The organism is Microbacterium sp. NPDC089188, from assembly GCF_040685155.1.
In the GTDB taxonomy this organism is placed as follows: Bacteria; Actinomycetota; Actinomycetes; order Actinomycetales; family Microbacteriaceae; genus Microbacterium; species Microbacterium galbum.
Map to the genome: position 1 here is coordinate 1 of NZ_JBFBHH010000004.1, position 57671 is coordinate 57671.

Below are 57671 nucleotides of genomic sequence, written 5' to 3' on the forward strand. Positions count from 1 at the left end.
GGGGGACCCTGTGGGAGAGTAGGACACCGCCGGACTTCCTTTAACGAAATGGCCACCCAACGCTGGGTGGCCATTTCGCATTTACGGGCACATTCCCCGCCCGTACGGTGACAGCGCCGGTACGCACCCCCCTTCCTTTCGGTATCGAAAGGGGGACGCGTACCGGCGCTTCGCCGTACCCGGACGGCTAAGGTCGACGGAGTGAGCGAATTCGCGGGGCACCTTCCCGGCAGCCGCGACTATCGGCGGCTTCTCATCGGGCTCTTCTTCGGCGGAGTGGCCACCTTCGCGCAGCTGTATTCGACGCAGGCGCTTCTGCCGGCGATCTCGGCGGACGTGGGGACGCCTCCCGCCGGTGCCGCGCTGACCGTGTCGGCATCCACGATGGGTCTGGCTGCGGCGGTGATCCCGTGGTCGATCGTCGCTGATCGCATCGGACGCGTGCCTGCCATGGCCATCGGGCTCATCGCTGCGACGGTGCTCGGGGCGCTCACTCCCGTGGCGCACGACATCGTCGTCCTTCTCGTGCTGCGCCTGCTCGAGGGGGCCGCCCTCGGCGCCGTCCCGGCCGTCGCCCTGGCTTACCTGAGCGAGGAGGTCGACGCCCGCCACGTCGCCGCAGCGGCGGGCTCCTACATCGCGGGGACCACCGTCGGCGGCCTGAGCGGGCGCGTGCTGTCGGGCTGGGTGGGAGAGGCGGCCGGCTGGCGATGGGGGGTGGCATCCGTCGTTCTTCTCTGCGTGATCGCGGCGGTGGTGTTCCTCACGCTGGTTCCGGCAGCCCGGGGCTTCGTCCCGGGCCGTCATCGCGCGGTGCGGGGGCCGTCGATCCGTCGCCGCCTGGCGGTGAATCTGCGTTCATCGATGCAGCTGGCCCTGTATGCGCAGGGCTTCCTGCTGATGGGGGCTTTCGTCGCGGTCTACAACTACCTCGGCTTCCACCTGAGCGCGCCACCGTTCTTGCTCGCCCCGGCGGTCATCACCCTGCTGTTCCTCGCTTACCTGGCGGGGACTGTCTCGTCTCCTCAGGCGGGAGCGCTGGCGGTGAGACACGGTCGCCTCCCCGTTCTCATCGCGGGGACCGCGGTGATGGCAGCCGGGGCCGCACTGATGCTCGTGCCCGCGGTCGTCGCCGTGCTGGCGGGCCTGATCGCCTTCACCGCCGGATTCTTCGCGGCGCACGCGGTGGCATCCGGATGGACGCCGGTCGCGGCGGTACCGGAGGCGCGGGCGCAGGCCTCGTCGTTGTACTACCTCGGCTACTACGCCGGCTCGAGCCTGTTCGGCTGGGCGCTGGGCATCGTGTTCGGCGCCGCGGGGTGGGGTTGGTTCCTGGGGGCGGTGCTGACGATGTGCGCGACGGCCCTCATCCTGGCTGTGCTGGTGCTGCGCGGCGGGGGCCGGCCGGTCGCATCCGCCTGAGCATTCGTGCCGATTCATCGACACGCGGCATCCGGAGGTCAATGGCCACGTCCGACACGGAGGGAACCGACTAGCGTCGAAGGTGACGTGAGGGAGGTCGGGAGTGGACGACGCCGAAGAGCGCACCATGACGGATGACGAGCTGGTCGACGCGCAGCAGCACGCCGCCGCGGACGACATCGACGAGGCGGGCGAGACCGTCACCGAGATCAGTTACGACGAGCAGCGGTATCCCGCACGCCCGCGACGACTGCGTCCGCGGGATCAGTTCCGGGGCGGGACGCTGCGACGCTTCCTCACCGACCCGCGCAACGCCAACGGCGGCAATCCGTCGTACGTGGAGTGGCTGGTTCGTCAGTCGATGCTCAAGGACGCCGACGTGCTGAGTCGGCAGTTGTCGGGCCAGCCGTCGATGTGGCGGAACCCCTACGCGCGTCCGGACGCCCGACGGGCGATCGAGTCGACCGACGTCTGGTTCACCGCGTACCCCATCTCGCTGATCACTCGGCCGGGGGAGTCGTTCCTCGACGCGCTCGGTGACGAGGCGCTGTGGGAGGCGTTCGAGTGGGTCGGGATCAACGGCATCCACACGGGTCCCGTGAAGCGGGCGGGCGGCATCACGGGCTGGCAGGAGACGCCCAGCGTCGACGGGCACTTCGACCGCATCAGCACGCAGATCGATCCCGAGTTCGGTGACGAGAACGCGTTCCGCCGCGTCGCGGACGTGGCCGAGTCGCACGGCGGCAGCGTGATCGACGACATCGTGCCCGGGCACACGGGCAAGGGGGCGGACTTCCGCCTCGCCGAGATGGCGTACAAGGACTACCCCGGGATCTACCACATGGTCGAGATCCCGCGCGAGGACTGGGCCCTGCTGCCGGAGGTCCCGGCCGGGCGCGACTCCGTCAACCTCGACGCGGAGACCGAGCGCGAGCTGAGCGCCCGGGGCTACATCATCGGCGAGCTGCAGCGCGTGATCTTCTACACGCCCGGCGTGAAGGAGACCAACTGGAGCGCCACGGCGCCCGTGGTGGGAACCGACGGGCTCGAGCGCCGCTGGGTGTATCTGCACTACTTCAAGGAGGGCCAGCCCTCGATCAACTGGCTCGACCCCACGTTCGCGGGGATGCGTTTGGTGATCGGCGACGCCCTGCACTCGCTCGGTGACCTGGGAACGAGCGCGCTGCGACTGGATGCCAACGGCTTCCTCGGCGTCGAGAAGAGCGCGGAGGGTCTCCCGGCGTGGTCGGAGGGCCACCCCCTGTCGCACGCGGCGAACCACATCATCGCCGGGATGGTGCGCAAGGTCGGCGGGTTCACGTTCCAAGAGCTCAACCTCACGATGGAGGACATCCGCGATACGGGTGCCGTCGGAGCCGATCTGTCGTACGACTTCGTCACCCGGCCCGGGTACCACCACGCGCTCGCGACGGCGAACACGGAATTCCTCCGCCTCGCTCTGAACACCGCCCTCGAGACCGGTGTCGAACCCGTGCAGCTCGTGCACGGGATGCAGAACCACGACGAGCTCACCTACGAGCTCGTGCACTGGGCGACGACGCACCGCGACACCGTCTACCCGTTCCGCCACGAGGAGCACACCGGTGGCGAGATCGCCGAGATGGTGCGGGCCGACCTGACGCAGAAGCTGACGGTCGACGCGGACTACAACCTCGTCTTCACGCAGAACGGCATCGCCTGCACCACGGCATCGCTGATCGCCGCGACGCAGGGGAAAGCGACGCTCGACGACATCACGGATGCGGACATCCCCGCGATCCGCGACGCGCACCTGCTGCTGGCCAAGTACAACTCGTGGCAGCCGGGGGTGTTCGCGCTCTCGGGATGGGACCTCACGGGTTCGCTCACGCTGCCCGCTGACGACGTGCGCCATCTCATCGCGTCGGGCGACACCCGGTGGATCGAGCGAGGCGGCCACGACCTGCTCGACGTCGCTCCGGAGGCCGTCTCCTCGGTCTCGGGGATGCCGCGGGCCCGCTCGCTGTACGGATCGCTGGGCGATCAGCAGGCGAACCCGGAGTCGTTCCTCTCCGGGCTGCGCGACGTGCTCCGCATCCGCGGGGACCACGGCATCGCCATCGCCACGCAGGTCGACATCCCGCAGGTGGGGCACCCCAGCATGCTCGTGATGGTGCATCGCCTGGACGGCGGGGATCGCCGCGCCGAGGACGCCCCGCTGCAGATCACGGTGCTCAACTTCTCGGGCGAGACCATCGAGGGCACCGTGCGTTCGGAGTTCCTCGTGCCGCAGAGCACGGCCGTCGACGCCGCCACCGGAGACGTCGTCGGTCGCGTGGACGAGCTGCAGAGCTTCTCGCTCGAGCTCGGCCCGTACGCGGGGCTCTTCCTGGTGCTGGAGGCGCCCGAGACCGACGACTGAGTCGCGGCGGGGAGCGGTGGCCCGACGGGCCGCTCTCCCCGCCCCGTTCGGCGGGCGCGACGATGTCGGGGGCTCGGCGTAGCGTGTTCGCGTGCCCACCTCCGCCTGCCTCGTGCCCGGCTGTCGACGAGACGTCGATGCCGACGCGCCCGTGCGCGTCTGCACCTGGCACCTCGCCGTCGGGGCGGACTGGGCAGCGGCGACCGACGGCGTCACCGACCTGTTGCCCACGCCGTGCCGGCTCTGCGGGTCGCGGCTGGGCGTGCGCTGGCCGAGCGGGTGGTTGTGCGCCGTGTGCGAATGGCGTCACGGTGAACCCGTCGACGGGGAGCTCCCCCCGCCCCGGGTCGATATCGTCTACTACCTGAGATTCGAGGACCGCATCAAGATCGGAACGAGCGCGCAGCCGCGACAGCGTCTCGCCGCCGTGTGGCACGACGAGCTGCTCGCATTCGAGCCGGGGGACCGCCTCGTCGAGAGACGTCGTCACGCCCAGTTCGCCGACGCGAGGTTCGGCCGCACGGAGTGGTTCCGGCGCAGCGCGGCGCTGGACGCGCATGTCTCCGGGTTGTCCGCCGGGGTCGACGACCCGTGGGCGCTGTACGCGCGGTGGACGAGCGAGGCGATCGCGCGTCGCGGCTGACACCGTCGCGGCTGACATCGGTGCGGATGACGGCGTCGGGGGAGTACGACGCGGTGAGCGCGGTGACAACCCCTCCCTCCTCCTCCGATCCGCGTCGTAGCGTGAAGCGACGACGAGGAAGGCCGAGACATGGGACTTTTCGACCGGTTGTTCGGATCAGGGGACGACGCGTCAGACCGCACCCCGCCCCCCGCACCCCGTGGCGGGGCGAGCGGGATGCGCGATGCGGGGGGACGATACGCGCCGCCGCCCGCCCAGGCCGACTCGACGGCATCCGGTTCCCCGGACGACCAGCGGGCGATCGAGCGCTACCGCTATCTGCTGCGTACGGCGCCGCCCGAGACGGTGGAGCAGGTGCACGCCGAGGCCTTCGAACGCCTCACGCCGGCGCAGCGCCGCCAGGTGCTCGACGAGATGTCGTCGGGGTTGGCGGCGTCGGAGCGGCCGGCGAGCGATGACCCTCGGGCCCTCGCCCGCGCGGCCACGCGTGCGGAGTACTCGCAGCCGGGCTTCATGGAGCGGACGTTCGGCGGTCGCTCCTTCAGCGGCGGCGGGGCGGGGCCCGGGTTCGGGTCGATGCTCGGCGCGTCGATGCTCGGCACGATCGGCGGGTACGTGGTGGGCTCCGCCCTCGTGGGCGCGATGTTCGACCCCGGATACGACGTCGGCTACGCGGACGGCGTCGCCGCGGACGCGGGAACCGATGGTTCCGGAGGCGATGCTGCGGCGGATATGGGCGGCGGCGATGCCGGCGGCTTCGGTGGGGGAGATCTCGGCGGAGGCGATTTCGGGGGAGGTGACTTCGGCGGCGGAGACTTCGGGTTCTGATCCGTGAGACCCGCGCCGGCGGCGAACGTCGGCGTGCCGCGGTCCGAGCGCGCGTCCGAGGCTCGGTGAGACGATATCGTCGAGGCCATGGCGCCCCGCATCTCCCGTGTGCGCCTCGGTCTGCGGCGCAGCATCGTGGCGAACCAGATGCTCCTTTCGGCGGCCGCGCTCATCGGCATCCTGGTGTCGATCGCGGTCGGGCACGTGGTCGACCCCACCCTGTTCCTCGCGGGTGCGTCCCTGCTCTTCGCCGGGGCGATCGCCGCGGTCCTGCTGCCCTGGGACCGCGTGTCCCAGCTGTGGGCCGCCCTGCTGCCGATCGTCGACGTCGTGGCCGTCGCCCTGATGCGCGAGAGCGCGCCGCTCGCGGGTCTCGGACTGCTCTGGGCCTTCCCGGCGCTCTGGATCGGCACGGTGTTCGGGGTGTGGGGCATCGTCGCGATCTCGGTCTCGGTGACGATCGTGATGGTCCACCAAGCCGTCGTCATCGACCTGCAGCGCTTCACCGCCTCCACGCTGCTGCTGCCGTTCGTCGTCGCCGCGCTGTCGACCATCGCCCACTTCACCGCGCGTCGCTCGCAGGCGCAGCGCGAGCTCCTCGAGAAGCAGTCCGCGGAGCTGCGCCGCGCCGTGGAGCGCGCGCGTCGGCAGGAGGATCTCGTCACGGAGGTTCTGGATGCCGTCGATTTCGGCGTCACCCGCGTCACGGCGGCCGGAGAGTTCGCCGTCACGAACGCCGCTCACGCGCGACTGCTGAACACCACCGACGTGCTGGGGCGGGAGGTCGAGGTCTTCGCCGCGGACGGCTCGACGCTGATCGCCGCGGATGCCACGCCTCTCGCCCGTGCGCGAGCCGGCGAGGTGTTCGAGGGCGAGATGGTCTGGTACGGCGGGCCGGGGGAGGACCGACGCGCGCTGAGCGTGACCGCGCGCCGCCTGCCGGCGGCCGAGACCGGCGAGATCAGCGCGGTCATCGTCTCGCGCGACGTCACGGTCGAGGAGCAGGCGCGTCGCGCGCGGGAGGACCTCGTGGCGAGCGTGTCGCACGAGCTGCGTACGCCGCTCACCTCGATCATCGGCTACCTCGAACTCGCGCTCGACGACCCCTCCATCGCCCCCGGCACCCGCGACCGGCTGACCGTGGCCGAACGCAACGCGTCGCGTCTGCTGGAGTTGGTCGCCGACATCCTGGCTCTGTCGGCCACCTCGCGCGAAGGAGTGGGGGTGGAGCTCGAACTCCGATCCGCCGATGTCGCGGCGGTGGTGCGGGCGGCGATCGAGTCGATCGCCCCACGCGCCGTGGACCACGGCGTGCACATCGACGCCTCGGGCGTCGTCGAGGCGCGAGCGGTGATCGACGCGCGCCGCGTGCGTCAGATCGTCGACAACCTCCTGTCGAACGCGATCAAGTACATCCCCCGCGACGCGGCGGTGAGCGTGGCCGTGCAGCAGGACCTGCACTCGGTCTCGATCGTCGTGGCCGACGATGGCCCCGGGATCTCCGTCACCGAGCAGGGCCGCCTGTTCGAGCGTTTCTTCCGCGGAGACGCCGTGCGCAATTCTTCGGCGCACGGCAGCGGCCTCGGTCTGGCGATCAGTCGCGACCTCGCCCGGGCCCACGGCGGCGAGATCACCGTGCGGACCGCCCCCGGCGAGGGCGCCGTCTTCACCGTGCGGCTGCCTCGAAACCCCCGGGAGGGCGAGTGATCTTCGACGTTCTAACGCTGCAAGCCTCAGCAGCCCTCGTGATCGTCGTCTCCGCGGTCATGTACCTGCTCGACACGATCATGCTCAAAGACGGCCTCCCGGGGCGGCTGTGGGCGAGTGCCTACCTGTCCGGCACCTTCTCCGCCGTCTGCTACCTCGCGTGGCTGCTGCTGCCCGATGTGTTCGTGGCGGTCGCCGTGGGCAACGGGGCGTTCGTCGGTGCGACGGCGTTCATCTGGCTGGGGTGCGTGGCCTTCAACGGCCGCCCCCTTCGCGTGCCCTCGATCGTCGTCGGCGCGGTCATCCTTCTCGTGGTGGTGTCCGCCCTGGCAGCCGGTCCGGCCGGTGGCGACTGGGCAGGTGCCATCCCGTTCTTCCTGGGCAACGCGCTGTTCGCCGTTCTCGGAGCCGTCGAGACGCGCCGCGGCGCCATCGGGAGGCGGTGGAGCGCCGTGGGGCTCACCATCATCCTCGCGATCGAGGCGGTGTGGTTCGTCAGCCGCACGGCGGTGTTCATCGTCAGCGGCCCCGAGAGCGACCTCTTCCGGACGGTGTTCGACACCCGCGTCTCCGCTCTGCTGACCATCACCCTCGTGATCGCCGCGGTGACGGTGACCTCCGTCCTCCGGGCGAACGAGTCGACCCTGCGCGGCTCGCCCGACGTCCGCCGACTCTCGGTGGATGCCAACGGCGTGCTGTTCCGCGAGTCGTTCGAGGCGACGCTCGCCATCGTCTGCGCGCGGGCGGAACTCGCCGGTGAGGGCGTGTGCGTGATCGGCATCCGGATCGACGACCTGAAGCGCGTCTCGGTCGCCTTCGGCCCGGAGGATGCCGAGCAACTCGCCCGCGAGCTGCGCGGAGCGGTGCGTCGGTACTCGCCCACGATGGCGCTGGTGGGGGAGGCCGATGCAACAGGCCTCGCGGTCGCCTTCACGACCGGTCCGACCACCGACATCGGGCGCGTCGCACGCGCACTGCACGACAGCGTCGTGAGCGATCTCTCGCGCCTCGGTACCGCGGTGGTGCCCGTGGTGGGGGTCGGCGTCGCTGTCACGGCGGACCACGGTCACGATTCTCGCGCGCTCACGCTGCGGGCCGACGAAGCGGCCGCGCGGGCCGCCGTCACGGGCGAGCAGTCCTTCCGGATCGGCTGAGAGCGGCCGTCAGGCCCCGGCGGCCGCGGCCAGGTCTTCCACCCGCTGGCGCAGCTCGCGGGGTCGGAACGGTTTCGTCAGGTAGTCGTCCGCTCCGGCCTCGCGCCCCGTGCGCTGCTCCGCCTCGTCGGCGCGGGCGCTCACCATGAGGATGCGCGTGTCGCTGAAAGCCCTGATGCGCCGTGCGGTCTCGAAACCGTCGATTCCCGGCATGCTCACGTCGAGCGTCGTGACCACAGGCGCGTGGAGTCGGACCAGTTCGATGCCGTCGAGTCCGGTGCTCGCGGCGTGCACCGTGAAACCCGCGCTCTCGAGCACGGTCGACACGAGCGTGCGGATGTCGAGGTCGTCCTCGATCACCACCGTGGTGCGGGCATCGGGCATGGCGGAGCTTTCGTCGGGCGGGTCCGGGAGCGATCCCACCTGGGGGAATCGTAGACGACGCAGCGCCGTGACGCTCGGGGGTGCCCGGGACGTCGTGTTGTGGCATCCTCTTCGGGTGCCTCTTCTCGCGCTGACGGGTGGGATCGCCTCCGGGAAGTCCACCATCGCCGCCCTCCTGGCCGGGCGCGGCGCCGTGGTCGTCGACGCCGACGCCATCGTGCGCGAGGTGCAGGCGCCCGGATCGCCGGTTCTGTCGGCGATCGCCCGCGAGTTCGGAGACGACGTGCTCACGGCCGAGGGAGCACTCGATCGGCCCGCTCTCGGAGCGCGGGTGTTCGGTCACCCCGACCGATTGGCCGTTCTCAACGCCCTCGTGCACCCCGCAGTCAGGGAGGAGTCGCAGCGGCGCTTCGACGAAGCCTTCGCCCGCGACCCCGCGGCCGTCGTGGTCTACGACGTCCCGTTGCTCGCCGAGGCGCGCGCCGGGGACGCGTGGGATCTCGTGATCGTCGCTCATGCGCCGGCCGAGACGCGCGTGCGGCGGCTCATCGAGGGTCGAGGACTCTCCGAGGCGGACGCCCGTGCGCGCGTGGGCTCGCAGGCGTCCGACGAGGACCGCCTGGCGCTGGCCGACGTGGTGATCGACACCTCGACGACGATGGATGCCACGCGGAGCCAGGTCGACGACCTCTGGGCGCGGATCTCCCCGGCGGACTGACCGCGGTCACGGGGCACGTCGTCGCCGCGGTCGCATCCCGCCGTCGACGGGCCGACGAGCGGCCGAGAGCATTCGCGCTCGCCCACGGCGAACGCAACCCGACCCCGATGTCGGAGGCCCCGCCTACGCTGGAATCATGCAGCCCACTCGCTCCGTGCGTCCCTTCGAGGTCATCAGCGAATACTCCCCGTCCGGCGATCAGCCGCAGGCCATCGCCGATCTCGCGGGCCGCATCAACGCGGGCGAGACAGACGTGGTGCTGCTCGGCGCCACCGGAACCGGCAAGTCGGCGACCACCGCCTGGCTCGTCGAGCAGGTGCAGCGTCCGACCTTGGTGCTCGCGCACAACAAGACCCTCGCGGCGCAGCTTGCGAACGAGTTCCGCGCGCTCATGCCGAACAACGCCGTCGAATACTTCGTGTCGTACTACGACTACTACCAGCCCGAGGCCTACGTGCCGCAGACCGATACGTTCATCGAGAAAGACAGCTCGATCAACGCCGAGGTCGAACGGCTGCGTCACTCGACGACGAACTCGCTGCTGTCTCGCCGCGACGTCGTGGTGGTCTCGACGGTCTCGTGCATCTACGGCCTCGGTGCGCCCGAGGAGTACCTGCGCGCCATGGTCGCCCTGCAGGTGGGGGAGCGGTACGACCGAGACGCGCTCATCCGCAAATTCATCTCGATGCAGTACAACCGCAACGACGTCGACTTCTCGCGCGGCAACTTCCGCGTGCGGGGCGACACGATCGAGATCATCCCGGTCTACGAGGAGTACGCCATCCGCATCGAGATGTTCGGTGACGAGATCGAGGCGCTCTACACGCTCCATCCGCTCACGGGCGACGTCATCGAGAAGATGGACTCCGTGCCGATCTTCCCGGCGTCGCACTACGTCGCGGGGACCGAGACGGTGCAGCGCGCCATCGGCACCATCGAGCACGAGCTCGACGAGCGGCTCAAGGAGCTCGAGTCGCAGAACAAGCTGCTCGAGGCGCAGCGTCTCCGCATGCGCACGACCTTCGACCTGGAAATGCTGCAGCAGCTCGGCTTCTGCTCGGGTATCGAGAACTACTCGCGTCATATGGACGGCCGCATGGCCGGTGATCCGCCCCACACGCTGCTCGACTTCTTCCCCGACGACTTCCTGCTGGTGATCGACGAGTCGCACGTGACTGTCCCGCAGATCGGCGCGATGTACGAGGGAGACGCCTCGCGCAAGCGCACCCTGGTGGAGCACGGCTTCCGTCTGCCGAGCGCGATGGACAACCGTCCGTTGCGCTGGGACGAGTTCAAGGAGCGCGTGGGGCAGACCGTCTACCTCTCGGCCACACCGGGGCGCTACGAGATGGGGATCGCAGACGGAGTCGTCGAGCAGATCATCCGCCCGACCGGACTCGTCGACCCCGAGATCATCGTCAAACCGTCGAAGGGGCAGATCGACGACCTGCTCGAGGAGATCCGGGTGCGCGTCGAGCGTGACGAGCGCGTGCTGGTCACCACCCTCACCAAGAAGATGGCGGAGGAGCTCACCGACTTCCTGGGCGAGCACGGAGTGCGCGTGCGCTATCTGCACTCGGACGTCGACACCCTGCGCCGCGTCGAACTGCTCACGGAGCTGCGCGCCGGCGTCTACGACGTGCTCGTCGGCATCAACCTGTTGCGCGAGGGTCTCGACCTGCCCGAGGTCTCGCTGGTGGCGATCCTCGACGCCGACAAGGAGGGCTTCCTGCGCAGCGGCACCTCACTCATCCAGACGATCGGCCGTGCCGCGAGAAACGTCTCGGGCGAGGTGCACATGTACGCCGACAAGGTGACGGACTCGATGCGCAACGCCATCGACGAGACGGAGCGCCGTCGCGAGAAGCAGATCGCGTACAACACCGAGCACGGCATCGACCCGCAGCCGCTGCGGAAGAAGATCGCCGACATCACCGAGGTTCTCAACCGCGAAGCGACGGATACCAAGAAGCTGCTCGCCCGAAACGACAAGGCGGGCAAGGGCAAGTCGCCCACGCCCTCGCTGCGTCGCACGGGGATCGCGGCCGAGGGCGCGGACCAGCTCGAATCGACCATCGCCGACCTCACCCAGCAGATGCTCGCCGCCGCGGCGGAACTCAAGTTCGAGTTGGCCGGGCGTCTGCGCGACGAGGTGCAGGACATGAAGAAGGAGCTTCGCGCGATGGAGCGGGCCGGGCACGCCTGAGCCGGGGGAGCGAGCGATGGACCAGCGCGTCACCCTGATCACCCTCGGAGTGCAGGATCTCGCCCGTGCGATCACCTTCTACGGGGCGCTCGGTTGGCAGGCCCATCCGACGTCCGTCGATGGCGAGGTGGCTTTCTACGACACCGGCGGGCTCGTCGTCGCGCTGTGGGCTCGAGATGCCCTCGCCGCGGACTCCGGGGTCACCGACGGCGGCGGGTGGGGTGGCGTCACCCTCGCGCACAATGTCGGCACCCCGGCCGAGGTCGACGGCATCCTGGAGGCGGCTCGATCGGCCGGGGCCCGGCTCGCGCGCGGCGGAGCCCCCACCGTCTGGGGCGGCTACTCCGGGGTCTTCGTCGATCCGGACGGCCACCCCTGGGAAGTGGCGGTCAATCCCGGATGGCCGTTGGACGAACTGGGCCGTCCACAGCTGGGGTGACGAAGGCGAGCGAGGAACCCGCCGTGGTCAGGGGCAGTGCAGCAACGGCTTCGGTCCCGTCCGGTCCACCGAATGCTCGGCCATCGCGTGGCCGCACAGGGGGCAGGGGCGTCCGGTTCGCACGGGCTCGGGCGTGGTCTCGTAGGGGCCGACCGACGCCGGCCCCGCGACGCGGATGAGGCGGGTGTTGAGGTACTGGTACCAGCCGCCGGCCTCGCGTACGCGTGCGCGCAGGGACGGGCGGTCGGCATCCTTTCGTGTCATGATTATTAGTGTACTAACTGTTCGAAGGAGGAGGCCGTGGAAGATCCGCTCAAGCTGGAGAACCAGGTGTGCTTCGCCCTCGTCACGGCCGCACGGAACGTCGTGTCGATCTACCGGCCCGTGCTGGAGCCGCTCGGGCTGACGCACCCGCAGTATCTCGTGATGCTCGCCCTGTGGGAGGACGCGCCGCGGTCGCTCGGGACGCTGGCCGCGGAACTCGCCATGGAGCCGGCGACCCTTTCACCCTTGGTGAAACGCCTCGAAGCGCAGGGGCGGGTCGTGCGTCGGCGTCGTGTCGACGACGAGCGCGTCCTCGACATCGACCTCACCGACGAGGGGCGGGCGCTCCGCGCCGCGGCGCTCGAGGTGCCGGGCAAGATCATGGAGCGCGTCGGCGCCGACGAGCGCTCGCTCATCGCCCTGCGCGACGGTCTCGCGCCGTTCGCGTCTCCCGTGCGGGACTGAGCGACCTCGCCTTCCGAGCACGGCGACGGTGCGCGAGCCTCGCACATCCGTGCGCTCGGGGCGAACCCGGGGCCGATGTCGGAGGGTCGACCTAGACTTAACAGGTGCCGATCGTTCCTGTCTCTTCGCCCTCGCCGTCCGCGAATTCCGCCACCAGCGGCAAGCTCAGCGTCCGGGGTGCGCGCGTCCACAACCTCAAGGACGTCGACCTCGACATCCCCCGCGACTCGCTGGTCGTCTTCACGGGACTCTCGGGCTCAGGCAAGTCGAGCCTCGCCTTCGACACGATCTTCGCGGAGGGCCAGCGGCGGTACGTCGAGTCGCTGAGCGCCTACGCCCGTCAGTTCCTCGGGCAGGTCGATCGCCCCGACGTCGACTTCATCGAGGGCCTCAGCCCCGCGGTGTCGATCGACCAGAAGTCGACGAACCGCAACCCCCGCTCGACGGTCGGCACGATCACCGAGATCCACGACTACATGCGTCTGCTGTGGGCCCGTATCGGTGTGCCCCACTGCCCGGACTGCGGCGCGCGCATCCAGCGGCAGACCGTGCAGCAGATCGCCGACCAGCTCATGGAGCTGCCCGAGCGCACGCGGTACCAGATCGTCGCCCCCGTGGTGACCCAGAAGAAGGGCGAGTTCGTCGACCTCTTCAAGGAACTCAGCGCGAAGGGATACGCCCGCGCGGTCGTCGACGGCGACCTCGTGCAGCTGTCCGAGCCGCCGACCCTCAAGAAGAGCTACAAGCACGACATCGCCGTCGTGGTCGACCGTCTCGTGGCATCCGGAGACATCCTCAGCCGCGTCACCGACTCGGTCGAGACGGCGATGGGGCTGGCCGGCGGCATCATGCAGGTCAACTACGTCGACGAAGAGGGCGACGACGCCTGGCAGTCGTTCTCCGAGAAGCTCGCGTGCCCGAACGGGCACCCGCTGCAGTTGACCGAGATCGAGCCGCGGACGTTCTCGTTCAACGCCCCCTTCGGCGCCTGCCCCGTCTGCTCGGGCCTGGGCACCCGCATGTCGGTCGACGTCGACCTCATGCTCGGCGACGAAGAGCTCTCGATCCGCGACGGCGCCATCCTTCCCTGGACGACGCAGGGCAAGGGCCTGTTCCAGTACTACGAGCGGCTGCTCGAAGGTCTCGCGCGCGACCTGAAGTTCTCGCTCGACACCCCGTGGAAAGACCTGTCGAAGGACGTGCAGCAGGCGGTGCTGCGAGGCGAGAACTACAAGGTCACGGTCAAGTGGAAGAACCGCTACGGGCGTGAGATGCGGTACTCGTCCGGGTTCGAGGGCGTCGTGCCGTACATCGAGCGTCAGTACCTGCAGGCGGAGTCCGACACCCAGCGGCAGCGCTGGGCGGAGTACCTTCGCGAGGTGCCTTGCGCGGTGTGCGACGGCGACCGCCTCAAGCCCGAGGTGCTGGCGGTCCTCGTCGACGACACGTCCATCGCCGCAGCCTCGCGCATGAGCCTGGCCGACGCGCGCGAGTTCTTCTCCCAGCTCACCCTCACCGACCGCGAGGCGACCATCGCCGCGGCCGTGCTGCGCGAGATCCGCGCACGCCTCGACTTCCTGCTCCAGGTGGGTCTGAATTACCTGAGCCTCGGCCGCGCGGCCGGCACGCTGTCCGGCGGCGAGGCGCAGCGCATCCGCCTGGCCACCCAGATCGGCTCGGGCCTGACGGGCGTGCTGTACGTGCTCGACGAGCCGTCGATCGGTTTGCACCAGCGCGACAACCGCCGCCTCATCCAGACGCTCGAGACCCTGCGCGACCTCGGCAACACGCTCATCGTCGTCGAGCACGACGAGGAGACCATCCACGCGGCCGACTGGGTGGTCGACATCGGACCCCGCGCCGGCGTCGACGGCGGCAACGTCGTGCACTCCGGGCCCCTCGCCGAACTGCTGACCGATGAGCGCTCACTGACGGGGGCGTACCTGTCGGGCCGTCGCGCGATCGAGGCGCCCCAGACGCGTCGCAAGATCGACAAGAAGCGTCAGGTCACCGTCGTCGGGGCGCGGGAGAACAACCTCAAGAACGTCACCGTCGACTTCCCCCTCGGCGTGCTCACCTCGGTCACCGGCGTGAGCGGTTCGGGCAAGTCGACGCTGGTGAACGGCATCCTGTACGAAGTGCTCGCCTCGAAGCTGAACGGCGCGCGCCGCGTTCCGGGCAAGCACACGCGGGTCACCGGTCTCGACAACCTCGACAAGGTCGTGCACGTCGACCAGGCGCCGATCGGCCGCACCCCGCGCTCCAATCCCGCGACCTACACGGGTGTGTTCGACCGGATCCGCACCCTCTTCAGCGAGACCCCCGAGGCGAAGGTGCGCGGTTACCAGGCGGGGCGCTTCAGCTTCAACGTCAAGGGCGGTCGCTGCGAGGCGTGCTCCGGCGACGGAACGCTGAAGATCGAGATGAACTTCCTCCCCGACGTCTACGTCGACTGCGAGGTGTGCCACGGCAAGCGGTACAACCGCGACACGCTGTCGGTGCACTACAAGGGGAAGAACATTGCCGAGGTGCTCGAGATGCCGATCTCGGAGGCCGCGGAGTTCTTCGAACCCATCCAGGCCATCCACCGCTACCTCAAGACGCTGGTCGACGTGGGCCTCGGCTACGTGCGGCTCGGGCAGTCGGCCACGACGCTCTCGGGCGGCGAGGCGCAGCGCGTCAAGCTCGCCACCGAGCTCCAGCGTCGCAGCAACGGCCGCTCGATCTACGTGCTCGACGAGCCCACCACGGGTCTGCACTTCGAAGACGTCTCGCTGCTGCTGAAGGTGCTGAACGGCCTGGTCGACAAGGGGAACACCGTCATCGTCATCGAGCACAACCTCGACGTCATCAAGAGCAGCGACTGGGTCATCGACCTCGGGCCCGAGGGCGGCGCCGGCGGCGGCACGGTCGTCGCGACCGGAACGCCCGAGCAGGTCGCGAAGGTCGAGGAGAGCCACACCGGCGCTTTCCTGGCCGAACTGCTCGAGACCGGACGCACGGGCGCGCAGCGCAACACCGCATCGGATGCGGACAGCGCCGAGCGGGAGCTCGTGAGCGCGGCGGGCTGAGTCATGGCCCCTGCACCTGCATCCCGGGAGCGGATGTCGCAGCTGCCCTATCGCCCGAAGGCGGGGGAGATCCCGACCAATCCCGGGGTCTACCGGTTCCGGGACGCCGACGGGCGCGTGCTGTACGTCGGTAAGGCGAAGAACCTCCGCGCGCGACTGTCGAACTACTTCGCGCCGCTGTACTCGCTGCACGAGCGCACCCGCCGCATGGTCACCACGGCGGCCAGTGTGGAGTGGACGGTCGTGCCCAGCGACGTCGATTCGCTGCAGCTCGAGTACATGTGGATCAAGGAGTTCGATCCGCCCTTCAACGTGCGCTACCGCGACGACAAGTCCTACCCGTTCATGGCCATCACCCTCGCGGATGAGGCGCCGCGCGTCATCGTCACCCGCAATCACAAGATCCGCGGGGCCAAATACTTCGGGCCGTACCCGAAGGTGTGGGCGGTGCACGACACGATCGACCTGATGATCAAGGTCTTCCCGATCCGCACGTGCAGCGACTCGTCGTACAAGAAGGCGATGGCCTCGGGTCGCCCCTGCTTCCCGGGGCAGATCGGCCGCTGCGGCGGACCGTGCTCGATGAAGGTGACCGTCGAGGAGCATCGCGCCGTCGTGAACGACTTCATCTCCTTCATGTCGGGCGGCGATCAGCGCTTCACGCGCGAGCTGACGGCGCGCATGAAAGAGGCGTCGGCGGCGATGGATTACGAGTCGGCCGCCCACTACCGCGACCGTCTGCAGGCGATCGACGCGGTGCTGGGCAAGAGCGCGCTCGTTCTGGCTCCCGACACGGATGCCGACCTCTTCGGCATCGCGGAGGACGAACTCGCCGCGACCGTGCAGCATTTCGTCGTGCGCGGAGGCCGCGTGCGCGGTGTGCGCGCGACGACGATCGAGAAGGAGATCGACATCTCCGGAGCGGAGCTCGTCGACCAGGTGCTGCAGCGCACCTACGGCGACGCGGATGCGTCGGACATCCCCCGCCAGGTGCTCGTGCCCGAGCTGCCCGATGACGCCGAGCAGCTGGAGGACTGGCTGCGCGAGCGACGGGGCCGGCCGGTGACGCTGCAGATCGCGCAGCGCGGGCGCAAGGCCGATCTGCTCAAGACCGCGACCCTCAACGCCCAGCAGGCGCTCATGCTGCACAAGACCCGCCGCACGAGCGATTACGTCGCCCGGTCGCAGGCCCTCACCGATCTGCAGGAAGCGCTCGGGATGAGCGAGGCGCCGCTGCGCATCGAGTGCTTCGACGTCTCGCACCTCGCGGGCACCAACGTCGTGGCATCCATGGTCGTGTTCGAGGACGGGCTCCCGCGAAAAGACCAGTACCGTTCCTTCGGCGTCGCCGAGACCACCGACGACACCGACTCGATGTACCAGGTGCTCACGCGTCGTCTGGCCTACCTCGACCGTCCCGACGAGATCGAACCCGAGACGGTGAACGGCGCGATCGTCGCCGCCCCCGAGTCGGAGGAGGCCACGAGCGACGGCGACGTGGTCACCGCCCGCAAGCGTCCGCGCTTCGCGTACCGCCCGCAGCTGCTCGTGGTCGACGGCGGACAGCCGCAGGTGGCCGCCGCGGCGCGGGCGCTGGCCGACGCGGGTCACGAGGAGATCGCCCTCTGCGGCATCGCCAAGCGCCTCGAGGAGGTGTGGCTGCCGGGTGAGGAGTACCCCGTCATCCTGCCCCGCACCTCGGAGGCGCTCTACCTGCTGCAGCGACTGCGCGACGAGGCCCACCGTTTCGCCATCGTGCACCAGCGCAAACGTCGGAAGCGTGACATCACCAGCGTGCTGTCGGAGGTGCCGGGTCTCGGTGATGCCCGCATCAAGGCTCTGCTGCGCCACTTCGGCTCGGTGTCGGCGCTCAAGAACGCCAGCCCGGACGAGATGACGGTGCTGCCCGGTATCGGGCCGACCCTGGCAGAGGCGATCCACACGCATCTGGCTCGATAGGCTGAGGACGAGGACGGGAGGCGATCACCATGGAACCGGCACGCGACGAGCCAGGTGAGGTGCTGATCGTCACGGGCATGTCGGGCGCCGGCCGCTCCACGGTGGCGAACGCACTCGAAGACCTCGACTGGTACGTGGTCGACAATCTGCCGCCGCGCATGCTGCGCCCTCTGCTCGAACTCACCGAACTCGCCGGTGGCGCCGTCCCCCGCGTGGCGGTCGTGGTCGACGTGCGCGGACGCTCGTTGTTCGGCGATCTTCCCGAGGCGATGCGGACGCTGCAGGCCGGACGCCAGGTGCGCGTGGTCTTCCTCGACGCCTCCGATGCGGTGCTGGTGCGCCGCTTCGAGGCGGTGCGACGGCCGCACCCGCTGCAGGGCGACGGCACGATCCTCGACGGCATCCGCCGGGAGCGCGAGCGCCTGGCTCCGGTTCGCGAGGCCGCCGACGTGGTCATCGACACGTCGAGCCTGAACGTCCACCAGCTGTCGTTGCGCACGGTCGCGCTGTTCGGCGAGGAAGGGGCGGCCCGTCACACGATCACCCTGATGAGTTTCGGCTTCAAGTACGGGCTGCCGCCCGACGTCGACCTCGTGGCCGACATGCGCTTCCTGCCGAACCCGTTCTGGAATGACGAGCTGCGTCCGTTGACCGGCGAAGACCCCCGCGTGCGGGAATACGTGCTGGGGCAGGAGGGCGCCTCGGCGTTCCTGGACGCGTATTCGGCCGCGCTGCGGCCCGTCCTCGAGGGATATCAGCGCGAGAACAAGCGGCATTCCGTGGTCGCCGTGGGGTGCACGGGGGGTAAGCACAGATCGGTGGTGATGGCGCGCGAGCTCGCTGCACGTCTGGCCGATGTTCCGGGTGTGGCCGTCCGCGTGGCTCACCGCGACCTCGGTCGCGAGTAGGCTGTAACGTCGTCCCCGCCGCCCCCACCCGAGGAGAATCGTGCCCCTGACCGCCGACGTGAAGGCCGAGCTCATCACCGTCCGCGACCCGCGCCCGACCGCGCGCGTCGCCGAGCTCACGGCCCTCCTGCGCTTCTCCGGTGGTCTGCACTCCATCGCCAATCGCGTCGCCGTCGAGGCCGAGTTGGACTCCGACATCCTCGCGCGTCGCGTCGCCCGCGACCTGATGGAGCTGTACGGCGTGCGCCCCGAACTGCACCACGTGCAGGGCTCCGGCGGTCGCAGCGGCGGTCTCTTCGCCGTGCGCGTGATCGAGGCGGGTGAGACGCTCGCGCGTCAGACGGGGCTGCTCGACCAGCGACGTCGCCCCGTTCGCGGTCTGCCCAACAAGCTCACGACCGGCTCGCGCCCCGACCTCAGCGCCATCTGGCGCGGCGCGTTCCTCGCGAGCGGCACGCTGAGCGATCCCGGCCGGTCGGCTGCACTCGAGATCTCCTGCCCCTCGTCCGAGGCGGCGATGGCCCTCGTCGGCGCGGGTCACCGCATCGGCATCCCGGCCAAGGCCCGTGAGGTGCGCGGCGTCCCCCGCGTCGTCGTGCGCGACGGGGAGGCCATCCGCGGCGCCCTCTACGAGATGGGTGCCCGCCGCACCGCGGGGGAGTGGGATCAGATGCGCCAGCGCCGCGAGGTGCGCGCCGGCGTGAACCGTCTCGTCAACTTCGACGACGCGAACCTCCGCCGATCGGCCCAGGCCGCCGTCGCCGCGTGCGCGCGCGTCGAGCGCGCCCTCGAGATCCTCGGCGACGAGGTCCCCGACCACCTGCAGCAGGCGGGCGAGCTGCGTCTGGCTCACCGCGACGCGAGCCTGGACGAGCTCGGCCATCACGCCGATCCGCCGCTGACCAAGGACGCCGTCGCCGGGCGTATCCGCCGTCTGCTCGCGATGGCCGACAAGAAGGCCGAGACCGAGGGCATCCCCGGGACCGAGGCCGCGGTCCCCGTCGGCGCCGACGACTGAGGGATCTCTTCCGGATGCCGCGTTCCCGGCATCCGTGATCCGATCGCGCAGGGTGTGCGGCCGAGCCCCTCGCCTCTCCGGCTGCCCCGACCCCCCCCCGGGCATCCCGATCCGGCCCGCGCGAGGGGAGCCCGCCCGGGCCGAGCCCGCCCGGACCGAGTCCGCGCCGGCTCGGGTGCGCCGACGTGCCACCGGTCCGGGGGTCCCCGACGCCCGACGACGCGCCCGGGCCGCTACCTTTCGTCACGCGGGGAAGCAACCCTGTGGGTTGCGCGTTGGCCCTCAATAGGATGAAGACGTCACCCTCGCTGCGCGATCCCTCAGCTCGTCGTCTTGGCGGAGAGGTTTCGGCGGCGCCCGATTCGGAAGTAGAGAACATGGCGAAGTACACGCTGCCCGAACTGCCCTACGACTACTCGGCGCTGGAGCCGCACATCAGTGCGACGATCATGGAGCTGCACCACAGCAAGCACCACCAGACCTACGTCAACGGCGCCAACACCACCCTCGACCTCCTCGCCGAAGCGCGCGAGAAGGGCGAGTTCGCCAACATTAACCGCCTGCAGAAGGACCTCGCGTTCAACCTCGGCGGTCACACCAACCACTCGATCTTCTGGACGAACCTCTCGCCCAACGGTGGCGACAAGCCCACCGGCGACCTCGAGTCGGCCATCGACGACCAGTTCGGCTCGTTCGACGCCTTCCGCGCGCAGTTCACCGCCGCCGCCCTCGGTGTGCAGGGCTCGGGCTGGGCCGGCCTGTTCTGGGACTCGATCGGGGAGAACCTCGTCATCCAGCAGTTCTTCGACCAGCAGGGTCAGATCGTCGCCGGTACCGTTCCGCTGCTGCTTCTCGACGTCTGGGAGCACGCGTACTACCTCGACTACAAGAACGTGCGCGCCGACTACGTGAAGGCCTTCTGGAACATCGCCAACTGGGCCGATGCGCAGGAGCGCTTCGCCGCCGCCCGCGAGAAGACCGCGGGTCTGCTGGTACTGTCGTAAACGGTGCGGCGTCCCGGTGGGACACCCACCGGGACGCCGTTGTCCGCCAGCGAAACCGCAATCACGCGCTCATCGCGCACAACTGATTCAGGAGATATTCCGTGACCGTCAAGATCGGAATCAACGGCTTCGGCCGTATCGGACGCAACTACCTCCGCGCGGCTCTCGCGCAGGGTGCCGACCTCGAAATCGTGGCGGTGAACGACCTCACCGACAACAAGACCCTCGCGCACCTCCTCAAATACGACTCCGTGGGCGGCGTGCTGTCCGAGGACGTCTCGTACACCGAAGACTCCATCACCGTCGGCGACAAGACCATCAAGGTCTTCGAGGAGCGCGACCCCGCCAACCTCCCCTGGGGCGAGCTGGGCGTCGACATCGTCATCGAGTCGACCGGCCGTTTCACCAAGGCCGAGGACGCCAAGAAGCACGTCGCCGGTGGCGCCAAGAAGGTGCTCATCTCGGCTCCCGCCACGGGTGACGACGCGACCATCGTCATGGGCGTGAACGAAGAGACGTACAACCCCGAGACCGACGTCATCATCTCGAACGCGTCGTGCACCACGAACTGCCTCGCGCCCCTCGCGAAGGTGTTCAACGACGCCTTCGGCATCGAGCGCGGCTTCATGATGACGGCTCACGCCTACACGGCCGACCAGAACCTGCAGGACGGCCCGCACAGCGACCTGCGTCGTGCCCGCGGTGCGGCGATCAACATCGTCCCCGCCTCCACCGGCGCCGCGAAGGCCATCGGCCTCGTCCTGCCCGAGCTGAACGGCAAGCTGAGCGGCTCGTCGTACCGCGTTCCGGTTCCCACCGGCTCCATCGTCGACCTCACGATCGTCACTCCCACCGAGGGTCTGACCGTCGACCAGGTCAACGAGGTCTACAAGAAGGCGGCCGCCGAGGGGCGCCTCAACGGTATCCTGCAGTACACCGAGGACCCGATCGTCTCGAGCGACATCCAGGGCAACCCGCACTCGTCGATCTTCGACGCGGAGCTGACCAACGTCAGCGGCAACCTCGTCAAGGTGTCGTCGTGGTACGACAACGAGTGGGGCTACTCGAACCGTCTCGTCGACCTGACCGAGTACGTCGCCGAGCGTCTCTGACCCTCCATGGCTCTGCGCACCCTCGATTCGCTGGGGTCGCTCGCCGGCACGCGCGTCATCGTCCGTTGTGATCTGAACGTCCCCCTCAAGGACGGCGTCATCACGGACGATGGCCGCGTGCGCGCGTCGCTGCCGACCCTCAATGCACTGATCAACGCCGGCGCGCGCGTGGTCGTGTGCTCGCACCTGGGCCGCCCCGACGGGGCGCCCGACCCGAAGTACTCGCTCGAGCCGGTCGCGCAGCGCCTGTCCGAGCTGCTCGGCCAGCCGGTCGCGTTCGCGCGCGACACGGTCGGCGAGTCGGCTCAGGATGCCGTCGCCTCGCTCGAGGACGGAGAGGTCGCGGTCATCGAGAACCTCCGCTTCAACGCGGGGGAGACCTCGAAGGACGAGTCCGAGCGTCAGGCCTTCGCTCGCGAGCTCGCCGGTCTCGGCGATGCCCTCGTGTCGGACGGCTTCGGCGTCGTGCACCGCAAGCAGGCGAGCGTCTACGACCTCGCCCAGTTGGTGCCCTCGGCCGCGGGCCTGCTCATCCAGAAGGAGCTCGAGGTCCTCGACCGCCTCACCGAGAACCCCGAGCGTCCGTACACGGTCGTGCTCGGCGGATCGAAGGTGAGCGACAAGCTCGGCGTCATCGAGCACCTGCTGCCCCGCGTGGACAAACTCCTCGTCGGCGGCGGCATGATGTTCACGTTCCTCGTCGCCGAGGGGCACAAGGTCGGATCGAGCCTGCTCGAGCAGGACCAGATCGACACCGTGAAGGGCTATCTCGCCACGGCGAAGGAGCGCGGCGTCGAGATCGTGCTGCCGGTCGACGCGGTCGTGGCGGCGTCGTTCTCGGCGGATGCCGAGCACGTGGTCGCCGATGCCGACGCCCTGGAGGACACCGCCTTCGGCGCCTCCGGTCTCGGCCTCGACATCGGGCCGCGCACGGCGGAGATCTTCGCCGACGCGATCCGGGGCTCGCGGACCGTCTTCTGGAACGGCCCGATGGGCGTGTTCGAGATGAAGGCGTTCGAAGCCGGCACCAAGACCGTCGCCCAGGCGCTCACCGAGGTCGACGGCCTCAGCGTCGTCGGCGGCGGCGACTCCGCGGCGGCCGTGCGTCAGCTCGGTTTCTCCGACGACCGATTCGGTCACATCTCCACCGGCGGAGGCGCCAGCCTGGAGTTCCTCGAAGGCAAGAAGCTCCCCGGACTGGAGGTCCTCGGATGGCAACAGTGAACAGAACCCCCCTCATCGCGGGCAACTGGAAGATGAATCTCGACCACCTGCAGGCGGTCGCGTTCGTCCAGAAGCTGCACTGGACCTTGAAAGAGGCCAAGCACGAGAACGGCAGCGTCGAGGTCGCGGTGTTCCCGCCGTACACCGACCTGCGCACCGTGCAGACGCTCCTCGATGCCGACAAGATCGAGTTCGCGCTCGGCGGTCAGGATTTGTCCGCGCACGACTCCGGTGCCTACACCGGTGAGATCTCGGGCCAGTTCCTGGCGAAGCTCGACGCGACCTATGTGATCATCGGTCACTCCGAGCGACGCCAGTTCCACCACGAGACCGACGAGGTCGTCGCGGCCAAGACCCAGGCGGCACTCCGTCACGGTCTCGTGCCCGTGATCTGCGTGGGCGAGACCTCGGAGGACCTCGAGAAGTTCGGCGCCAGCGCCGTTCCGGTCGGGCAGCTCGAGGTCGCACTCGAGGGTGTGTCGGCGGACGCCGACATCGTCGTGGCGTACGAGCCGGTCTGGGCCATCGGCTCCGGCCAGGCGGCGACGCCCGACCAGGCCCAGGAGGTCTGCGCCAAGCTGCGTGCCGTCGTCGCCGACAAGCTCGGTGCCGATGCGGCCGCGCGCACCCGCGTGCTCTACGGCGGCTCGGTCAAGTCCGGCAACATCGCCGGGTTCATGCGCGAGCCCGACGTGGACGGCGCGCTGGTGGGCGGTGCGAGCCTCGTCGTCGACGAGTTCGCGGCGATCATCCGCTTCCAGAAGCACGTCGGCGTCTGACGCCCTCCGGATGCCCGCGGCAGCACGCCGCGGGCATCCGTGCGTCTGAGACGCGTCCCCGTATACTTGACGCTTGTGCGGTCGTCCCGTCCGCTCGCGAAAGGCTTTCGACAGTGCAGATTCTCGAGTTCGTCCTGCAGGTGCTCCTGGGCGTCACCAGCCTCCTGCTGACCCTGCTCATCCTGCTCCACAAGGGTCGCGGCGGCGGTCTGTCCGACATGTTCGGCGGCGGCATGAGCTCCGCCCTCGGTTCGTCGGGCCTGGCTGAACGCAACCTCAACCGTTTCACGATCGTGCTCGCGCTGGTGTGGTTCATCACCATCGTCGGTCTCGGTCTGCTGACCAAATTCGCGGAGATCTGACATGGCCACTGGCGGCAATGCCATCCGTGGCTCGCGCGTCGGCGCGGGCCCCATGGGCGAACAGGACCACGGCTTCCACGCCGACCGCGTCGCCGTGTCGTACTGGGACGCCCTCGGCAACGAGACCGTTCGCTACTTCGCGGCGGGCATCCCCGACGACGAGATCCCCGAGACGATCGACTCGCCTCACTCGGGCCTCCCCGCGGGTCGCGACAAGGCGAACCCCCCGGCACTGGCCAAGGCGGAGCCCTACAAGACGCACCTCGCCTACGTGAAGGAGCGCCGCAGCGACGAAGAGGCCGCTTCGCTCCTCGACGACGCCCTGCAGCAGCTGCGCGAGCGTCGCGGACAGTAAGCCCGCTTCGCCTCGCTTTCCACGGAAGGGCCGGATGCCATGGCATCCGGCCTCTCCGCGTTCACGGCGTCCGGGAACGGACGTCGTCTTCGCACGCCGTCCCCGGACCGGTCGCCTTTCTCGGCGAGGCCTCACGGGGCGTACGCGTGCCGCACGGCGTCCGCTCAGCGGACGGGGGAGTCCGTGACGATCGTGGTCCACGGGCCGGGCGGGACGTCGGCGTCATCGATGAACGCCCAGTCGACGCGGTCGCCGTCGCCGTCGAGCTCCGCGTAGCCGAGACAGCCGTTGAGGGCGGGAGAGACATCGAGGCCCGCTCCGTTGTAGCGCTCGTTGGCGGGTCGGCGGTCGTCGGAGCCGAAGACGTAGGCGCTGTCGCGGTATTCGCCGGGTCCGGCATCCTGGATCTGCCCGTAGCAGAGGCGGTCGCCCTTGCGAAGGACGACCCAGCGGTTCTTCATCAGGCTCGCTCGGCGGTCGTCGACGACCGTGGCGTAGGGCGATCGGTCGGCCCAGGGGATGACCTGACCGCGCATCGCGAACCCCTCGTCGTCGTTGACGTCGTCGAAGGGGAGATCGAGGTAGAACGGGTTCTGCCGCGGCGTCATGCGGGTGGGGAAGTAACCGTTGTCGGCGGTGCGGGTCTCGGTGCGGCAGTCGTCACCGTCGACGACGCCGTCGCACCCGCCGTACGAGGTGAGCCAGTCGGAATCGTACGTCGAGATGCGCTGACTGCCGTCGGAGGCCTGGGGGTCGAAGACCTCGCCGACCCAGAAGGTCGTCGAGACGATCCCGGTGTGCCAGGGATAGCCGGTGTCGGGCAGCGGCGCGAGCGTGGGCGCGCAGCCGGTCGCGCCGACGACGGCGACCACCGCGAGGGCGATCGCCGCCGTCGAGCGCGAGCGGGGTGTCATCCGGTGACGTCGCTCTCCGTCGGACGGAACACCTCGAGCGGACCCTGTGGCGTCGACGGTGCTGACGTGTCGATCGGGGCCGTGGCGCTCATGACGGTCAGCGGCGGGGCGCTGGAACTGTCGTAGAGGCCGAGGTCGTCGGTGCGCAGCGTGCCGTTGCCGAAGATGTTCAGCGCGAAGCTGATGCCGGTGTATCCCGACGGGATGGGAGCCGTGGTCCAGTCGGCTTCGGTCCAGGCATCGGCCGCGGCGAACCAGGGGCTCGATGTCCAGTACGACCAGGACCCGCTCGCCGACCGGAGGTAGACGGCGAACTGCGTCGGCCCGCTCGCCTGATACCACTCACGCAGCGTGTACGTCCGTCCGGGGGTCACCGTCGGCGAGCACTGGCCGAGGTCGAACTGCGGCAGGAGCTTGGCGTCGCCGTCGACGTACCCCGTCATCGAGATGCCGCTGGCGATGTTGCCGGTGTGCGCGGGGGAGCCCGTGCTGAAGGAGGGCGTGTTGGTGCCGTAGCCCCCTCGCATCCAGCAGTCGGGGGCGCCCGTCTCCATGCCGGGGTTGACGATGCCGTTCGTCGAGCCGGTGGCCGCCGGCACGGCGGGACCGTCGACGACGGGCTTCGTGGTCCCGCCGATGACGCTTCCGATGGTCTTCACGACCGTGCCGGCGGACTGCCGGGTCTTCAGCCACGACAGGAACTGGCTGAAGGTCGACGTCGTCACGGCGAGGTCGCTGCAGGCGTCGTCGCACACGTCGTGGAACGTGTACTGCACCCACCCGCCGCCGTTCTTCTCGGCGTTGGTCACGCCCTGCTTCAGGTCGGCGAGCGTCCAGGTGGCATCGACCTGATCGAGCGCGGCGAGGGCGAACGGATCGGGCGGAGGCGTCTTCTCGGCGTAGGCGCAGTCGGGGCAGCCGAAGCGGCTCTTGATGTCGCCGAGCAGGCGACCGCTGTTGTATCCGCATGTGGCGACCGCCTTCTCGACGTCGGGCGTGCTCGAGGCGAAGGGGTAGGCGAAGCTCTTGACCGTGAAACCCCACGAGGTGAGGTTCTTGCGGTCCAGGCAGATCTGCCGGGTCGCCTCGTCGACGCTCACGTCGGCGAGGTCGGGGTGGTTGACGGTGTGCCCGCCGATCTCGTGACCGGCGTTCTTGAGCTTCGTGAGGTCGGCGCGCGTCATGTGCCCGGCAGCGCCGATGTAGCCGGACGGGACGTAGAAGGTCGCCTTCATCGCGTTGGCCTGCAGGGCGGGCAGCGCGTTCAGCTGGTCGGCGTTGGCGTCGTCGAAGGTGAGGCTGACCACGGTGCGGGTCGCCGCTTCGGCGGGCGGGGGCGCGAGCGCGACCGAGGCTCCCGCCACCACCGCGAAGGCCGAGACGACGGCGAGGACGCGCCGCCATCTCGGGGGCGCGAGCGTGGGCGGGCGTCGGCGTTCGATCCGGAGGTCTCGTCGGAGCATGGGCTCTGCCTTTCGTGGGGGGTGCGGAGGGTTCACGACACCGTCACCGACTTGGCGAGGTTGCGGGGCTTGTCGACGTCGCGATGCAGACGCACGGCGAGCTCGCGCGCGAACATCTGCAGCGGAACCACGGTCTCGAGCGGTCCCCACGAGGGTCCGGTGCGCGGCAGATGCAGCGGCACTCCGCCCACGGTGAGCACGCGTTCGCCGATCCGGATGACGCGACCTCCGCGTGCGGCGACTTCGGCGATGTCGACATCGAGCCGCGGATCACCGTTGTCGACCACGAACACGGGGGTGCCGGCATCCACCAGGGCGAGGGGACCGTGCTTGAGCTCGCCGGCGGGGTGGGACTCCGCCCAGCGGTACGACAGCTCCTTGAGCTTGAGGGCACCCTCGGCGGCGTAGATCAGACCCGCGCCGCGGCCGAGGAAGAGGAATCCCGACGCCCGGGCGTACTCGGCGGCCAGCTGCGCGCTGGGTCCCCGCCAGGCGTCGAGGGCGGCGGCGAGCGCATCGGGCGTCGCGGCCAGGGCGCGGAGGTCTGCGCCCAGGCACGCCGAGTCGGCGCGGTCGAAGGCGGACAGTCCCGACAGGGCCACGCAGACCCCGGTCAGCACCTGCGCGACGAACGTCTTGGTCGCGGCCACCCCCACCTCCGGGCCGGCGAGGCAGTCGATGACCGCGTCGGAGCGGCGGGCCAGGGTGGAGGAGGAGCTGTTGGTCAAGGCGAGCAGGGTGCCGTGCCGGGGCGGCAGGGCGTCGAGGGCGCGCAAGACGTCGGCGGTCTCGCCGGACTGGCTCATCGCGATCACGAGGGTGCGCGGCTCCCACACCTCGTGCGCGGCCTCGCTGGCCACGAGGGTGCGCGTGGGCAGACCGCCGAGACGCCCGAAGACCCCCGCGACGGCGCGACCGGCGTGCAGCGACGTGCCGCAGCCGATCACCGTGACCCGGTCGATGTCGTCGAGCGACGGCAGGCCCAGGCCGCGCCACAGCGACCCGTCGACGATGCCCGGGCCGAGGGCCTCGAGCACCCGGCGGGCGACCACGGGCTGTTCGTCGATCTCGTTGCCCATGTGGTCGCGGTGGCGACCGGTGCTGGCCAGCAGCGCCGTGCGGGGGACCGGCCACAGCCCGCGCGGTCGGCAGCTGCCCCCGGCGCGGTGCCAGCGGATGCCCGCGGCGTCGATCTCGACCACGTCGTCGTCTTCGAGCACGCGGAACTCGGTGACCTCGGGAGCCACCGCCCCGACATCGCTCGCGAGGTAGGTGCCCGTGCCGTCCTGGGCGGAGATGAGGGGGGAGCCGTGCGCCGTCGCCGCGAGGGTCCCGGTGCGCGCGTCGAGGGCGACGACCGCCCACGAGCCCGAGAGGTGGCCGGCCGCGTCGGCGAGCGCGTCGCCGAGTCCCACCCCGGGGCGCTGAGCCTGCTCGATGAGGTGCACGATCACCTCGCTGTCGACGCCAGTGGCGAAGCGGTGCCCGGCGGCGACGAGTTGCGTCCGGAGGACCTCGGCGTTGTCGATGATGCCGTTGTGCACCACGTAGAGCCGGCCGCTGCAGTCTTCCAGCGGGTGGGCGTTCGCCTCGCTCACCTCTCCGTGCGTGGCCCACCGGGTGTGCCCGATGGCCGCGGTCGTGGCATCCGTGCTCTGTTCTCCGGTGACCACGGCGAGGGCCGCCACGCCGCTGAGCGTACGCGCGTGCAGGGTGGTGCCGTCGGGCCGTCGCGCGGCGATCCCGGCGGAATCGTAGCCGCGGTACTCGAGGCGTTCGAGGGCGGAACGCGCACGGGATGCCGCGGCGGCGGGGCCGCGGTAGGCGGTGATCCCGCACATCAGACGACGCCCCGGAACGAGCCGGCGCCGGCGAGGGGCATGGCATCCGACCCGAGACGCTCCCGAGAGAGCAGATCGGCAGCCACACGCATGATGGTCGTGGTGAGCGGGGTGGTGGGCTCGTAGCCGACGAGGTCGTGCGCCTTGGTGTTGTCGGGGACGCGGCGACGCATGTCCTCGAAACCGGCGGCGTAGGCCTGCTCGTAGGGGACGAGCTCGATCTCGCTGCGACTGTCGAGGGTCGCGATGATCTCGCGCGCCAGGTCGAGGATCGAGATCTCCCGCGACCCGCCGAGGTTGTAGGCCTGTCCGCGGGCACGGGGATCGCGTTCGATGCGCACCATGGCGGGGACGACGTCTTCGACGGCGGAGAAGCAGCGCGTCTGCAGGCCGTCGCCGAACACCGTGAGGGGGTGCCCGCGCAGCGCCTGGCCGACAAGGTTGGGCAGCACCATGCCGTAGCGGCCGGTCTGACGCGGACCCACGGTGTTGAACAGGCGGACGATCGCGACGTCCAGCCCCTCCTGATCGCAATAGGCCTTGGCGAAGGCTTCGTCGATCCCCTTGGCGCCGGCGTAGGTCCACCGCGAGAGCAGGGGATCGCCCAGCACGCGGTCGGAATCCTCGCGCAGGCGGTCGGCGGTGTTCTTGCCGTAGACCTCGCTCGTGGACACCAGGAGCACCGACGCCTTATGCTCGATCGCCGCGGTGAGCACGTTCTCGGTTCCGTGGATGTTGATGCGCAGGCCCCGCAGCGGCTGCTCGACGATGAGCTTGACGCCGACGGCGGCGGCGAGGTGGAACACCCGATCGCAGGAGTGCATCGCCTGGGCGACGGTCCTGCTGTTGAGGATGGATCCGTGGATCATCTCCAGCCGGGGGTTGTCGGCGACACCGGCCAGGTTGCGCGCCGACCCGGTGGAGAGGTCGTCCAGGACGACGACGTCGTCGCCGGCCGCAAGGAGGTGCTCGACGAGGTGGCTGCCGACGAAGCCGGCGCCGCCGGTGACCAGCGTGCGCGTGCGTCCGCCCGCCGACGCGGGGAAGACCGGGACGCCGCTCACAGCAGCACCCGCCCTGCGATGTCGGTGCTGCGGTAGGTGCCGTCGACCACGAGGGCGTCGCCGTCGAGCCACGCCAGGTCGCAGTCGTGATGCCGCGTGTGCACGAGCACGACGTCGGGATGGAATCCGCCCGGGTCGGCGAGGGAATCGCGCTCGCGCCCCGAGTCCAGGTGGATGTGCGGGGCGTGGGTGTCGACGTACTGCACCTCGGCACCCACATCGATCAGGTGGTCGATGATCTCGAGGGCGGGCGACTCGCGCAGATCGGCGACGTCGGGCTTGTACGTCACCCCGACCACCAGGACGCGGGCCCCGAGCGTGCCCTTGCCGGCGCGGCCCAGCACGTCGCGGATGCGTTCGACGACGCGGCGTGGACGGGCGGCGATGCGCGTCATCGCCTCGGTGATGACGCCGGCGTCGACGTGCAGCGCCTTCAGCTGCCAGAGCAGGTAGTGCGGATCGCACGGGATGCAGTGCCCGCCCACCCCGGGACCGGGATAGAACGCCATGAATCCGTAGGGCTTCGTGCTCGCCGCCTCGATCACCTCGGTGACGGGCACGTCGAGCGCGCTGCAGATGTCGGCGAACTCGTTCGCGAGCGCGATGTTGACCGCGCGGAAGGTGTTCTCGAGCAGCTTCGTCATCTCGGCGGTCGCGAGGGAGGAGACCCGGTGGACGCGGGCGGCGTAGCGTGCGAGCAGCTGCGCGCCCTGCTCCTCGCAGCGGGCGGTGGCCCCGCCCACGACACGCGGGACGACCTCCTGCGCGAAGCCGACGTTGCCGGGGTCGATGCGCTCGGCGCTGAAGGCGACGAAGACGTCGTGGCCGATCTCGAACCCCCGCTCGCGCAAGGGCTGCTCGACCAGGTCGTGCGTGCAGCCGACGTAGGTGGTGGAGGTCAGCATGACGAGCTGCCCCGGGCGGGCCGCGGCGACGACGGTGGCGCACGCGGCCCGCAGGGGAGCGAGGTCGGGGACCTGCTGGTGGTCCACCGGCGTGGGGACGCACACCACGATGGCGGCCGCCCGCGACAGCTCGGTCACGTCACCGGTCAGGCGGAACGCGCCGGGACGCCGCAGCGCGGCATCCAAGCGTTCTCGATCGGTGTCGATGAGGTCGGCGCCGCGGGCGGCGATCGTGCGCAGCCGGCGCGATGAGACGTCGAGCGCCAGGACGCGAGAGCCGCTGGCGTGATAGGCCAGCGCCGTCGGCAGCCCCACGTACCCCAGGCCGACGATCGCGACGTCGAAGTCGAATCGGGGCGGCGCGGCGGCGACCGGGGGCGGCGACACGGGGGTCGCTTCGGCGCGCACATCGAGTGTGGACATCGTCATCCTCCAACAGCGGGGTCCGAGGGGGCGATGGGGGGCCAGGCCCCCTCGGACGATTCGGGTGGTGCGGGTGGGAGGCGGCCGATCGGGTGGGTCGGCGCTGATCCGGGGCCCACACTGATGCGGACCGGTGGGATGGTCAAGGACGCCGGGCGGATCGTGCGGGATACCGCCGACCGCACCGTGCCGTGCGGGAAACCGCATCGACGAGTGCGGGCCGGCTGCGGCGCCGCGGGCCCGTTCTGCGCGTACCGTCGGGCGCAGCCTCGACCCGAAGAGGAGGACCCCATGAGCCCCGCCCTGCCCGCGCACGACCTCGCACGCCCCCCTGCCGTGTCCCCCTCGCGCGCCGCCGACGAGGGGCGGATGCCGTGACCGTGACGTTCGCCGTCGTCATCGCCGTCGCGACGGTGGGCGTGTCGACGCTGGCGTGGGGGACCGTCGGCATCCTGCGCCTGCTCGCCGAGTCCCGCATCGCGTCGCCGTGGGGCGCACCGTCGATGTTCTACCGGTCCGACGAGGTGGCCGTGCTGATCGCGGCGCACAACGAGGAGCTGGTCATCGCGGAGGCGGTCGGCGCCGCGCGACGCCTCGTTCCGCCCGGCAACGTCTTCGTGGTCTCGGACGGGTCGAGCGACGACACCGTCGGGCGGGCGCGACGCGCCGGAGCGACGGCCGTCGACCTCGTTCCGAACCGCGGCAAGGCCGGCGCCATCCGGGCCGGGCTCGAGCGCTTCGGCATCGCCGCCCGCTTCCCCCTCCTGCTCCTGCTCGACGCCGACTCCCGCCCCCGCCCGGACTACCTGCGCACCGCCCTCCCCTTGTTCACCGACGACGGGGTGGTCGCTGTCGCGGGCCGCGCCACGACCGCGGCCGACACCCCGCGCACCGTCGTCGGCCGCGTGCTCACGGCGTATCGCGAGCGCACCTACGTCTGCACCCAGTACCTGCACAAGTTCGGCCAGGCTGCGCGGGGCGCCGACGCGGTGGCGATCGTGCCGGGCTTCGCGAGCCTCTACCGCACCGACGTGCTGGACCGCATCGACATCGATGCCCCGGGGCTCTCGATCGAGGACTTCAACATGACGTTCGAGGTGCACGCGAAGCGCTTGGGGCGCATCGCCTTCCATCCCGGCTGTGCGGTGGCCGAAACGCAGGACCCGGCGACCCTGCGCGACTACACCGCACAGGTGCGCCGGTGGAGCCTGGGCTTCTGGCAGACGGTGCGGCGGCACGGTGTGCGCTACGGGCTGTTCTGGACCTCGGTGGGCGTCTTCGCGATCGAGACCGTCGTCTCCAGTCTCGTGCTCGCCGCGGCGCTTCCGGTGCTGCTGTTCGCCGGTCTCGCGGCCGTGGCAGCGGCCGTCCTCACCGGACCGGCGGCGCAGACCGCGGCGGCGCTGTCGGCCGCTCTGCCGGTCGGTCCGCTCGCGCTGGCCTTCCTGCTCGTGGACGCGCTGATGACGGTCTTCGCCTGCGCCCTCTCGCGCACCCGGCCGCGCGTGTGGATGCTGGTGTTCCCGCTGCTGAGGGTGTGGGACGCGCTGCTGTGCCTGCGGGCGCTGATGTCGGCGTGGGGGCGTCCCTCCGACGGGCGCTGGCGCAGCCCGGACCGCCGGCCGGCCGCTGTCGCGCCGGCAGCGGGGGGAGCGGATGCCGTGACCTCGGCATCCGTGTCGGCCCCTCGTCGCGAGTTCCGGCGCCGGACCTCCGCGACGCCGTCGCCCGGCGCGATCAGGGCGTCGCCGCTCCGCGCAGCAGCGAGACGAGGTGGACGCGCGAGGTGACGCCGAGCTTGCGGTAGACGCGCGTCAGGCGCAGTTCGACCGTGCGCAGCGAGACGAACAGCGCCGACGCGATCTCGCGGTTGCGCAGACCCTGCTCCACCAGGGCCACGACCTCCTGCTCCTGCGGCGACAGCGCGCGACCGCGCGCCGGAATCGTGCTCGTGCGCGCCGCGGGGGAGCGGTCCGCCGTCGGCAGGCACCGCTCGCGCGTCGCGTGCAGCGCCGAATGCTCCGAGGGGGCGTCGGTGCTGCGCAGGACGGCGTCGGCGTCGCGGAACGCCCGCGCGCCGTCCTCCGCGGAGCGGCAGACGGCGCGGGATCGCGCCACGGCGAGGGTCGTCCATCGGCGCGGATGCCGGGCCGCGGCCGCTTCGAACCGCGCGAGCTCGCGGCGGGCCTCGGCCTCGCGCCCGGTCAGCCACAGCGCCTCGATCAGATCGGCGTCGATGCGCAGCAGCGACGGATCATGCGTCGCCGCAGCGTCGCCGGCCCCGCGGAGCAGGTCCACGGCATCCTCGTACCGTCCCTCGGCGAGGGCGAGCCTCCCCTCCAGCGCCGCGAAGAACGGCAGAAGGGCCGTCGTCCCCTCACGCCGGCACAGGTGGCGTCCCCGTGCGATCAGGTCGCCCGCGCGCGCGTCGAGAGGGTCGGCTGCGGCCGCCTCGGCGCACAACAGGGTCGTCGCGGCGTCCTCCGCGCGGCCCGGGGCCCACTCGTGGCGCCAGGCCGCGACGGCCTCGCGCACCGCCGACGCGTCGCCGCCCCGCACCTCGCAGACCACGAGCAGGCGCAGGACGCGCTCGCGCCACAACGGGGCCACCCGGGGAACGCGCTCCAGCAGCTCGGTCGCCTGACGCCGCGCCGCGGCGTACTCCTCGCGCAGCATGCGCACGCTCGCCGAGAGCGAGGCGATCTCGACCGGTGCATCCGCCGCAAGTACGGCCGGGTCGAGGGGCGGCGCCACGTCGCGACCCGGCGCCGGGGCGCCGCAGCCCAGTTCGGCGACGAGCAGGCGCAGCATCGCGGTCTCGGTCGACGCGGCACCTGCCGCGGCGATCGCGTCCAGAGCCTCGAGCGCCGCGGCGAGCTCCCCGCGCCCCAGATGCAGTCGGGCGCTCTCGCAGAGCAGGCGCTCCACACCGGCGGTCCATCCCTCGGCGTCGACGCGGACGAGGACGTCGTCGATCACGTGGTCGACGTTCGCCCCTGCGCGCAGGCGGGCGATCGCCGCGCGCACACGGACGGCGGCATCGTCGCTGCGTCCCGCGCGCCGCAGATAGTGCTGTCCGAGCAGGTCGAGCCCCTGGAGCACCAGCGCGCCGCCGAGATCGACGAGTCCTCGGGTGCGGCCCTCGGGGTCGAGTCGACCCGACAGGGCGCGTTCGGCGAACTCCACAGCGGATGCCGTCTCCCCGGCGCGCGCGAAGCCCACCGCCGCGGCGAGGAGCGAACCGCGGTCGCCGTCGGGCTCGAGATAGCTCTCGTGCCACAGCTGGGTGGCACGGTCGCGGTCGCGATGATCGTCGGCCGCTTGGGCGTGCAGCCGGCGCCGGTCCTCCGGCGCCATCGCCGCGTGTCGCCGCAGACGGAGCGCGGGATCGCTCATGCGGGCCAGGTCGTCGTGCACGCGGACCGTGCCGTCGTCGATGAGCTGGTCGACGTCGGCGCCCTCGGCGAGGGCGGTGAGGCGCAGTCGCTCGTAGTCGTAGACGGGACCGATCGACAGCAGGTCGAGCACCGCGTCCGCCCGTGCGCCGCGCGGGGAGAATGCCTCGCGCCGTGGGCGACCGCTCCGGTCGTCCGACAGGCGCAGCGGGAGGGGCAGCGCGTCCTCACCCGCCGCCTCCGCCGCCGTCAGCCGCACGCGAGACAGCACGCCGGGGTCGCCGCCGGTGAACATCACGACGAGGTGGCGTACGGCGGCCGCGCTCGCGGGACCGACGATCTCGCGTGCGAGGTCGGACGCGGCCTCGAAGGCGAGGGGCTCGAGGCGCACGTGCGGCAGCGCGGCGACTTCGTGGCGGTGCCCGGGGGGCCCCACGGTGGCCAGGATCGTGACCCCCGTGCCACGGAGACGCCCGAACACGTACGACAGCACCGTGAGGCTCGCACCGTCCATCTCATCGAGGTCGTCGATGACGAGCACGCCCGCGTCGTCGCGGATGAGGTGCAGTGTCCGGCTCACCTCCTCGGCCATCAGGTGCTCCGGCCAATCGCGACCGCGGTCCAGGATGCCGTCGATCGCGGCGCCGCGCGCGCCGCCGAGTCCGGCGGCGACGGCCGACAGGCCCGAGTACGGCCACATCCGCTCGCTCGGACTGACGGCGACCAGGTTCGCCCGGTGCTCCCGGGCGAGTTCGGCCGCCAGGGCCGATTTGCCCATTCCCGCCTCGCCGACGAACACGCACGCGGCTCCCGTGCGCAGTCCGACGGTCGTCCGTGCGATATCGAGCTCGCGCCCGCGACCGAACAATGGCATCCCACGCTCCCTCTCGCGCGAACCGGCGGGCGACGATCACGATCGTCGCGCCGGTTCAGGATGCCCCCCCTGCAGGAAGGGTAAGCCGCCGCACCGTCGAAGACAAGAGCCGGAGGATTTCTCCCCGTTCGCACGGAAGGGGCCCGGATGCCGGGCATCCGAGCCCCTCGTGCCGTCAGGGTTCCGCCGACGAAGTCTTCTCGCCGCAGCCGCGGCGTGAGAACTCGCGTGGTCGGAGTGCGCGGGCGGGGGTACCGGAGGTCAGTACTCGCGATCGATGAGCTGCGGCGGAACCTGATCGGCGGCGACCTCGTCGACGAAGAAGGCCGTGCGACGACGGCCCTTCGCGCCCGCCGCGGGGACGCTCTGATAGCTGGCCCCGGCGAGGGCCAGCCCGAGGGCTGCGGCCTTGTCGGCGCCGGCGATGACCATCCACACGCGCTTCGAGGAGTTGATGACCGGTCGCGTCAGCGAGACGCGGTCGCTCGGCGGCTTCGGTGAATCGCGCACCGGCACGGTGGCGCGATCGGTGACCGAGATCTCGGGCCGGTCGGGGAACAGCGAGGCGATGTGCGCGTCGGGGCCCACTCCGAGGAAGCAGATGTCGAAGGACGGCCAGGGGCCGGTCTCGCTGCGGTCGGAGGGGGCGAACTGCGCCAGTTCGTCGGCGTATGCGATCGCCGCGGCATCCAGGTCGAGTCCGTCGTCGCTCGAGGCGACCACGTGGATGTTCTCGGCCGGGATGTCGAGGTGGTCGAGGAACGCTTCGCGCGCTTGCTTCTCGTTGCGGTCGTCGGAATCGCGCGGAACGAAGCGCTCGTCGCCGAACCAGAAGTGCACGAGCGACCAGTCGACGTCGGCGACGCGCGCATCGCTTGCCGCGGTGCGCAGCACCGCTGCGCCCATGGTCCCGCCGGTCAGACAGACGTGCATGCGCTTGCCCTCGGCGACGCGCTTGACGATCCGGTTCATGAAGCGGGTCGCGACGTACTCGGCGAGCGTGTCGGCGTCGCGCTTGATGATGACGCGCTTGGCCGAGCCGTTGTCGGTCATGACGCGTCCTGCTCGCTCGCCGCGAGCAGCAGGTCGTGCCCCTCGGTGATGACCCGCCCGTAGAGCAGGTCGGGGTCGAGACGTCGCAGCTCCTCCGCCAGGCACTCCCGCAGGGTGCGGCGGGGGAAGGCGAGGTCGTGCGTGGGCTGCCCGGGCTGCGTGAGTACCGCGATGCCCGCCTCGGGACGCTCGAGGAGCGTGTCGCCACTCGGGCGCGTGAGGCGCACCGACTTGATGCCGCTCGCCCACTCGTCGGCGGGCAGGTAGGCGTAATCCACCGGAGCTTCGAGCTTCATGCCCAGCCACGCCGCCAGCAGGGCGGTGGAGGGGGAGTCGGCCGCACCGCGCACCTCGACGGCGGTGACCGGTTCGAACGGCGGCTGGTCGAGCACGGCGGCCAGCTGCTCGCGCCACCGGGTGACCCGCGTCCAGGCGAAATCGGTGTCGCCGGGCGCGTAGTGCTCGCCGAGCTGCGCGACCCAGGCAGCGGGATCCGCCTGCGACGAGGCATCGGTGATGCGACGCTGGGCGATGCGGCCGATGGCCGAGCGCGAGGGGTTCTCGGGGGCTTCGGCCGGCCACCACGCCACGACGGGTGCGTCAGGCAGGAGCAGGCCCGTCACGAGGCTCTCGGCGTTGGAGCCGGCCGCGCCGTGGGCGCGGAGCACGACCACCTCGCTCGCACCGGCGTCGCCGCCGACGCGGATCTGCGCGTCGAGGCGCGGCTCCTCGTCCTCGTCGCCGAACAACACGGCGATCACGCGCATCGGGTGCTCGCGCGAGGCGTCGTTCGCGGCCTCGATGACTTCTTCCTCGGCACCGTGGTGGGTGACGATGATGAGCGTCAGCACGCGCCCGAGGGCGACGGCGCCGCCCTCTTCGCGCACGCTCACGAGGCTCTTCGAGATCGCGCTGACGGTGGTGTCGGGCAGATCGATGATCACGGGCGCCTCCAGGTGCGGCCGTCGCGGGCGAGGAGCTCGTCGGCGGATGCCGGCCCCCACGACCCGGGCGAATACTGTTCGAGGGGACCGCCCTCGGCGGCCCAGAACTCCTCGATCGGGTCGAGGATCTTCCAGCTGAGCTCGACCTCTTCGTGCCGCGGGAACAGCGGCGGGTCGCCGAGGAGCACGTCGAGGATCAGACGCTCGTAGGCCTCCGGGCTGGCCTCGGTGAAGGCGTGGCCGTACCCGAAGTCCATCGTGACGTCGCGCACCTGGGTGCCGTCGCCGGGGACCTTGGATCCGAACCGGATCGTGACGCCCTCATCGGGCTGGACGCGGATGACGAGCGCGTTCTGTCCGAGCTCCTGCGTCTGGCTGCGGGAGAACAGCTGCTGCGGCGCCCGCTTGAACACCACGGCGACCTCGGTCACGCGGCGTCCCAGGCGCTTTCCGCTGCGCACGTAGAACGGCACGCCCGACCAGCGGCGCGTGTTGATCTCGAGCTTGATCGCCGCGTACGTCTCGGTGACCGACTCGGGGTTCATCCCGTCTTCCTCGAGGAAGCCGAGCACCTTCTCGCCGCCCTGCCATCCGCCGGCGTACTGACCGCGCGCGGTGGCCTCGGCCAGATTCTCCGGCAGGCGGACGGCGGCGAGCACCTTCTCCTTCTCGGCGCGCAGGTCCGCGGCGTTGAAGCTGATGGGCTCCTCCATCGCGGTGAGGGCGAGCAGCTGCAGGAGGTGGTTCTGGATGACGTCGCGCGCCGCGCCGATGCCGTCGTAATACCCCGCACGGCCGCCCACGCCGATGTCCTCGGCCATGGTGATCTGCACGTGGTCGACGTAGTTGCGGTTCCAGATGGGCTCGTACAGCTCATTGGCGAAGCGCAGCGCGAGGATGTTCTGCACGGTCTCTTTGCCGAGGTAGTGGTCGATCCGGAAGATCGAGTCGGCCGGGAACGCGCTCTCGACGACCTCGTTCAGCTCGCGGGCGGAGGCGAGGTCGTGGCCGAAGGGCTTCTCGATGACCACTCGGCGCCAGCCCGAGGTGTCCTCGGCCTTGTCGCCCACGAGACCCGACGCCTTCAGCTGGGTGGTGACCAGCGGGAAGGCCTTCGGCGGGATCGACAGGTAGTACGCGTGATTGCCCATGGTCCCGCGCTCGGTGTCGAGCTTGTCGACGGTGTCGCGCAGGCGCACGAACGCCTCGGGATCGTCGAACTCGCCCTGCACGAAGCGGATGCCCTCGAGGAGCTCCTTCCACGTCTCCTCGCGGAACTCCGTGCGCGCGTACTTCTTCACCGACTCGTAGACGACCTTCGCGAAGTCCTGGTCCTCCCAGTCGCGGCGGGCGAAGCCGACGAGCGCGAATCCGGGGGGCAGGAGTCCGCGGTTCGCGAGGTCGTAGACGGCCGGCATGAGCTTCTTGCGCGACAGGTCTCCCGTCACGCCGAAGATGACGAGCGCGCTGGGCCCCGCGATGCGGTTGAGTCGGCGATCCTCGGGATCGCGCAGAGGATTGTGACCCGGTGTGATCTCTACGACCATGCTTACTGTGCCGCCTCGAAGAGTGAGAGCACCTCGACCTGCGGGTCGGTCAGCGTCAGCGTGACGACGGGACGGCCATGAGCCTCCGCCAGCACGCTCGCGTCTCCCGCGGCCTGTGCCTGGATGAGTTGTCCGAACGTGAACGGCCGCCCCGGGATCTCGAGGTCGACATCGGTGCGTTCGATGATCTGGAGGAACACCCCGTTGGCGGGTCCGCCCTTGTGGTACTGCCCGGTGGAGTGCAGGAACCGCGGACCCCATCCGAACGTGGTGGGACGACCCGTGTCGGCCGCCACCAGCTCGCGGAGCCCCGACAGCTGAGCGAGGTCGAGACGGTTCACGTACGCCTGCACGCTGACGTACCCGTCTGCGGGGACGCGGGCCCAGAGCGCCGCGAGCACGCCGGCGACGGTGCCGCTCTCGGCGAGGGCCGGGTCGGACACGCCCACCTCGACGCCGTCGGCGACGAAGGCCGCGGCGGTGGGGGCGGGCTGCGACTCGAGCAGGCCCCGCGTCGCCTCCTTCGCCGACTCCACGTCGGGCTGGTCGAACGGATCGATGCCCAGGAGGCGGCCGGCGATCGCCGTCGCGTACTCCCACACGACGAACTGCGCGCCCAGCGAGCCGCTGACCAGCACCTCGCCGGTGTGGCGCTCGAAGAGGTGGAACGCATCGGCGTCGTCGACGAAGCGCACGACCTGCAGGTCGTCGGGCTTCGCCTCGAGTTCGGGCGAGACGGGGAGCAGCACGACGGGCAGGATGCCGGTGCCGTCCTTGCCCGTGGACTCGGCGACGAGCTGTTCGATCCAGTCGGGCAGGCCGATGATGTGGCTGCCGTCGGTGACGAGGCCGAGCTTGTCGCGTCGGTGCGCGCCGCCTCCGGCGATGGCCGCCGCGAGCACGAGGGCCGGGTTCTCGGGGGAGTCGATGGCGACCTCGAGGAGGGTCGCGTCGGCTTCGTCGAGCAGATCGTCGATGTCGACGCCGGCGAGACCCGCCGGCACGAGTCCGAAGGCGGTGAGCGCGGAGTATCGTCCGCCGACCTCGGGGTCGGCGAGGAACACGCGGTAGCCGTCGGCGCGGGCCGACCGCTCGAGCGGGGAGCCGGGGTCGGTCACGACCACGATGCGCCCCGCGGGGTCGATACCGACGTCGCGGAAGGCGGCCTCGAAGGCGCGCTTGGCGGAGTCGGTCTCGATCGTCGACCCCGACTTGCTCGATACGACGAGCACCGTCTGCTCGAGTCCGCCCGACTCGGCGTCGCCGTCGATCGCGGCGAGCACCTGGCCGGGGGCCGTGGAGTCGAGGATGACGAGGGGTACGCCGGACGACTGCGCGATGACCTCGGGCGCGAGGGACGATCCGCCCATGCCGGCCAGCACCACCCGGGTCACGCCCTGCGCGACGAGCTCGTCGCGCAGGGCGGTGATCTCGGGCACGAGCGGGCGCGAGACGGAGACCGCCCGCACCCACCCGAGCCGACGAGAGGCCTCGTCTTCGGCAGCCGCGCCCCACAGGCTCGCATCGCCCGCCGTGATGCCCGACGCGATGAGCGACCCGGTCAGACCGGGAAGCTCGGCGTCGACCACCGACTTGACGTGGCCGGTGACCTTGACGGCAAAGCTCACTTGGCGGCCTGGGCGCTTCCGGCGTCGAGGGCGGTCTTGACCGTGTCCTGCAGCTCGTGCCACGACGCGATGAACTTCTCGACGCCCTCGTCCTCGAGCGTCTGCGTGGCGTCGGCCACGTCGACGCCCGCCGCGGCGAGGCGGTCGAACACCTCGTGCGCCTCGGCGTAGGCACCGGTGACGGTGTCTCCGGTGATGACGCCGTGGTCGAACGTGGCCTCGAGCGTCTTCTCGGGCATCGTGTTCACGGTGCCGGGGGCGACGAGTTCGGTCACGTAGAGCGTGTCGGGCAGGGCGGGGTCCTTGACACCCGTCGAGGCCCAGAGGGGACGCTGCACGGTCGCACCGGCATCCAGGAGCTTCTTGGCACGGTCGTCGGAGAACTTCTTCTCGAACAGCTCGTAGGCCAGGCGGGCGTTGGCGATACCGGCCTTGCCCTTCAGCTCGGCGGCCTCATCGGTGCCGATCGCGGCGAGACGCTTGTCGATCTCGGTGTCGACGCGCGACACGAAGAACGACGCCACCGACTGCAGGGTCGTGATGTCGTGGCCGGCGGCCTGCGCCTTCTCGACTCCGGCGAGGTAGGCGTCGATGACCTCTTCGTACCGCTCGAGGCTGAAGATGAGCGTGACGTTGACCGAGATGCCCGCACCGATGACCTCGGTGATCGCCGGCAGGCCGGCCTTGGTCGCGGGGATCTTGATGAGGACGTTCTTGCGGTCGACGCGCGCCGAGAGGTCCTTCGCCTGCGCGACGGTGCCCTCGGTGTCGTGGGCGAGGTCGGGGGAGACCTCGATCGACACGCGACCGTCGACGCCGTTCGAGGCCTCGAAGACGGGCAGGAAGATGTCGCATGCGTCGCGCACGTCGTCGGTGGTGATCGAGAAGATCGCCTCGTCGACGTCGGCGCCCGCCGCGGCGAGCTCCTCGACCTGGCCCTCGTACGCCTCGCCCTTCGAGAGGGCTCCGGCGAAGATGGTCGGGTTGGTCGTGACGCCCGAGACGTTGCGCGACTCGATCAGCTCGGCGAGGTTGCCGGACTGGATGCGCTGACGCGACAGGTCGTCGAGCCAGATGCTGACGCCCTGAGCGGCGAGGTCTGCGGTGGGAGTGCTCATGTGTGTCGGTCCCTCTCGATTACTTCTTCGCCGCGGCGAGCGACTCGCGTGCGGCCTCGACGACGTGCTCGGTCGTGATGCCGAACTTCTGGAACAGGGTCTTGTAGTCGGCCGACGCACCGAAGTGGTCGATCGCGACGGAGCGGCCGGCGTCGCCGACGATGCCGGCCCAGCTGAGCGCGGAGCCCGCCTCGACCGAGACGCGCGCCTTCACCGACGACGGCAGCACCGACTCGCGGTAGGCCTCGTCCTGCTCGGCGAACCACTCCAGCGACGGAGCCGACACCACGCGGGCGTGCACGCCCTCGGCGGCGAGCGTCTCGCGCGCCTCGACGGCCAGCTGCACCTCGGAGCCGGTGGCGATGAGGATCACGTCGGGCTCGCCGTTCTTCGCCTCGGCCAGCACGTAGGCGCCCTTGACGGCGCCTTCGGCGGAGGCGAACTCGTCGCCGGATGCCGCGCCCTCGCCGCGGGCGAAGACCGGGATGTTCTGACGGGTCAGGGCGATACCGGCGGGACCGGCGGTGCGGCGCAGCATCTCGAGCCACACGACGGAGGTCTCGTTGGCATCCGCGGGACGCACGAGGGCGAAGTTCGGGATGGCGCGGAGCGTCGCGAGCTGCTCGATCGGCTGGTGCGTGGGGCCGTCCTCGCCGAGCGCGACGGAGTCGTGCGTCCAGACGAAGATCGTCGGGATGTTCATCAGCGCGGCCAGACGCACCGGCGGGCGCATGTAGTCGCTGAAGATGAGGAAGGTGCCGCCGAACGGACGGGTGGGTCCGTGCAGGACGATGCCGTTGAGGATCGCGCCCATGGCGTGCTCGCGGATGCCGAAGTGCAGCACGCGGCCGTAGGGGTCGCCCGACCACTCGTGCGTCGACCACGAGGCGGGGATGAAGGACTTGGCATCCTTGATCGTCGTCAGGTTGGACTCGGCGAGGTCGGCCGAACCGCCCCAGAGCTCGGGGAGCGAGGCGGCGAGGGCGTTGATGACCGTGCCCGAGGCGGCGCGGGTGGAGACGTCCTTGCCGGCCTCGAAGGCGGGCAGCGCCTCGGCGATGTCGGCCGGGAGCTCGCGGGCCTGCAGGCGGTCCCACAGCTGCTTGCGCTCGGGGTGGGCGGCGGCCCAGGCGTCGAACTTGTCCTGCCAGGCGGCCTTCTCGGCCTCGCCGCGCTTCACGAGCTCGCGCGTGTGCTCGAGGACGTCGTCGGCGACGGCGAAGTGCTGCTCGGGGTCGAAGCCGAGCACCTCCTTCGTGGCCTTGAGCTCGTCGGCGCCGAGGGCGGAGCCGTGGATCTTGCCGGAGTTCTGCTTGCCGGGCGAGGGCCAACCGATGATCGTCTTGAGGATGATGAGCGAGGGCTTGCTCGTCTCGCCCTTGGCGGCCTCGATCGCGGCGTGCAGCTCGGCGACGTCCTCGACGTACTGACCGGTCTTCTTCCAGTCCACGGTCTGCACGTGCCAGCCGTATGACTCGTAGCGCTTCTGGACGTCCTCGGTGAAGGCGACGTTGGTGTCGTCCTCGATCGAGATCTGGTTGGAGTCGTAGATCGCGATGAGGTTGCCGAGCTCCTGGTGGCCGGCGAGCGAGGAGGCCTCGCTGGTCACGCCCTCCTGGAGGTCGCCGTCGCCGGCGATCACGTAGACGAAGTGGTCGAAGGGGCTCTCACCGGCGGGGGTCTCGGCGTCGAAGAGACCGCGCTCGTAGCGTGCGGCGTAGGCGAAGCCCACCGAGGAGGCCAGACCCTGGCCGAGGGGGCCGGTGGTGATCTCGACGCCGTCGGTGTGTCCGTACTCGGGGTGGCCGGGGGTCAGCGAGCCCCAGGTGCGCAGCGCCTCGAGGTCCTTCAGCTCGAGGCCGAAGCCGCCGAGGTAGAGCTGCACGTACTGGGTGAGCGACGAGTGCCCGGCGGAGAGGATGAAGCGGTCGCGACCGGGCCAGTGCGTGTCGGCCGGGTCGTGGCGCAGCACACGCTGGTACAGCAGGTAGGCGGCGGGGGCCAGCGACATGGCCGTTCCCGGGTGGCCGTTGCCCACCTTCTCGACGGCGTCAGCCGCCAGGATGCGTGCGGTGTCCACCGCGCGCCGATCGATCTCGTCCCATTCGAAGTCCGACAACACGGTGCCTTTCTCGATCCTGCGCCCGATTCACAAACCGACGTCCGCGCTCGTCACCGTAGGAGTGGGAGGGGGGTGGGGTGTCGGCGCGGGGCGCGCGTTCTTCGCCAGCATAGCGAGAACGACCGACGCCGTTGCCGTTCGTGACGGGGGTCGACAGGCGGCCGTGCGTGTGGTGGGGATGGCATAGAATCGTGGTGATTACATACGCGCTACCCCGGGGGACGATGGACATCTCGACGACGTCGCACGTCATTGCGACGACCGATCGCCGCTCCGTCGGACGCACCCTCCGGGCCTACGTCGCTCTGACGAAGCCCCGCGTCCTCGAGTTGCTGCTGGTGACCACCGTTCCGGTGATGATCCTCGCGCAGGGCGGGCTGCCGAACCTCTGGCTGATCCTCGCCACCGTGATCGGCGGCTCGCTCAGCGCCGGTTCGGCGGCCGCGTTCAACATGTACCTCGACCGCGACATCGACGCGCACATGCAGCGCACGGTGAACCGACCGCTGGTCACCGGCGAGGTCTCGCCCCGGGGGGCTCTGACGTTCGCCTGGACGCTCGCGGTCTTCTCCACCGTGTGGCTGCTGGTGTTCACCAACCCGCTGGCGGCGGGCCTGTCGGCGGTCGCGATCTTCTTCTACGTCGTGATCTACACGATGATCCTCAAGCGCCGCACCGAGCAGAACATCGTGTGGGGCGGCATCGCGGGGTGCTTCCCGGTGCTCATCGGTTGGTCGGCGGTGACGGGCTCGCTCTCCTGGGCGCCGTTCATCCTGTTCGCGCTGGTGTTCCTGTGGACGCCGCCGCACTACTGGCCGCTGTCGATGAAATACGCCGCGCAGTACGACGAGGTCGACGTCCCCATGCTGGGCGCCACCCGCAGCGGTTCGCAGGTCGGCCTGCAGGTCATCCTCTACGCCTGGGCGACCGTCGCCTGTTCGCTCCTTCTCATCCCCGTCGCTTCGATGGGCCTGGTGTACAGCGTGTCGGCCCTCGTGTTCGGCGGCTGGTTCATCTACGAGTCGCACCGCCTCTACGCCCGTGCGGTGCGCGGCGGCGAGCCGCGGCCGATGCGCGTCTTCCACGCCTCGATCACCTATCTCACGCTCCTGTTCGTGGCGATCGCGGTCGATCCGCTCCTCCCGTTCTGAGCACGAGTCTTCAGGAAGCGCCCGCCCTGTCTCGGGGCGGGCGCTTCCTCGTGCGGATGCCGGGTCCTCGGCGTCATCCGCCACGTGCGACCTGCGCGCCGCGAGGTCAGAGAGCGGCGGCCACCGGGGTGGTGGCGCCCGTCAGCGGGCGGCTCATCTCGAGGAGCCCGCCGTCGTCGGGCTGCGGCTCCCGCCCGAGGACCCGCAGCTCCTCGACGCGCCCCGTGGGGACGAACCCGTTCCGCGCGTAGTACCGGCGAGCGGGCACGGCGTGCTCGGCCACCCAGAGGCGGAGGACCGTTCCGCGCGAGCCCGCCCAGCGCAGGATCGACTCGAAGAGCGCGTCGGTGACGCCGGCGGCCCTCCCTCGCGCGTCGGGTGTCACGTAGACGCCCGTGAGGACGGGCTCGGGGCCGTGGGCGTCGCCGATCTGCGCGCACATCATCCCGAGCCAGCGTCCCGTCTCGTCGTCGGTCGCCACGACGCTGGTGGTGTCGGGCTGACCGCCGCGTCGGGCTCGCATCCGCCATCCGTCTTCGGGGATGCGCAGCGTCTCGTCGACCGTCGCCGTCCAGGAGACCGGGTTGTCGGTGGCGTTCTCGAGACGGAACGTCCGCAGCTGCGGCCAGTCTTCTTCCCGCGTCGTTCGGAGGGTGAACATGTCTTCAGCGTAGGCACGCTCGTCGGCGCCCCTGGACGCGGAAGCGCCCGCCCCCGAGGGGAGCGGGCGCTTCCGGGACAGCGTCAGCGACGCGTGGCGTCGTCTCCGATGTCGAGCGTGGGCTCGTCGTGGCGGGCGGCCGCCGCGGCCGCCGGAGGAGCCGTGGCGGTCGACGGGGTCTCGACGTCGGCATCCTCCACCGCGAGGGGCGCAGCGGTCGTGGCCGGCGCGAAGGGGGCGGCGGGAGCGGTGCTCTCGGCGGCGGTCTCGTCGTCGCTGTTCCAGTCGATGGTCTCGATCGCGACGTCGGGGCGACGGGTCAGCGTGGCGGCGGCGCCCAGGGCCAGCACGAGGGCGATGCCGATCGCACCGGCGCCGAGTACGGCGGCGCCGACGACGACCCACGACTGACCGACGTAGACCTGCACGACGGTGGCGTTCGGGTCGTTGAGCACCTGCTCCATCGCATCGATCCCGTTCAGGACGATCGCGAGTCCACCGGCGATGGCGGCCAGGGAGGCGACGACGAGCACCCAGAACGGGATGCTGGTCACCAGGCGGGGGCGGGTCTTCATGGGGAGTACTCCTTGTCGTTCCGGCGCGGGGGCACCGGACTGGCGTTCCCCGACGCGGTGGCATCGGGAATGCCCGGGCTGAACCCGGAACGTCAAGGTTCTCTCACCGGTCCTGGCGGGGCCTAGGGGTCGCCGATGAATGCCCTATGAGCGTATAAGGGGGAGCGGGGCGTCAGGCGCGGGCGTCGGCGGTGGCGCGACCGCTCTCGGCCGAGGCGGCTACGACCGGGGTCTTCAGCCGCAGCACGACGACCGTCATGGTCGCCGCCGCGAGGGCCGCGAGCACCATGTGCGTCCCGACGGCGATCTCGGGGAGGCCGTTGCGCGCCTGGTAGAGGCCCACCGCGATCTGCACGAGTTCGACCGCCAGCAGCGCGGTCGCCCAGCGTCGGACGGGCAGACGGAGGCGCCAGGCGGCGACGACGACGACGAGCGTGAGGGCGAACAGGGCGTATCCGGGCCAGGCGTGCACGTGCTCCAGCACCTGCGCGTCGAAGCCGTTGCGCACCGAGGCCTCGTCGCCGGAGTGGGGACCCGCACCGGTGGTCAGCACCCCGAAGACGATGGTCAGCGCCAGCACGCCGGTGGTCGCGTGCACGAGCCCGGCGAACCAGCGGGGCACCGACAGCGTGCGGGGCCCGGCCGGCTGGTACATGCGCACCAGGAAGGCGGCGCACACGGCCACGAGCACCACCGAGGCGACGTAGTGGAAGCCGACGATGAAGGGGTTCAGGCCCGTGAGCACCGTGATACCGCCCACGACCGCCTGCGCGATGATTCCGCCGAAGACGATCAGCGACAGCACGAACAGGACGCGGCGCTCGTGACGCATGCGCCACACGAGCACGACCACGGCGAGGGCGAGGATGCCGACCAGGCCGGTGAGTGTGCGATTGCCGAACTCGATGATGCCGTGGATGCCCATCTCGGGGGTGTTCACGAGCGAATCGGGGGTGCAGCGCGGCCACGTGGGGCAGCCCAGGCCCGATCCCGTCAGACGCACGGCCCCGCCGGTGCCGATGATGAGCACCTCGGCGATGAACGACAACCACGCGAACACCTTCACCCGGCGGTCGACCCGCGTGGGCAGCCACGCGCCGAGGCGCCGCAGGACCGCGGGGACGCGGGACGGGGAGGGGGAGGACGGGGCGGAGGGCATGCGTACGGCTTCCTGGCGTCGGGGCCGTCCCGGCGTTCGGGAGAGCGGGACTGCCATGCCGGGAGCGGGTGTTGCCTGTAGAATCGAAGGGTCCGTGTGCAGCGCTCACGCGATCCGCACAACAGACAGTCTAGGCGCGCAGCCAGCGCCTTCGAGCGGGCCCACCAGCGACGAACCTGGGACTTCGACCGGAGTCCGGAATGTCGGGGCGGATGACACCGTTGAGGCCCGAGAAGGAGAGTGATCACCATGTCCGATGTCCTCATCGACCGACCAGAGCTCGAGAGCCTGGGGCAATACGAGTTCGGCTGGCACGACACCGACGCCGCGGGCGCCGTCGCGCAGCGCGGCATCAACGAGGACGTCGTGCGCGGCATCTCCTCGCTGAAGTCCGAGCCGGAGTGGATGCTGAAGACCCGTCTGAAGGGGTACCAGCTCTTCGGCAAGAAGCCCATGCCGACCTGGGGCGCCGACCTCAGCGACATCGACTTCGACAACATCAAGTACTTCGTGCGCTCGACCGAGAAGCAGGCGCAGTCGTGGGAGGACCTCCCGGAGGAGATCCGCAACACGTACGAGAAGCTCGGCATCCCCGAGGCCGAGCGTCAGCGCCTCGTCGCCGGCGTCGCCGCGCAGTACGAGTCCGAGGTGGTGTACCACCAGATCCGCGAGGACCTCGAGCAGCAGGGTGTCATCTTCATGGACACCGACACGGCGCTGCGTGAGCACCCCGAGTTCTTCGAGGAGTACTTCGGCACGGTCATCCCCGCCGGCGACAACAAGTTCGCGGCGCTGAACACCGCCGTGTGGTCGGGCGGCTCGTTCGTCTACGTCCCCAAGGGCGTGCACGTCGAGATCCCGCTGCAGGCGTATTTCCGCATCAACACCGAGAACATGGGTCAGTTCGAGCGGACGCTGATCATCGCCGACGAGGACAGCTACGTCCACTACATCGAGGGCTGCACCGCCCCGATCTACAAGAGCGACTCGCTGCACTCGGCCGTGGTCGAGATCATCGTGAAGAAGAACGCCCGCGTGCGCTACACGACGATCCAGAACTGGTCGAACAACGTCTACAACCTCGTCACCAAGCGCGCCGTCGCCCACGAGGGCGCGACCATGGAATGGGTCGACGGCAACATCGGCTCCAAGGTGACGATGAAGTACCCCTCCATCTACCTCATGGGCGAGCACGCCAAGGGCGAGACCCTGTCGGTCGCCTTCGCCGGTCCCGGTCAGCACCAGGACGCCGGCGCGAAGATGATCCACATGGCGCCGTACACGCAGTCGTCGATCGTGTCGAAGTCCATCGCCCGCGGTGGCGGTCGCGCCGGTTACCGCGGTGAGGTGCGAGTGGATGCCAATGCGCACCACTCCGCCAACACCGTGCGCTGCGATGCGCTGCTCGTCGACACGATCTCGCGTAGCGACACCTACCCCGCGATCGACATCCGCGTCGACGACGTGCAGCTCGGCCACGAGGCGACCGTCTCGAAGGTCAGCGAGGAGCAGCTGTTCTACCTGCAGTCGCGCGGCCTCCCCGAAGACGAGGCCATGGCGATGATCGTGCGCGGGTTCATCGAGCCCATCGCCCGCGAGCTCCCGATGGAGTACGCGCTCGAACTCAACAAGCTCATCGAGATGGGCATGGAAGGCAGTGTTGGTTAAGTGACGACTGCGACCGAAACTCCCGCAGCCGCCGAGGGTCACATCGACCCGGCAGCCCTCGTGGCATCCGTCGTCCCGGTGCAGACGCGCTCGGAGCGGAAGACCTCGTTCGACCCGGCCGACTTCGGCACCCCCACGGGCCGCGAGGTCAACTGGAAGCTCAGCCCGATCGACCGGCTCGCGCCGCTCTTCGTCGACGAGGCAGGTCCGACCGGCGTCATCACCGTCGACGTCGAGGCGCCGGCCGCGGTCGAGCAGCTGCGCCTCGCCGCGGGCGACGCCCCGCGCGGCGAGCACTTCCGCCCGGAGGACCTCCCTGCCGCCCTCGCGTGGACGCACGAGGCCGAGGCGCCTCTGCTGCGGATCCCCGCGAACGTCGAGCTCGACGAGCCCGTCGTGGTGCGTCTGACCGGCACCGGCGGCCTCGCGCACGCTCATGTCGTCATCGAGGCGCAGCCGAACTCGCGCGGCACCGTCGTGCTGCGACACGAGGGCACCGCGACCCACGCGCAGAACGTCGAGATCATCGTGCGCGACGGAGCCGACCTCACCGTCGTCTCGGTGCAGCGGTGGGACGACGACGCGGTGCACGCGGCATCCCACCAGGCGCGCGTCGACCGCGACGCCAAGCTCACGCACGTCGTGGTGAGCTTCGGCGGCGGCGTCGTGCGCGTGAACCCCTCGGTCGAGCTCTCGGGCCCCGGCGCCGAGGGGCGTCTGTACGGCCTGTCGTTCTCCGACGCCGGTCAGCACCTCGAGTCGCAGGTGTACCTGCACCACAAGGGCCCGCACACCGTCGGCGACGTGCTCTATAAGGGCGCGTTGCAGGGGGAGAGCGCCCGGAGCGTCTGGATCGGCGACGTGCTGATCGGACCGGATGCCACGGGCACCGACTCCTACGAAGCCAACCGCAACCTCGTGCTCACCGACGGCGCGCGCGCGGATTCGATCCCGAACCTCGAGATCGAGACGGGCGACATCCAGGGCGCCGGCCACGCCAGCGCCACGGGTCGTTTCGACGACGAGCAGCTGTTCTACCTGCAGGCCCGCGGCATCGCCGAGGACGAGGCGCGCCGCCTGGTCGTGCTCGGCTTCCTCAGCGAGATCGTGCAGCGCATCGGCATCCCCGAGCTCGAGACCGAGCTCATCGAGGCGATCGAGCACGAGCTGGCCGAGGGGACCGCCGCGTGAGCGCGTCGCGCGTCTGCGCCCTGAGTGATCTCGTGCAGGACGAGGCGCGTCGCGTCGAGATCGACGGTGTCGCGATGGCCGTCGTGCTCGACGGCAACGGCGACGTGCACGCGATCGGAGACGTCTGCACGCACGGCGACATCTCGCTGTCCGACGGTTTCGTCGAGGGCGAGACGCTGGAGTGCTGGGCTCACGGCTCGGCGTTCTCGCTGAAGACCGGCCGTCCGCTGAACCTTCCGGCCTACGAGCCGGTTCCCGTGTACGAGGTCGTGATCGACGGAGACGACGTGCTCATCGATCCGTCCGTCACCAAGGCGACGGCCTGAGCCGCGCCGACACCAGAGACTTTACGAGTAAGGAACACCATGTCTGTCCTCGAGATCCGCGACCTCCACGTGACGGTCGAGACGGAGAACGGTACGACCCCGATCCTCAACGGCGTGACGCTGACCATGCGCACCGGTGAGACCCACGCCATCATGGGCCCCAACGGCTCCGGCAAGTCGACCCTGGCGTACACGATCGCCGGTCACCCCAAGTACACCGTCACGAGCGGCTCGATCACGCTCGACGGTGAGGACGTGCTCGAGATGAGCGTCGACGAGCGCGCTCGCGCCGGTCTCTTCCTGGCGATGCAGTACCCCGTCGAGATCCCCGGCGTCACGGTCACCAACTTCCTGCGCACGGCCAAGACGGCCATCGACGGCGAGGCGCCGGCGATCCGCAGCTGGACCAAGGACGTCAAGGGCGCCATGGAGAACCTGCGCATGGACGCGAAGTTCGCCTCGCGCAACGTCAACGAGGGCTTCTCCGGCGGCGAGAAGAAGCGCCACGAGATCCTCCAGCTCGAGCTGCTCAAGCCGAAGATCGCGGTGCTCGACGAGACCGACTCGGGCCTCGACGTCGACGCGCTGAAGATCGTGTCGGAGGGCGTGAACCGCGCGAAGGAGCAGACCGACCTCGGTGTGCTGCTCATCACGCACTACACGCGCATCCTGCGCTACATCCGTCCCGACTTCGTGCACGTGGTGGTCAAGGGCCGCATCGTCGAAGAGGGCGGCCCCGAGCTCGCCGACCGACTCGAGGAAGAGGGCTACGACCGCTTCCTCGAGGCCGGTACGCCGATCGACGCGTAAGATCGTTACATGACCGCAACCCTCGCTCCCGAGAAGTACGACGAGGTCACCGAGGCCCTGAAAGACGTCATGGACCCCGAACTGGGGATCAACGTCGTCGACCTCGGCCTCATCTACGACCTCGCGTGGGACGACGAGAACGACGCGCTCGTCATCCACATGACCCTCACCTCGGCCGGGTGCCCCCTGACCGACGTGCTCGAAGAGCAGACGGCTCAGGCCCTCGACAACGTGGTGGACCGCTTCCGCATCAACTGGGTGTGGATGCCGCCGTGGGGCCCCGAGCGGATCACCGACGACGGCCGCGACATGATGCGCGCCCTCGGTTTCGCGATCTGAGACCCGACTCTCGAACGCCCATCCCTTCGGGGGTGGGCGTTCGTCGTCGCGGCCCTTCGTCGTTGCCGGCCTGCGCCGTGTGTCGTCGTCTGACGCGCGCGCTGCGGGCCCTCGGGGCCGTCGTTAGGCTTTTCGCATGAGCGTCACCCCCCTGCAGGCCCTGCCCCTGGACCTCCTCCGTCAGCGCTCCAGCACGAAGTGGCGCTCGTACGGCGACGACGTCATCCCCATGTTCGTCGCCGAGACCGACTTCCCGCTCGCCCCTGCGATCACCGCGGCGCTGCAGCGTGCGGTCGAGATCGGCGACACCGGGTACACGCCGCCCCGCCCCGGCATCGATCTCGATTTCGCCGCCTACGCCCACCGGCGGTGGGGCTGGACGATCGATCCGGCACGCGTGCGCTGGACGGGGGACGTGATGATGGGCGTGGTCGAGGTGCTCCGCGCGGTGACGTCGCCGGGCGACCGCGTCGTCGTGACGCCACCGGTGTACCCGCCGTTCTACGACACGGTCGAGGAGGCCGGGGCCGTCGTGGAGCGCGTCCCCCTCGTCGACGACGGGGAGCGATGGAGCCTCGACCTCGGCGGGATCGAGGACGCTCTGGCATCCGGGGCCCGCGCGGTGCTGCTGTGCAACCCGCACAATCCCACGGGCACGGTGCACACGCGCGACAGCTTGGCCGCGCTCGCACGGCTCGCCCAGCGGTACGGCGCGAGCGTCGTCAGCGACGAGATCCACGCGCCGCTGACGCACGCGCCGGCGGCGTTCACCCCGTTCCTGGATGCCGGGCCGGAGGCCGCCGCGGTCGGGTATGCGGTGACGAGCGCGAGCAAGACCTACAACCTCGCCGGGCTCAAGTGCGCGGTCATCGTCACCGGGGCGGAGGAGACCGCGCAGGTCGTGCGCGCGCTGCCGTGGGAGGTCGAATGGCGCGCGGGTCTGTTCGGCGTGATCGCCAACCGGGCGGCGTTCGCGGCGGAGAGCGACCCCTGGCTCGACTCCCTGCTGGCGGCTCTCGACGAGAACCGACGACTGCTCGCCGACCTGCTCGCCGAGCACCTCCCGCTGGCCCGCTACCGTGTTCCCGAGGCCGGCTTCCTCGCGTGGGTCGACGTGTCGGCCTACGGGTGGGGCGACAATCCCGCGCCCTTCCTCCGCCGCGAGGCCAAGGTCGCGTTGCACCACGGCCCGCTGTTCGGCACGGAGGGGATCGGCCACGTGCGCATCAACGTCGGGTGCGCGCCGGAGGTGCTGCGCGAAGCGATCGAACGCGTCGGGGCGCTGGTGCCGCGGCCCTGACGGCGGCGGGCGTCGTGCACGCAGGCCCCGCCCCGGGGCGCCGCGTCGGGCAGTGGTCGTCCACCGGCGAGGCTTCCGGGGCAGCGCGCCTGGCATCCGAGGATAGGTAAGGATATCCTTATCGGGTGAAGACCGCCACGCGCCCCGCTTACCGTCCGTACGTCGCCGTGGTGAAGTCCGCCCGCCGCCTGTCGCCCCACTTCGCCCGCATCACCTTCACCTCTCCGGATTTCGAGGTCTTCGGCATCGATCGGCGCGACCAGCGCGTGAAGATCGTCCTCCCCGGCGCCGACGGTCGCCTCTGCGACATCGGGCAACACGACCCCGAGGCCATCGACAACGGCGAGTGGTACACGCGGTGGCGCGACCTGCCGGAGGACGAGCGGATGCCGTTCCGCACCTACACCGTGCGGCGCATCGATCCCGCGGCGCTCGAGCTCGACATCGACTTCGTGCTGCACCACGACGCCGGCCCCGCCGGTGCCTGGGCGGAGTCGGCGATAGCGGGTGACAGCATCCTGGTCGTCGGTCCCGATGCGCGCAGCGACGATTCCGCGCAGGGCATCGACTTCCACCCGGGGACGGCGCAGCGTCTGCTGCTCGCGGGTGACGAAACGGCGGCGCCGGCGATCTGCGCGATTCTCGAGGGACTCGGTCCCGGCTTCGTCGTCGACGCCTTCGTGGAGGTGCCGACGGTCGACGACGCGCTCTCCGTCGGCCCGGGCGCCCTGCCCGTCACCTGGCTCGCCCGCGACGACCGCCCGCACGGCGAGGCCTTGATCGAGGCGGTCGAGGCGTGGGCCGCGGGATCCCGGGCGGTGCTGGAGCGCGCCGCCGCGCCGCGCCCGCAGGAGCTCGAAGACATCGACCTCGACGTCGACCTGCTGTGGGACAGCCCGGCAGACGGCGAAGGGGAGTTCTACGCATGGATCGCGGGGGAGTCGCAGACGGTGAAGACCCTGCGACGGTTGCTCGTCCAGGGGCACGGCGTCGATCGCAAGCGCGTGGCGTTCATGGGGTACTGGCGCGAGGGCCAGGTCGAGCGGACCGCCTAGGCGACCCGTACGAAAGGGCCCGGACGGGGATGCCGTCCGGGCCCTTTCGCGCGCGCGAACCCGCGTCCGCGTCCCGTCGCGTCAGCGCGAGGGCGTCGCGGTCTCGTGCAGGGTGTGGTGGCGCCCGATCGGCACGATCATCGGGCGGCCCGTGAGGGGATCGGGGACGACGCGACTGCGCAGCCCGAAGACCTCCTGCACGGTGGCTTCGGTGAGCACCTCGGCCGGGTCGCCCGCGGCGACGATACGCCCCTCCGCCATCGCGACGAGGTGGTCGGCGTACCGCGCGGCGAGGTTGAGGTCGTGCAGCACCATCGCGACGGTGGTCCCGCGTTCGCGGTTGAGGTCGGTGAGCAGGTCGAGCACGTCGATCTGGTGGCTGATGTCGAGGAAGGTCGTCGGTTCGTCCAGCAGCAGGACATCGGTCTCCTGCGCGAGGGCCATTGCGATCCACACGCGTTGACGCTGTCCGCCGCTGAGCTGATCGACGTGCCGGTCGGCGAGGTGAGCGGTGTCGGTGGCGTCGAGCGCGCGCGCGACGGCGTCGTCGTCGGCGCGCGTCCAGCGGGACAGCGCGCCCTGGTGCGGGTGGCGACCGCGACTGACGAGGTCGGACACCGCGATGCCGTCGGGAGCGACCGGTGACTGGGGGAGCAGCCCCAGCACGCGCGCGACCTGCTTCGTCGGCATCCGATGGATCGCCTTCCCGTCCAGCAGCACCTGGCCGGTGGTCGGGGAGAGCAGACGGGCCATGGCCTTCAGCAGCGTCGACTTGCCGCACGCGTTGGCGCCGACGATGGCCGTCACCTTTCCCGGCGGGAGGGAGAGGTCGAGCGCGTCGACGATCGTGCGGTCTCCGTATCCGAGGGTGACGCCCTCGGCGGTCAGGCTGCGCTCGACGGTCATCGTGACGTTCCTTCCACGCGGGAGAGGGGAGGGACCGGCTGTCCAGGGAGAGTCATAGCGACGTTCCTTCGGATCGGCTGCTGCGGACGAGCAGGAAGATGAGGTACGGCGCGCCGAGCACGCCGGTGATGACGCCGACCGGAAGGCGGGTGCCGAAGGCGTACTGCGCGGCGAAGTCGGCGACGAGCACCAGCAGGGCGCCGACGAGACCCGCGGGCACGATCGGTGAGCCCACCGGACCGAGCAGGCGCACCGCGATGGGACCGGCCAGGAACGACACGAACGCGATGGGGCCCGCCGCCGCCGTTCCGAAGGCGAGGAGCCCGACCGCGGCGACGATCAACAGCAGGCGGCTGCGCTCGACGGGGAGCCCGATCGCCGCGGCGGTGTCGTCGCCCATGCGCAGGATCTCGAGGCGCCCGGAGAGGATGACCAGCACCGGGCCGAGCACGACGACCGCGAAGAGCACCGGCAGGGCGCGGTCCCAGGTGGCGTCGTTCAGATTGCCGGTGATCCAGCGCATCGCGGCGGGGAGATCGTATTGAGCGGCGCGCGCGATGACGTACGAGACCACGGCCTGGCACATGGCGGCCACGCCGATGCCGATGAGGATGAGGCGCGCCCCCGAGCTGCCGTCGCGGTAGGCGAGGAGGTAGATGATCAGCGCGGCCGCGAGAGCCGCGGCCATGGCCAGGAACGACACCGCCGTCTCGCCGAGGCCCAGCACGACGATGCCGATCACCGCGGCGGCGCTGGCGCCGGTGTTGATGCCGATGACGTCGGGACTCGCGAGCGCGTTGCGCAGCATCGTCTGGAACACGACGCCGCCCATGCCGAAGCACAGGCCGGTCAGCAGTCCGGTCATCGCGCGCGGAAGGCGCAGCTCGCCGACGGTGAATGAGGCTCCCGCGACGCGCTGGCCGGTCAGGACGCCCCAGACCTCCGCCGGGGAGTAGAAGGTCTGCCCGAGCATGAGGCTGAGCACGAACGCCACGACGACGAGAGCGGCGAGCGTGCCGGTGACGGCCGCCCAGCGGCGGCGGCGACGACGTCGACCGGATGAGACGGATGCCAGGGTGTCGGGCGCGGCGGGCGGCAGAGCACCGGGGTGGGTCAGGGACGCGCTCACAGGGCCCTCATCTTCTGTCGGCGGACGAGGGCGATGAAGAACGGGGCGCCGACGAGCGCGGTGACGATGCCGACCTCGATCTCCTCGGGGCGGGCGACGACGCGTCCGACCACGTCGGCGAGGGTGAGCAGGGTCGCCCCGCCCAGCGCCGAGACGGGGAGCAGCCATCGGTGGTCGACGCCGACGATGAGGCGGAGCATGTGCGGGACGACGAGCCCGACGAAACCGATGGGGCCGGCCACCGCGGTCGCGGCGCCGCACAGGACGACGGCGCCGCCGGTGGCGATGAGGCGGGCGGTGCGCACGCGGGCTCCGAGGCCGGTGGCGAGCTCGTCGCCCAGCGCGAGGGTGTTGAGGGCGGGGGCGGAGCCCAGGCAGACGAGGAGCCCGACGAGAAGGAACGGCGCGACCTGGCCGATGGTCTCGAAGGTCGCGCCCCCGACGCCGCCGATCTGCCAGAACCGGAACACGTTCAGCACATCGGTGCGCGGAAGCAGGATCGCACTCGTGAGCGAGCTGAACGCCACGGCGGTGACCGCGCCGGCGAGTGCCAGGCGCAGGGGCGTGGCGCCTCCGCGTCCGAGTGAACCGATCGCGTAGACGAGGACGGCGGCGGCACCGGCTCCGAGCATGCCGATCCAGATGTACATCGAGGGCGAGCTCAGGCCGAAGAAGGCGATGCCCGTGACGATGGCGAGCCCCGCGCCGCCGTTGATCCCGAGGATCTGCGGATCGGCGAGGGGGTTTCGGGTGGCGCCCTGCAGGACGGTGCCCGACACGGCGAGGGCGGCGCCCACGAGGATCGCGAGGACGGTGCGCGGGATGCGCTTGGCGACAGCCGCGCTGGAGGCGGTGTCGGTGGAGCCGCCGAGGCCGGCCCAGACGTCGGCGGCCGTGACGTCGCGCGCGCCGAAGGTGACGGACAGGATCACCGCGACGACGAGGAGCACGACGAGAGCGGTGACACCGACGACGCGTCGCCGCCCCCAGTGACGCACGGGTGCGCCGCCGGGGGCGGTGACGGTCGGAGCGAGAGCGGTCATCGCGCCGACGGACGGAGGACCTGCATCAGGACGCGGCCTTCTCGGCGGCCGCGCCCACCAGTGCGATGTAGTCGTCGCCGTAGGTCGTGCCGATGTTGAGCGGGGTCGGGGTGATGGCCGACGACAGGGTCGACCCGCTCTCGATCACGGCGATCGCGCCGTTCTGCACGGCGGGCACCTTCGACAGCAGCGGGTCGGCCTGCATCGCCGCGATCATGTCGTCGCTGCCGTACGCGACCATCAGGTCGACGTCGGAGAACTTCTCGATCTGTTCGGTGCTGGGCGTGAACCAGAACGTCTCCGACGCGGAGGACTCCTCGGACACGTACGACGAGGGAGCGAGGCCGAGCTCCTGCAGGTATCCCATGCGCGGGTCGAGCGTGCTGTAGAAGCCGAGCGTCGACAGGTTCGTCGGGTCGAAGTACGTCAGCAGCGACTTCTTGTCCGCGAGGGCGGGGAACTTCGCCGCCTCGGTGCTGATGTGCTGCTCCTTCTCGGCGACGAGCGCGTCGGCCTCGTCCTTCAGTCCGAGCGCGGTGCCGTCGAGGGCCGTCATCTCCTGCCAGGTCGTGCCCCAGGCGACACCCTGATAGGTGACCACCGGTGCGATCTTGCTCAGCGTGTCGTACTGCTCCTGCGTCATA

50 protein-coding genes (1 of these 50 running past the window's edge) are annotated in these 57671 nt (G+C 70.4%); 29 read left to right on the forward strand and 21 right to left on the reverse strand.

All coding sequences use genetic code 11. The annotated features are described in order from the left end of the window. Nucleotides 1–201 precede the first annotated feature (201 nt). The 6 genes from AB0N80_RS13110 (at nt 202) to AB0N80_RS13135 (ending at nt 8155) form a co-directional block, all read left to right on the forward strand. Complete coding sequence (locus AB0N80_RS13110; RefSeq protein WP_363578948.1) at nt 202–1422, forward strand: MFS transporter; 1221 nt, start codon at nt 202–204, stop codon at nt 1420–1422. A 103-nt stretch (nt 1423–1525) separates the two neighbouring features. Next, nucleotides 1526–3823, forward strand: coding sequence for a maltose alpha-D-glucosyltransferase (treS, locus tag AB0N80_RS13115; RefSeq protein WP_315995886.1), 2298 nt, complete (start codon nt 1526–1528; stop codon nt 3821–3823). A gap of 91 nt (nt 3824–3914) precedes the next feature. Then, nucleotides 3915–4466 carry a GIY-YIG nuclease family protein gene (locus AB0N80_RS13120; RefSeq protein ID WP_315995885.1) on the forward strand — a complete coding sequence of 184 codons (552 nt, stop codon included), beginning with the start codon at nt 3915–3917 and terminating at the stop codon, nt 4464–4466. A 216-nt stretch (nt 4467–4682) separates the two neighbouring features. Then, a complete protein-coding gene (locus AB0N80_RS13125) occupies nt 4683–5294 on the forward strand; it encodes a hypothetical protein (RefSeq protein ID WP_363578949.1) in 612 nt (203 codons plus the stop codon). Nucleotides 5295–5381: 87 nt separating this feature from the next. Continuing rightward, complete coding sequence (locus AB0N80_RS13130; protein ID WP_363578950.1) at nt 5382–7001, forward strand: HAMP domain-containing sensor histidine kinase; 1620 nt, start codon at nt 5382–5384, stop codon at nt 6999–7001. A 38-nt stretch (nt 7002–7039) separates the two neighbouring features. Continuing rightward, on the forward strand, nt 7040–8155 hold the full coding sequence (locus AB0N80_RS13135) for a hypothetical protein (protein WP_363578951.1): 1116 nt from the start codon (nt 7040–7042) through the stop codon (nt 8153–8155). A 9-nt stretch (nt 8156–8164) separates the two neighbouring features. On the opposite strand, the gene AB0N80_RS13140 is transcribed toward AB0N80_RS13135, so the two are convergent. Further along, nucleotides 8165–8539, reverse strand: a complete 375-nt coding sequence (locus AB0N80_RS13140) for a response regulator (protein ID WP_315995881.1) — start codon at nt 8537–8539, stop codon at nt 8165–8167. A 115-nt stretch (nt 8540–8654) separates the two neighbouring features. Here AB0N80_RS13140 and coaE point away from each other — a divergent pair, with 115 nt between their 5' ends. From coaE to AB0N80_RS13155, 3 genes are all read left to right on the forward strand, one after another. Continuing rightward, complete coding sequence (gene coaE, locus AB0N80_RS13145) at nt 8655–9257, forward strand: dephospho-CoA kinase (protein ID WP_315995880.1); 603 nt, start codon at nt 8655–8657, stop codon at nt 9255–9257. A 136-nt stretch (nt 9258–9393) separates the two neighbouring features. Beyond that, complete coding sequence (gene uvrB, locus AB0N80_RS13150; protein WP_315995879.1) at nt 9394–11463, forward strand: excinuclease ABC subunit UvrB; 2070 nt, start codon at nt 9394–9396, stop codon at nt 11461–11463. Between the two features lie 16 nt (nt 11464–11479). Then, nucleotides 11480–11902, forward strand: coding sequence for a VOC family protein (locus AB0N80_RS13155; RefSeq protein ID WP_363391255.1), 423 nt, complete (start codon nt 11480–11482; stop codon nt 11900–11902). A 27-nt stretch (nt 11903–11929) separates the two neighbouring features. Here AB0N80_RS13155 and AB0N80_RS13160 read toward each other — a convergent pair whose 3' ends face one another. After that, nucleotides 11930–12166, reverse strand: coding sequence for a hypothetical protein (locus AB0N80_RS13160; RefSeq protein ID WP_315995877.1), 237 nt, complete (start codon nt 12164–12166; stop codon nt 11930–11932). Between the two features lie 36 nt (nt 12167–12202). Between AB0N80_RS13160 and AB0N80_RS13165 the strand changes: the two genes are divergently transcribed. The 11 genes from AB0N80_RS13165 to AB0N80_RS13215 all read left to right on the forward strand — a co-directional run bounded on the left by AB0N80_RS13165 (nt 12203) and on the right by AB0N80_RS13215 (nt 24423). Next, nucleotides 12203–12631 (forward strand): MarR family transcriptional regulator, encoded by a 429-nt coding sequence (locus AB0N80_RS13165; protein WP_363578952.1) that lies wholly within the window; start codon nt 12203–12205, stop codon nt 12629–12631. Nucleotides 12632–12735: 104 nt separating this feature from the next. Beyond that, on the forward strand, nt 12736–15702 hold the full coding sequence (gene uvrA, locus AB0N80_RS13170) for an excinuclease ABC subunit UvrA (RefSeq protein ID WP_363578953.1): 2967 nt from the start codon (nt 12736–12738) through the stop codon (nt 15700–15702). 3 nt (nt 15703–15705) lie between these two features. Next, complete coding sequence (gene uvrC, locus AB0N80_RS13175) at nt 15706–17661, forward strand: excinuclease ABC subunit UvrC (protein WP_363391262.1); 1956 nt, start codon at nt 15706–15708, stop codon at nt 17659–17661. Nucleotides 17662–17690: 29 nt separating this feature from the next. Then, nucleotides 17691–18569, forward strand: a complete 879-nt coding sequence (gene rapZ / locus AB0N80_RS13180) for an RNase adapter RapZ (protein WP_136585809.1) — start codon at nt 17691–17693, stop codon at nt 18567–18569. Between the two features lie 40 nt (nt 18570–18609). After that, complete coding sequence (whiA, locus tag AB0N80_RS13185; RefSeq protein ID WP_315995873.1) at nt 18610–19587, forward strand: DNA-binding protein WhiA; 978 nt, start codon at nt 18610–18612, stop codon at nt 19585–19587. Nucleotides 19588–19964: 377 nt separating this feature from the next. After that, complete coding sequence (locus AB0N80_RS13190; protein ID WP_315995872.1) at nt 19965–20591, forward strand: superoxide dismutase; 627 nt, start codon at nt 19965–19967, stop codon at nt 20589–20591. Nucleotides 20592–20692: 101 nt separating this feature from the next. Next, nucleotides 20693–21703 carry a type I glyceraldehyde-3-phosphate dehydrogenase gene (gene gap / locus AB0N80_RS13195; RefSeq protein ID WP_076675342.1) on the forward strand — a complete coding sequence of 337 codons (1011 nt, stop codon included), beginning with the start codon at nt 20693–20695 and terminating at the stop codon, nt 21701–21703. A 6-nt stretch (nt 21704–21709) separates the two neighbouring features. Then, nucleotides 21710–22927, forward strand: a complete 1218-nt coding sequence (locus tag AB0N80_RS13200) for a phosphoglycerate kinase (protein ID WP_315995871.1) — start codon at nt 21710–21712, stop codon at nt 22925–22927. Further along, complete coding sequence (gene tpiA, locus AB0N80_RS13205; RefSeq protein ID WP_315995870.1) at nt 22915–23706, forward strand: triose-phosphate isomerase; 792 nt, start codon at nt 22915–22917, stop codon at nt 23704–23706. Before AB0N80_RS13200 ends, tpiA begins: the two co-directional genes overlap by 13 nt. Before the next feature lie 113 nt (nt 23707–23819). Further along, nucleotides 23820–24068: a preprotein translocase subunit SecG gene (gene secG / locus AB0N80_RS13210; protein WP_315995869.1), complete on the forward strand. Its 249-nt coding sequence runs from the start codon at nt 23820–23822 to the stop codon at nt 24066–24068. Nucleotide 24069: 1 nt separating this feature from the next. Further along, entirely contained in the window at nt 24070–24423 is a 354-nt protein-coding gene (locus AB0N80_RS13215; protein ID WP_055955187.1) for an RNA polymerase-binding protein RbpA, read from the forward strand. Nucleotides 24424–24587: 164 nt separating this feature from the next. On the opposite strand, the gene AB0N80_RS13220 is transcribed toward AB0N80_RS13215, so the two are convergent. The 5 genes from AB0N80_RS13220 to AB0N80_RS13240 are packed head-to-tail and all read right to left on the reverse strand — an operon-like array spanning nt 24588 to nt 31033. Then, nucleotides 24588–25337 (reverse strand): hypothetical protein, encoded by a 750-nt coding sequence (locus AB0N80_RS13220; RefSeq protein ID WP_315995868.1) that lies wholly within the window; start codon nt 25335–25337, stop codon nt 24588–24590. After that, nucleotides 25334–26800 carry a polysaccharide deacetylase family protein gene (locus tag AB0N80_RS13225; protein ID WP_363391275.1) on the reverse strand — a complete coding sequence of 489 codons (1467 nt, stop codon included), beginning with the start codon at nt 26798–26800 and terminating at the stop codon, nt 25334–25336. Before AB0N80_RS13225 ends, AB0N80_RS13220 begins: the two co-directional genes overlap by 4 nt. Before the next feature lie 32 nt (nt 26801–26832). Beyond that, a complete protein-coding gene (gene glmS, locus AB0N80_RS13230) occupies nt 26833–28641 on the reverse strand; it encodes a glutamine--fructose-6-phosphate transaminase (isomerizing) (RefSeq protein WP_363578954.1) in 1809 nt (602 codons plus the stop codon). Continuing rightward, on the reverse strand, nt 28641–29705 hold the full coding sequence (locus tag AB0N80_RS13235) for a GDP-mannose 4,6-dehydratase (protein ID WP_315995865.1): 1065 nt from the start codon (nt 29703–29705) through the stop codon (nt 28641–28643). The genes glmS and AB0N80_RS13235 overlap by 1 nt, the downstream gene beginning before the upstream one ends. Next, nucleotides 29702–31033, reverse strand: a complete 1332-nt coding sequence (locus tag AB0N80_RS13240; protein ID WP_363578955.1) for a nucleotide sugar dehydrogenase — start codon at nt 31031–31033, stop codon at nt 29702–29704. Before AB0N80_RS13240 ends, AB0N80_RS13235 begins: the two co-directional genes overlap by 4 nt. 374 nt (nt 31034–31407) lie before the next feature. Here AB0N80_RS13240 and AB0N80_RS13245 point away from each other — a divergent pair, with 374 nt between their 5' ends. Continuing rightward, nucleotides 31408–32823 carry a glycosyltransferase family 2 protein gene (locus AB0N80_RS13245; RefSeq protein ID WP_363578956.1) on the forward strand — a complete coding sequence of 472 codons (1416 nt, stop codon included), beginning with the start codon at nt 31408–31410 and terminating at the stop codon, nt 32821–32823. On the opposite strand, the gene AB0N80_RS13250 is transcribed toward AB0N80_RS13245, so the two are convergent. The 7 genes from AB0N80_RS13250 to tkt form a co-directional block, all read right to left on the reverse strand. Further along, on the reverse strand, nt 32771–35302 hold the full coding sequence (locus tag AB0N80_RS13250; protein WP_363578957.1) for a LuxR family transcriptional regulator: 2532 nt from the start codon (nt 35300–35302) through the stop codon (nt 32771–32773). The two genes, AB0N80_RS13245 and AB0N80_RS13250, sit on opposite strands and share 53 nt — an antisense overlap. Nucleotides 35303–35563: 261 nt before the next feature. Then, nucleotides 35564–36355: a 6-phosphogluconolactonase gene (gene pgl / locus AB0N80_RS13255; protein ID WP_315995861.1), complete on the reverse strand. Its 792-nt coding sequence runs from the start codon at nt 36353–36355 to the stop codon at nt 35564–35566. After that, nucleotides 36352–37299 carry a glucose-6-phosphate dehydrogenase assembly protein OpcA gene (locus AB0N80_RS13260; protein ID WP_315995860.1) on the reverse strand — a complete coding sequence of 316 codons (948 nt, stop codon included), beginning with the start codon at nt 37297–37299 and terminating at the stop codon, nt 36352–36354. The genes pgl and AB0N80_RS13260 overlap by 4 nt, the downstream gene beginning before the upstream one ends. Then, nucleotides 37296–38846 (reverse strand): glucose-6-phosphate dehydrogenase, encoded by a 1551-nt coding sequence (gene zwf / locus AB0N80_RS13265; protein WP_363578958.1) that lies wholly within the window; start codon nt 38844–38846, stop codon nt 37296–37298. The genes AB0N80_RS13260 and zwf overlap by 4 nt, the downstream gene beginning before the upstream one ends. 2 nt (nt 38847–38848) lie before the next feature. Continuing rightward, nucleotides 38849–40474 carry a glucose-6-phosphate isomerase gene (locus AB0N80_RS13270; RefSeq protein WP_363578959.1) on the reverse strand — a complete coding sequence of 542 codons (1626 nt, stop codon included), beginning with the start codon at nt 40472–40474 and terminating at the stop codon, nt 38849–38851. Then, the gene (gene tal, locus AB0N80_RS13275) at nt 40471–41592 is read right to left on the reverse strand and encodes a transaldolase (protein WP_363578960.1); all 1122 of its coding nucleotides are present in this window, start codon (nt 41590–41592) and stop codon (nt 40471–40473) included. The genes AB0N80_RS13270 and tal overlap by 4 nt, the downstream gene beginning before the upstream one ends. Before the next feature lie 19 nt (nt 41593–41611). Further along, nucleotides 41612–43711, reverse strand: a complete 2100-nt coding sequence (tkt, locus tag AB0N80_RS13280; protein ID WP_363579390.1) for a transketolase — start codon at nt 43709–43711, stop codon at nt 41612–41614. Nucleotides 43712–43938: 227 nt separating this feature from the next. Between tkt and AB0N80_RS13285 the strand changes: the two genes are divergently transcribed. Next, nucleotides 43939–44865, forward strand: coding sequence for a heme o synthase (locus AB0N80_RS13285; protein WP_315995856.1), 927 nt, complete (start codon nt 43939–43941; stop codon nt 44863–44865). A 106-nt stretch (nt 44866–44971) separates the two neighbouring features. On the opposite strand, the gene AB0N80_RS13290 is transcribed toward AB0N80_RS13285, so the two are convergent. The 3 genes from AB0N80_RS13290 to AB0N80_RS13300 form a co-directional block, all read right to left on the reverse strand. Beyond that, complete coding sequence (locus AB0N80_RS13290; protein WP_363578961.1) at nt 44972–45526, reverse strand: GNAT family N-acetyltransferase; 555 nt, start codon at nt 45524–45526, stop codon at nt 44972–44974. Nucleotides 45527–45609: 83 nt separating this feature from the next. Then, on the reverse strand, nt 45610–46101 hold the full coding sequence (locus AB0N80_RS13295) for a dinucleotide-utilizing enzyme (protein WP_363578962.1): 492 nt from the start codon (nt 46099–46101) through the stop codon (nt 45610–45612). 172 nt (nt 46102–46273) lie between these two features. Continuing rightward, nucleotides 46274–47260: a COX15/CtaA family protein gene (locus tag AB0N80_RS13300; RefSeq protein WP_363578963.1), complete on the reverse strand. Its 987-nt coding sequence runs from the start codon at nt 47258–47260 to the stop codon at nt 46274–46276. A gap of 249 nt (nt 47261–47509) precedes the next feature. On the opposite strand from AB0N80_RS13300, the gene sufB reads away from it, so the two are divergent. The 7 genes from sufB (at nt 47510) to AB0N80_RS13335 (ending at nt 53949) form a co-directional block, all read left to right on the forward strand. Continuing rightward, on the forward strand, nt 47510–48928 hold the full coding sequence (sufB, locus tag AB0N80_RS13305; protein ID WP_315995852.1) for a Fe-S cluster assembly protein SufB: 1419 nt from the start codon (nt 47510–47512) through the stop codon (nt 48926–48928). Then, nucleotides 48929–50119 carry a Fe-S cluster assembly protein SufD gene (sufD, locus tag AB0N80_RS13310; RefSeq protein ID WP_363391308.1) on the forward strand — a complete coding sequence of 397 codons (1191 nt, stop codon included), beginning with the start codon at nt 48929–48931 and terminating at the stop codon, nt 50117–50119. It abuts the gene before it with no gap. Further along, nucleotides 50116–50445: a non-heme iron oxygenase ferredoxin subunit gene (locus tag AB0N80_RS13315; protein ID WP_363391311.1), complete on the forward strand. Its 330-nt coding sequence runs from the start codon at nt 50116–50118 to the stop codon at nt 50443–50445. Before sufD ends, AB0N80_RS13315 begins: the two co-directional genes overlap by 4 nt. A 39-nt stretch (nt 50446–50484) precedes the next feature. After that, complete coding sequence (gene sufC / locus AB0N80_RS13320) at nt 50485–51255, forward strand: Fe-S cluster assembly ATPase SufC (RefSeq protein ID WP_058625386.1); 771 nt, start codon at nt 50485–50487, stop codon at nt 51253–51255. A 9-nt stretch (nt 51256–51264) separates the two neighbouring features. Continuing rightward, entirely contained in the window at nt 51265–51594 is a 330-nt protein-coding gene (locus tag AB0N80_RS13325; protein ID WP_013586729.1) for a metal-sulfur cluster assembly factor, read from the forward strand. Nucleotides 51595–51730: 136 nt separating this feature from the next. Further along, nucleotides 51731–52894 (forward strand): aminotransferase class I/II-fold pyridoxal phosphate-dependent enzyme, encoded by a 1164-nt coding sequence (locus tag AB0N80_RS13330; protein WP_363578964.1) that lies wholly within the window; start codon nt 51731–51733, stop codon nt 52892–52894. Nucleotides 52895–53019: 125 nt separating this feature from the next. Beyond that, entirely contained in the window at nt 53020–53949 is a 930-nt protein-coding gene (locus AB0N80_RS13335) for a siderophore-interacting protein (RefSeq protein WP_315995848.1), read from the forward strand. A gap of 81 nt (nt 53950–54030) precedes the next feature. On the opposite strand, the gene AB0N80_RS13340 is transcribed toward AB0N80_RS13335, so the two are convergent. The 4 genes in view from AB0N80_RS13340 to AB0N80_RS13355 are tightly spaced (at most 52 nt apart) and all read right to left on the reverse strand, a layout consistent with a single transcriptional unit that may run on beyond the window. Further along, the gene (locus AB0N80_RS13340; protein WP_315995847.1) at nt 54031–54855 is read right to left on the reverse strand and encodes an ABC transporter ATP-binding protein; all 825 of its coding nucleotides are present in this window, start codon (nt 54853–54855) and stop codon (nt 54031–54033) included. Between the two features lie 52 nt (nt 54856–54907). Further along, a complete protein-coding gene (locus AB0N80_RS13345; RefSeq protein ID WP_315995846.1) occupies nt 54908–55984 on the reverse strand; it encodes an iron chelate uptake ABC transporter family permease subunit in 1077 nt (358 codons plus the stop codon). After that, entirely contained in the window at nt 55981–57027 is a 1047-nt protein-coding gene (locus AB0N80_RS13350) for an iron ABC transporter permease (protein WP_315995845.1), read from the reverse strand. The genes AB0N80_RS13345 and AB0N80_RS13350 overlap by 4 nt, the downstream gene beginning before the upstream one ends. A gap of 25 nt (nt 57028–57052) precedes the next feature. After that, nucleotides 57053–57671: the 3' portion of an iron-siderophore ABC transporter substrate-binding protein gene (locus AB0N80_RS13355; protein WP_315995844.1), read on the reverse strand. Its footprint extends 413 nt past the window's final position; the window shows 619 of its 1032 coding nt (coding positions 414–1032); its start codon lies beyond the right edge, outside the window; its stop codon occupies nt 57053–57055.

Coding starts and splice junctions, on each gene's coding strand:
- AB0N80_RS13125 (WP_363578949.1), top strand. CDS start 4,683: ATGCGCGATGCGGGGGGACGATACGCGCCGCCGCCCGCCCAGGCCGAC.
- AB0N80_RS13130 (WP_363578950.1), top strand. CDS start 5,382: ATGGCGCCCCGCATCTCCCGTGTGCGCCTCGGTCTGCGGCGCAGCATC.
- AB0N80_RS13140 (WP_315995881.1), bottom strand. CDS start 8,539: ATGCCCGATGCCCGCACCACGGTGGTGATCGAGGACGACCTCGACATC.
- uvrB (WP_315995879.1), top strand. CDS start 9,394: ATGCAGCCCACTCGCTCCGTGCGTCCCTTCGAGGTCATCAGCGAATAC.
- AB0N80_RS13155 (WP_363391255.1), top strand. CDS start 11,480: ATGGACCAGCGCGTCACCCTGATCACCCTCGGAGTGCAGGATCTCGCC.
- AB0N80_RS13160 (WP_315995877.1), bottom strand. CDS start 12,166: ATGACACGAAAGGATGCCGACCGCCCGTCCCTGCGCGCACGCGTACGC.
- uvrC (WP_363391262.1), top strand. CDS start 15,706: ATGGCCCCTGCACCTGCATCCCGGGAGCGGATGTCGCAGCTGCCCTAT.
- rapZ (WP_136585809.1), top strand. CDS start 17,691: ATGGAACCGGCACGCGACGAGCCAGGTGAGGTGCTGATCGTCACGGGC.
- AB0N80_RS13190 (WP_315995872.1), top strand. CDS start 19,965: ATGGCGAAGTACACGCTGCCCGAACTGCCCTACGACTACTCGGCGCTG.
- AB0N80_RS13200 (WP_315995871.1), top strand. CDS start 21,710: ATGGCTCTGCGCACCCTCGATTCGCTGGGGTCGCTCGCCGGCACGCGC.
- tpiA (WP_315995870.1), top strand. CDS start 22,915: ATGGCAACAGTGAACAGAACCCCCCTCATCGCGGGCAACTGGAAGATG.
- AB0N80_RS13215 (WP_055955187.1), top strand. CDS start 24,070: ATGGCCACTGGCGGCAATGCCATCCGTGGCTCGCGCGTCGGCGCGGGC.
- AB0N80_RS13220 (WP_315995868.1), bottom strand. CDS start 25,337: ATGACACCCCGCTCGCGCTCGACGGCGGCGATCGCCCTCGCGGTGGTC.
- AB0N80_RS13225 (WP_363391275.1), bottom strand. CDS start 26,800: ATGCTCCGACGAGACCTCCGGATCGAACGCCGACGCCCGCCCACGCTC.
- glmS (WP_363578954.1), bottom strand. CDS start 28,641: ATGTGCGGGATCACCGCCTACCGCGGCCCCGCCGCCGCGGCATCCCGT.
- AB0N80_RS13240 (WP_363578955.1), bottom strand. CDS start 31,033: ATGTCCACACTCGATGTGCGCGCCGAAGCGACCCCCGTGTCGCCGCCC.
- AB0N80_RS13250 (WP_363578957.1), bottom strand. CDS start 35,302: ATGCCATTGTTCGGTCGCGGGCGCGAGCTCGATATCGCACGGACGACC.
- pgl (WP_315995861.1), bottom strand. CDS start 36,355: ATGACCGACAACGGCTCGGCCAAGCGCGTCATCATCAAGCGCGACGCC.
- zwf (WP_363578958.1), bottom strand. CDS start 38,846: ATGGTCGTAGAGATCACACCGGGTCACAATCCTCTGCGCGATCCCGAG.
- tal (WP_363578960.1), bottom strand. CDS start 41,592: ATGAGCACTCCCACCGCAGACCTCGCCGCTCAGGGCGTCAGCATCTGG.
- AB0N80_RS13285 (WP_315995856.1), top strand. CDS start 43,939: ATGGACATCTCGACGACGTCGCACGTCATTGCGACGACCGATCGCCGC.
- AB0N80_RS13290 (WP_363578961.1), bottom strand. CDS start 45,526: ATGTTCACCCTCCGAACGACGCGGGAAGAAGACTGGCCGCAGCTGCGG.
- AB0N80_RS13295 (WP_363578962.1), bottom strand. CDS start 46,101: ATGAAGACCCGCCCCCGCCTGGTGACCAGCATCCCGTTCTGGGTGCTC.
- AB0N80_RS13300 (WP_363578963.1), bottom strand. CDS start 47,260: ATGCCCTCCGCCCCGTCCTCCCCCTCCCCGTCCCGCGTCCCCGCGGTC.
- sufB (WP_315995852.1), top strand. CDS start 47,510: ATGTCCGATGTCCTCATCGACCGACCAGAGCTCGAGAGCCTGGGGCAA.
- sufC (WP_058625386.1), top strand. CDS start 50,485: ATGTCTGTCCTCGAGATCCGCGACCTCCACGTGACGGTCGAGACGGAG.
- AB0N80_RS13325 (WP_013586729.1), top strand. CDS start 51,265: ATGACCGCAACCCTCGCTCCCGAGAAGTACGACGAGGTCACCGAGGCC.
- AB0N80_RS13330 (WP_363578964.1), top strand. CDS start 51,731: ATGAGCGTCACCCCCCTGCAGGCCCTGCCCCTGGACCTCCTCCGTCAG.
- AB0N80_RS13340 (WP_315995847.1), bottom strand. CDS start 54,855: ATGACCGTCGAGCGCAGCCTGACCGCCGAGGGCGTCACCCTCGGATAC.
- AB0N80_RS13350 (WP_315995845.1), bottom strand. CDS start 57,027: ATGACCGCTCTCGCTCCGACCGTCACCGCCCCCGGCGGCGCACCCGTG.